At 73.4% G+C, this 57,671-nt stretch carries 46 protein-coding genes and 2 pseudogenes (2 of these 48 only partly in view); 26 read left to right on the forward strand and 22 right to left on the reverse strand.

What is annotated here, in order from left to right; translation table 11 throughout:
- The 5 genes and pseudogenes from KCH_RS27600 to KCH_RS27610 all read left to right on the forward strand — a co-directional run.
- Positions 1–718 carry the 3' portion of a JmjC domain-containing protein gene (locus tag KCH_RS27600; protein ID WP_051653504.1) on the forward strand. Its footprint begins 407 nt before the window's first position, so only the last 718 of its 1,125 coding nucleotides appear in the window; its start codon lies beyond the left edge, outside the window; it ends in the stop codon at positions 716–718.
- Positions 649–873 carry a hypothetical protein gene (locus KCH_RS45030; protein ID WP_051653505.1) on the forward strand — a complete coding sequence of 75 codons (225 nt, stop codon included), beginning with the start codon at positions 649–651 and terminating at the stop codon, positions 871–873. The genes KCH_RS27600 and KCH_RS45030 overlap by 70 nt, the downstream gene beginning before the upstream one ends.
- Before the next feature lie 389 nt (positions 874–1,262).
- A pseudogene (locus tag KCH_RS47670) lies at positions 1,263–1,775 on the forward strand (DUF6531 domain-containing protein); the annotation flags it as partial.
- Positions 1,776–3,118: 1,343 nt separating this feature from the next.
- Complete coding sequence (locus KCH_RS47675) at positions 3,119–5,101, forward strand: RHS repeat domain-containing protein (protein ID WP_084223957.1); 1,983 nt, start codon at positions 3,119–3,121, stop codon at positions 5,099–5,101.
- 52 nt (positions 5,102–5,153) lie between these two features.
- A complete protein-coding gene (locus KCH_RS27610; RefSeq protein ID WP_035867442.1) occupies positions 5,154–5,525 on the forward strand; it encodes a hypothetical protein in 372 nt (123 codons plus the stop codon).
- Between the two features lie 10 nt (positions 5,526–5,535).
- On the opposite strand, the gene KCH_RS27615 is transcribed toward KCH_RS27610, so the two are convergent.
- The 4 genes from KCH_RS27615 to KCH_RS38730 form a co-directional block, all read right to left on the reverse strand.
- Complete coding sequence (locus tag KCH_RS27615; protein ID WP_035867444.1) at positions 5,536–6,765, reverse strand: serine hydrolase domain-containing protein; 1,230 nt, start codon at positions 6,763–6,765, stop codon at positions 5,536–5,538.
- A 179-nt stretch (positions 6,766–6,944) separates the two neighbouring features.
- Complete coding sequence (gene dnaE, locus KCH_RS27620) at positions 6,945–10,496, reverse strand: DNA polymerase III subunit alpha (protein WP_035867445.1); 3,552 nt, start codon at positions 10,494–10,496, stop codon at positions 6,945–6,947.
- 117 nt (positions 10,497–10,613) lie between these two features.
- Positions 10,614–11,489, reverse strand: a complete 876-nt coding sequence (locus KCH_RS27625; protein WP_035867447.1) for a hypothetical protein — start codon at positions 11,487–11,489, stop codon at positions 10,614–10,616.
- Positions 11,490–11,584: 95 nt separating this feature from the next.
- Positions 11,585–11,905 carry an XRE family transcriptional regulator gene (locus KCH_RS38730; protein WP_244305455.1) on the reverse strand — a complete coding sequence of 107 codons (321 nt, stop codon included), beginning with the start codon at positions 11,903–11,905 and terminating at the stop codon, positions 11,585–11,587.
- On the opposite strand from KCH_RS38730, the gene KCH_RS27635 reads away from it, so the two are divergent.
- Complete coding sequence (locus tag KCH_RS27635; protein ID WP_035867452.1) at positions 11,879–12,436, forward strand: MBL fold metallo-hydrolase; 558 nt, start codon at positions 11,879–11,881, stop codon at positions 12,434–12,436. The two genes, KCH_RS38730 and KCH_RS27635, sit on opposite strands and share 27 nt — an antisense overlap.
- 15 nt (positions 12,437–12,451) lie before the next feature.
- On the opposite strand, the gene KCH_RS27640 is transcribed toward KCH_RS27635, so the two are convergent.
- The 3 genes from KCH_RS27640 to KCH_RS27650 are packed head-to-tail and all read right to left on the reverse strand — an operon-like array spanning position 12,452 to position 15,478.
- A complete protein-coding gene (locus tag KCH_RS27640) occupies positions 12,452–13,276 on the reverse strand; it encodes a carbohydrate ABC transporter permease (protein WP_035867453.1) in 825 nt (274 codons plus the stop codon).
- A complete protein-coding gene (locus KCH_RS27645; protein ID WP_051653508.1) occupies positions 13,273–14,199 on the reverse strand; it encodes a carbohydrate ABC transporter permease in 927 nt (308 codons plus the stop codon). Before KCH_RS27645 ends, KCH_RS27640 begins: the two co-directional genes overlap by 4 nt.
- Entirely contained in the window at positions 14,189–15,478 is a 1,290-nt protein-coding gene (locus KCH_RS27650; protein ID WP_244305456.1) for an extracellular solute-binding protein, read from the reverse strand. The genes KCH_RS27645 and KCH_RS27650 overlap by 11 nt, the downstream gene beginning before the upstream one ends.
- 501 nt (positions 15,479–15,979) lie before the next feature.
- Between KCH_RS27650 and KCH_RS27655 the strand changes: the two genes are divergently transcribed.
- The 3 genes from KCH_RS27655 (at position 15,980) to KCH_RS47370 (ending at position 18,411) form a co-directional block, all read left to right on the forward strand.
- Complete coding sequence (locus tag KCH_RS27655) at positions 15,980–17,095, forward strand: lytic polysaccharide monooxygenase (RefSeq protein ID WP_035867455.1); 1,116 nt, start codon at positions 15,980–15,982, stop codon at positions 17,093–17,095.
- A gap of 93 nt (positions 17,096–17,188) precedes the next feature.
- A complete protein-coding gene (locus tag KCH_RS47365; protein ID WP_425268831.1) occupies positions 17,189–17,833 on the forward strand; it encodes a cellulose binding domain-containing protein in 645 nt (214 codons plus the stop codon).
- A complete protein-coding gene (locus KCH_RS47370) occupies positions 17,740–18,411 on the forward strand; it encodes a hypothetical protein (RefSeq protein WP_425268832.1) in 672 nt (223 codons plus the stop codon). The genes KCH_RS47365 and KCH_RS47370 overlap by 94 nt, the downstream gene beginning before the upstream one ends.
- Before the next feature lie 89 nt (positions 18,412–18,500).
- Here KCH_RS47370 and KCH_RS27665 read toward each other — a convergent pair whose 3' ends face one another.
- Positions 18,501–19,052 carry a DUF2690 domain-containing protein gene (locus KCH_RS27665; protein ID WP_035867457.1) on the reverse strand — a complete coding sequence of 184 codons (552 nt, stop codon included), beginning with the start codon at positions 19,050–19,052 and terminating at the stop codon, positions 18,501–18,503.
- A 489-nt stretch (positions 19,053–19,541) separates the two neighbouring features.
- Here KCH_RS27665 and KCH_RS27670 point away from each other — a divergent pair, with 489 nt between their 5' ends.
- Positions 19,542–20,333 carry an SDR family NAD(P)-dependent oxidoreductase gene (locus KCH_RS27670; protein ID WP_035867460.1) on the forward strand — a complete coding sequence of 264 codons (792 nt, stop codon included), beginning with the start codon at positions 19,542–19,544 and terminating at the stop codon, positions 20,331–20,333.
- A 77-nt stretch (positions 20,334–20,410) separates the two neighbouring features.
- Here KCH_RS27670 and KCH_RS27675 read toward each other — a convergent pair whose 3' ends face one another.
- The gene (locus tag KCH_RS27675; protein WP_035867462.1) at positions 20,411–21,592 is read right to left on the reverse strand and encodes an acyl-CoA dehydrogenase family protein; all 1,182 of its coding nucleotides are present in this window, start codon (positions 21,590–21,592) and stop codon (positions 20,411–20,413) included.
- 263 nt (positions 21,593–21,855) lie between these two features.
- Between KCH_RS27675 and KCH_RS27680 the strand changes: the two genes are divergently transcribed.
- Entirely contained in the window at positions 21,856–22,539 is a 684-nt protein-coding gene (locus KCH_RS27680) for a DUF899 domain-containing protein (protein WP_244305457.1), read from the forward strand.
- A 103-nt stretch (positions 22,540–22,642) separates the two neighbouring features.
- On the opposite strand, the gene KCH_RS27685 is transcribed toward KCH_RS27680, so the two are convergent.
- Both KCH_RS27685 and KCH_RS27690 read right to left on the reverse strand, forming a co-directional pair.
- A complete protein-coding gene (locus tag KCH_RS27685; protein WP_035867464.1) occupies positions 22,643–23,524 on the reverse strand; it encodes an alpha/beta fold hydrolase in 882 nt (293 codons plus the stop codon).
- A 201-nt stretch (positions 23,525–23,725) separates the two neighbouring features.
- Entirely contained in the window at positions 23,726–25,111 is a 1,386-nt protein-coding gene (locus KCH_RS27690; protein ID WP_084223958.1) for an MFS transporter, read from the reverse strand.
- A gap of 133 nt (positions 25,112–25,244) precedes the next feature.
- Between KCH_RS27690 and KCH_RS27695 the strand changes: the two genes are divergently transcribed.
- Entirely contained in the window at positions 25,245–26,096 is an 852-nt protein-coding gene (locus KCH_RS27695) for a helix-turn-helix transcriptional regulator (protein WP_341865418.1), read from the forward strand.
- Between the two features lie 18 nt (positions 26,097–26,114).
- Here KCH_RS27695 and KCH_RS27700 read toward each other — a convergent pair whose 3' ends face one another.
- Entirely contained in the window at positions 26,115–26,708 is a 594-nt protein-coding gene (locus KCH_RS27700) for a TetR/AcrR family transcriptional regulator (RefSeq protein WP_035867468.1), read from the reverse strand.
- Positions 26,709–26,833: 125 nt separating this feature from the next.
- Here KCH_RS27700 and KCH_RS27705 point away from each other — a divergent pair, with 125 nt between their 5' ends.
- Positions 26,834–27,481, forward strand: coding sequence for a peroxiredoxin-like family protein (locus KCH_RS27705; RefSeq protein WP_035867471.1), 648 nt, complete (start codon positions 26,834–26,836; stop codon positions 27,479–27,481).
- A 252-nt stretch (positions 27,482–27,733) separates the two neighbouring features.
- Here the strand turns inward: KCH_RS27705 and KCH_RS27710 are convergent, their stop codons facing one another.
- Positions 27,734–28,504 carry a helix-turn-helix domain-containing protein gene (locus KCH_RS27710; protein ID WP_035867473.1) on the reverse strand — a complete coding sequence of 257 codons (771 nt, stop codon included), beginning with the start codon at positions 28,502–28,504 and terminating at the stop codon, positions 27,734–27,736.
- 414 nt (positions 28,505–28,918) lie between these two features.
- Between KCH_RS27710 and KCH_RS27715 the strand changes: the two genes are divergently transcribed.
- The 4 genes and pseudogenes from KCH_RS27715 (at position 28,919) to KCH_RS27730 (ending at position 32,876) form a co-directional block, all read left to right on the forward strand.
- Positions 28,919–29,716, forward strand: a complete 798-nt coding sequence (locus tag KCH_RS27715) for a TIGR03084 family metal-binding protein (protein WP_035867475.1) — start codon at positions 28,919–28,921, stop codon at positions 29,714–29,716.
- Between the two features lie 77 nt (positions 29,717–29,793).
- Complete coding sequence (locus tag KCH_RS27720; protein WP_035867477.1) at positions 29,794–31,089, forward strand: ABC1 kinase family protein; 1,296 nt, start codon at positions 29,794–29,796, stop codon at positions 31,087–31,089.
- A 20-nt stretch (positions 31,090–31,109) separates the two neighbouring features.
- Positions 31,110–32,089 (forward strand): annotated as a pseudogene (locus KCH_RS27725) (NAD-dependent epimerase/dehydratase family protein).
- A gap of 85 nt (positions 32,090–32,174) precedes the next feature.
- The gene (locus KCH_RS27730; RefSeq protein ID WP_167574129.1) at positions 32,175–32,876 is read left to right on the forward strand and encodes a maleylpyruvate isomerase family mycothiol-dependent enzyme; all 702 of its coding nucleotides are present in this window, start codon (positions 32,175–32,177) and stop codon (positions 32,874–32,876) included.
- 80 nt (positions 32,877–32,956) lie between these two features.
- On the opposite strand, the gene KCH_RS27735 is transcribed toward KCH_RS27730, so the two are convergent.
- From KCH_RS27735 to KCH_RS27755, 5 genes are all read right to left on the reverse strand, one after another.
- The gene (locus tag KCH_RS27735; protein ID WP_244305459.1) at positions 32,957–33,703 is read right to left on the reverse strand and encodes a helix-turn-helix transcriptional regulator; all 747 of its coding nucleotides are present in this window, start codon (positions 33,701–33,703) and stop codon (positions 32,957–32,959) included.
- Between the two features lie 273 nt (positions 33,704–33,976).
- Positions 33,977–35,023: a carboxymuconolactone decarboxylase family protein gene (locus tag KCH_RS27740; protein WP_035867479.1), complete on the reverse strand. Its 1,047-nt coding sequence runs from the start codon at positions 35,021–35,023 to the stop codon at positions 33,977–33,979.
- 311 nt (positions 35,024–35,334) lie between these two features.
- Positions 35,335–36,213, reverse strand: a complete 879-nt coding sequence (locus tag KCH_RS27745; RefSeq protein ID WP_035867482.1) for an SDR family NAD(P)-dependent oxidoreductase — start codon at positions 36,211–36,213, stop codon at positions 35,335–35,337.
- Positions 36,210–36,845 carry a carboxymuconolactone decarboxylase family protein gene (locus KCH_RS27750; protein ID WP_035867484.1) on the reverse strand — a complete coding sequence of 212 codons (636 nt, stop codon included), beginning with the start codon at positions 36,843–36,845 and terminating at the stop codon, positions 36,210–36,212. Before KCH_RS27750 ends, KCH_RS27745 begins: the two co-directional genes overlap by 4 nt.
- A 252-nt stretch (positions 36,846–37,097) precedes the next feature.
- The gene (locus tag KCH_RS27755; RefSeq protein ID WP_035867486.1) at positions 37,098–38,645 is read right to left on the reverse strand and encodes a GMC family oxidoreductase; all 1,548 of its coding nucleotides are present in this window, start codon (positions 38,643–38,645) and stop codon (positions 37,098–37,100) included.
- A 268-nt stretch (positions 38,646–38,913) separates the two neighbouring features.
- On the opposite strand from KCH_RS27755, the gene KCH_RS27760 reads away from it, so the two are divergent.
- Genes KCH_RS27760 through KCH_RS27780 form a run of 5 tightly spaced genes read left to right on the forward strand, consistent with a single transcriptional unit; the run spans position 38,914 to position 48,830 of the window.
- On the forward strand, positions 38,914–40,896 hold the full coding sequence (locus tag KCH_RS27760; protein WP_051653511.1) for an ASPIC/UnbV domain-containing protein: 1,983 nt from the start codon (positions 38,914–38,916) through the stop codon (positions 40,894–40,896).
- Positions 40,893–41,909 carry a hypothetical protein gene (locus tag KCH_RS27765; RefSeq protein ID WP_035867489.1) on the forward strand — a complete coding sequence of 339 codons (1,017 nt, stop codon included), beginning with the start codon at positions 40,893–40,895 and terminating at the stop codon, positions 41,907–41,909. Before KCH_RS27760 ends, KCH_RS27765 begins: the two co-directional genes overlap by 4 nt.
- Positions 41,906–47,782, forward strand: a complete 5,877-nt coding sequence (locus KCH_RS27770; protein WP_244305460.1) for a type I polyketide synthase — start codon at positions 41,906–41,908, stop codon at positions 47,780–47,782. The genes KCH_RS27765 and KCH_RS27770 overlap by 4 nt, the downstream gene beginning before the upstream one ends.
- On the forward strand, positions 47,779–48,255 hold the full coding sequence (locus KCH_RS27775; protein ID WP_035867492.1) for an acyl-CoA thioesterase: 477 nt from the start codon (positions 47,779–47,781) through the stop codon (positions 48,253–48,255). The genes KCH_RS27770 and KCH_RS27775 overlap by 4 nt, the downstream gene beginning before the upstream one ends.
- A gap of 5 nt (positions 48,256–48,260) precedes the next feature.
- Positions 48,261–48,830: a flavin reductase family protein gene (locus KCH_RS27780; RefSeq protein ID WP_084224279.1), complete on the forward strand. Its 570-nt coding sequence runs from the start codon at positions 48,261–48,263 to the stop codon at positions 48,828–48,830.
- Between the two features lie 152 nt (positions 48,831–48,982).
- Here KCH_RS27780 and KCH_RS27785 read toward each other — a convergent pair whose 3' ends face one another.
- Positions 48,983–50,275 carry a cytochrome P450 gene (locus KCH_RS27785; RefSeq protein ID WP_084224280.1) on the reverse strand — a complete coding sequence of 431 codons (1,293 nt, stop codon included), beginning with the start codon at positions 50,273–50,275 and terminating at the stop codon, positions 48,983–48,985.
- 99 nt (positions 50,276–50,374) lie between these two features.
- Positions 50,375–51,358, reverse strand: coding sequence for a DUF1702 family protein (locus KCH_RS27790; RefSeq protein ID WP_035867494.1), 984 nt, complete (start codon positions 51,356–51,358; stop codon positions 50,375–50,377).
- Between the two features lie 220 nt (positions 51,359–51,578).
- On the opposite strand from KCH_RS27790, the gene KCH_RS27795 reads away from it, so the two are divergent.
- Positions 51,579–52,550: a hypothetical protein gene (locus KCH_RS27795; protein WP_084223959.1), complete on the forward strand. Its 972-nt coding sequence runs from the start codon at positions 51,579–51,581 to the stop codon at positions 52,548–52,550.
- Between the two features lie 85 nt (positions 52,551–52,635).
- Here KCH_RS27795 and KCH_RS27800 read toward each other — a convergent pair whose 3' ends face one another.
- Positions 52,636–53,277: a TetR/AcrR family transcriptional regulator gene (locus KCH_RS27800; RefSeq protein WP_035867496.1), complete on the reverse strand. Its 642-nt coding sequence runs from the start codon at positions 53,275–53,277 to the stop codon at positions 52,636–52,638.
- A gap of 79 nt (positions 53,278–53,356) precedes the next feature.
- Here KCH_RS27800 and KCH_RS27805 point away from each other — a divergent pair, with 79 nt between their 5' ends.
- Entirely contained in the window at positions 53,357–54,742 is a 1,386-nt protein-coding gene (locus tag KCH_RS27805; protein WP_035867497.1) for a carotenoid oxygenase family protein, read from the forward strand.
- Here the strand turns inward: KCH_RS27805 and KCH_RS37900 are convergent.
- Positions 54,657–55,262 carry a TetR/AcrR family transcriptional regulator gene (locus tag KCH_RS37900; RefSeq protein WP_084224281.1) on the reverse strand — a complete coding sequence of 202 codons (606 nt, stop codon included), beginning with the start codon at positions 55,260–55,262 and terminating at the stop codon, positions 54,657–54,659. The two genes, KCH_RS27805 and KCH_RS37900, sit on opposite strands and share 86 nt — an antisense overlap.
- 332 nt (positions 55,263–55,594) lie before the next feature.
- On the opposite strand from KCH_RS37900, the gene KCH_RS27815 reads away from it, so the two are divergent.
- Positions 55,595–57,457: an FAD/NAD(P)-binding protein gene (locus KCH_RS27815; RefSeq protein ID WP_035867498.1), complete on the forward strand. Its 1,863-nt coding sequence runs from the start codon at positions 55,595–55,597 to the stop codon at positions 57,455–57,457.
- Positions 57,458–57,671: the 5' end (the start) of a putative PEP-binding protein gene (locus tag KCH_RS27820; protein ID WP_035867500.1), read on the forward strand. It continues 1,013 nt past the right edge of the window; only the first 214 of its 1,227 coding nucleotides appear in the window; the start codon lies at positions 57,458–57,460; its stop codon lies off the right edge, out of view.

A 57,671-nucleotide genomic window follows, 5' to 3' on the forward strand; every position in this document is an offset into this window, starting at 1 on the left:
GGAACGCACCGGGCTGCCGGTGTCCGGGGCGATCACCACGCTCTTCCACGGCAACTACGAGCACACCCCGGTCGGCGTCCACCGGGACCGCTTCGCCACCTTCATGTTCGCCCTCGAAGGCCGCAAGCGGATGCGGTTCTGGCGGGAGCGCCCGTGGACCGAGCCGGTGACCACCAAACTCGACTACCAGGCGCACCTGGCGAGCTCGTTCACCGCCGAACCCGAGCCCGGCGACCTGCTGTACTGGCCCGCCAGCCACTACCACGTCGGCGAGAGCGTCGACGGCGGCTCCGCGACCAGCGTCAACATCGGCGTGCCGCGCGAGGGCCACCACGCCGGCTACGACGTGGACGACCTGCTGCTGGGCAAGGCCCCGGACGCGATGGTCGACCCGGACGCCGCCCTGGTGCGGCTGCCCGCCGCCACCGCCCCGCTGTCCGCGCCCGAACCGCCGGTGGACGGCGCGCTGCCTGAGGCGCTGGAGCAGACCCTGCGGATCTTCCGGGAGTACCACGACCCCGACCGGACAGGGGAGTTGGTCGCCTCGCTGGCGCTCGGCAACCGGAGCGCGTCCGGCCTCTGCCCCGTCCCGCCGCCCGAGCCTCCGCGACCCTGGCCGACGGCACCGCCGTCCGCGCCCGCGCCCGGGTGCTGTACGAACCGCTCGGCGGGGCGCTGCTGTACGCCGCCAACGGCCACGTCGCGCGCACTCCGCTGACCCGGCAGCGGGCCGAACCGCTGCTGCACCGGCTCGCCGACGGCCGGCCGGCCCCGGTGGGCGCACTGCTCGCCGCCCTGCCGCCCGCCGACCGCGCGGAGGCCCGCCGCCTGCTGGAGACCCTGGAGAGCTTCCGCGCCCTGACCCGCGAGTAGGGGGACGGGGCTACCGGCCGGCCGCGGCGAGCGCGTCCGCCTCCCGGGCGAACGCCGCGCACAGGGCGGGCAGTCGGGGCCCGAGCAGGTGATGCGCCGTCACCGTCAAGGTGTGCGACCCGCTGTAGGTGGTGAACACATCCGCGCCCGCACGACAGGGCGCGAAGCGCACCGAGGCCGCGGGAGGCAAAGGTTCGGCAATGGGCCGGGTGCGACGGGTGTGACGGAGTACCGTCTGGTGCTGCTCCGGGGGCGCGTGCGTGTTCCCCGGGCGTACGCGTGTCCGACGGCGGTCGGGCGATCGGGCCGCGGGGCGGCCGCCGTCCTCCGGTGGCGGCGTGGTCCGACCCGGGGCGTTCGAGTCCGAGCTTGCAGGGGGCAGGTTCCGCATGAGCAACCAGATCGTGAAGGCGCTGGAGCATGCCGCCGAGAAGCTCGGCACCACGCTGGCCAGGGACGCCGGAAAGGCCCTCAAAGACCTGTACCGGTCGGCGGGGCAGAACCTGAAGAAGGTGGCCGCGAACGTCCGCAGCGTGGAGGAGAAGCACGCCAAGGACCTGGCGGAGATCTTCGAGGGCGGCCGCAAGGACCTCGCGCACCCCCGGACCGGTGCCGGCGGCGGGCGGGGCGGCCGCAGGTTCGAGGGCCGGGGCCGCGAACAGGTCCGCTCGCCGCGGCAGGCGGGCCGCCGGGAGGACTCGATCTGCCCGGGCGGCGAGCCGGTCGACATGGCGACCGGCCGGATGTTCATCAAGCAGGTCGACGCGGAACTGCCGGGCTCGCTCCCGCTGCTGTTCGTGCGCAACTACGAGTCCGGCTACCTGGCCGGGCGGTGGATGGGGCCGCGCTGGACCTGCACCTTCGACGAGCGGCTGGAGATCGACGCCGAGGGCGTGGTCTACCTCTCCCCGGACCTGTTCGCGCAGGCCTACCCGCACCCCGAGCCGGGCGTTCCGGTGCAGGCGAGCGCCGGTGTGCGCTGGGAACTGGCCCTGACCGACCGCGGCGACTACACCCTCACCGATCCCGCCACCGACACCGTCCGCGAGTTCACCCGCCAACCGGGCGGCGAGGAAGCGCTGCTGACGGCGGTCCGGGACCGCCGCGGCCGCCGGTACACCCTCGCCTACGACGAGGACGGCGCCCCGCTGTCGATCACCCACTCCGGCGGCTACACGCTCCTCGTCACCACCGACGGCGACCGGATCACCGCCCTGCGGCTGGCCGGCGCCGGCGAGGACGGCCGCGACGCGCTGCTGATGCGGTACGGGTACACCGGCGGCCACCTGTCCTCGGTGTACAACTCCTCCGGCCGGCCGATGCGGTTCGCCAACGACTCCGGCGGCCGCATCCTGTCCTGGACCGACCGCAACGACAGCCGGTACCTGTACACCTACGACCAGCTCGACCGGGTCGTCGACGAGGGCGGAGCCGACGGCGCGCTGCGCTTCCGCTTCAGCTACGGCGACCCGGACCCCGACACCGGCATCCGGGTCCACTCCGAGACCAACGCCCTCGGCCACACCACCCAGTACCACGTCAACGAGCACGCGCAGATCGTCGCCCAGGTCGACCCGCTCGGGAACGCGCTGCGCTTCGAACGCGACGAGTTCGACCGCCTGATCGCCCGGACCGACCCGCTCGGCCACACCACCCGCTACCGCTACGACGGGGCCGGCGACCTGGTGGAGGTCACCCGGCCCGACGGCGAACGCGCCGTGGTGGAGTACGGCCCGACCGTCGGCCTGCCCGTCCGGGTGGTCGAACCGGGCGGCGTGACCTGGCAGTTCGGCTACGACGAGCACGGGCACCGGACCTCGCTCACCGACCCGAACGGCGCGGTCACCGCGTACGGGTACGACGAACGCGGCCACCTCGCCACCGTCACCGACGCGCTCGGGCACACCACCCGCATCCGGTGCGACGCCGCCGGGCTGCCCGTGGAGGTCGTCGACGCCGGCGGCGCCGCCACCCGCTGCGAGCGGGACGCCTTCGGCCGGGTCGCCGCCGTGGTGGACGCGCTCGGCGGCACCACCCGGTTCCGCTGGACCCCCGAGGGCCTGCCCGCCTCCCGGACCGCCCCCGACGGCAGCACCGAGACCTGGACCTACGACGGCGAGGGCAACCTGCTCACGGCGACCGACCCGGCCGGCCGGACCACCGCCTTCGAGTACACCCACTTCGAGACCCTGGCCGCCCGCACCGGCCCGACGGCGCCCGCACCGCCTTCACCCACGACGCCCACATGCAGCTGGTGGCCGTCACCGACGCGCTCGGCCGGCGCTGGGAGTACCGCTACGACGAGGCCGGCCGGCTGGTCGGCGAGAGCGACTTCCAGGGCCGCCGGACCTCCTACGAGCTCGACCCGGCGGGCCGCCCGGTCGCCGCCACCAACGCGCTCGGCGAGCAGATCCGCTACACCTACGACGCGCTCGGCCGCACCGTCGCCAAGGACGCCGCCGGGCTGGTCACCCGGTACGACTTCGACCCGGCGGGCCGCCTGGTCCGGGCCGTCGGCCCGGACGCCGAGCTGACCCGCACCGTCGACGCGCTGGGCAACCTGCTGACCGAGACGGTCAACGGCCGCACCACCAGCCACACCCGGGACGCCCTCGGCCGCCGGACCCGCCGCGTCACCCCCGCCGGCCACACCAGCACCTGGACCTACGACACGGCGGGCCGCCCCAGCTCGCTGACCGTGCCGGGCGGCGGCCTCGCCTTCCGGCACGACGCCCTCGGCCGCGAGCTGGAACGCACCCTGGGCCCGGGCCTGACCCTCGACCGCAGCTGGGACCCCCGGCACCGCCTCGGCTCGCAGACCCTGCTCAGCACCCGGCCCGGCCGCCCCGCCGTCCTCCAGCAGCACGACTACCGCTACCGGGCGGACGGGAACCTCGTCGGCGTCGACGACCTGCTGGCCGGCCCGCGCACCTTCGAACTCGACCCGGCCGGACGCGTCACCGGCGTCGACGCCGCCACCGGCGCCGAGCGGTACGCCTACGACCCGGCCGGCAACCTCACCGCCGCGCAGTGGCCGGCCACCCCCGCCACCGGCGCGGCCGTCGGCGAGCGCAGCTACCGCGGCACCGAGCTCACCGCCGCGGGCCGGATCCGCTACGAGTACGACGCCGCCGGGCGGACCGTGCTCCGGCAGAAGACCCGGCTGTCGAAGAAGCCCGACACCTGGCACTACAGCTGGGACGCCGAGGGCCGGCTCACCGGCGTCGTCACCCCCGACGGCACCCGGTGGCGCTACCGCTACGACCCGCTCGGCCGCCGCATCGCCAAGCAGCGCCTCGGCGCGGACGGGACGGGCGTCGCCGAGCAGATCGACTTCAGCTGGGACGGCGCGCTCCTCGCCGAGCAGACCACCAGCGCCCCCTACCTGCCCGGCCCGCACACCCTCAGCTGGGACTACCAGGGCCTGCACCCGCTCGCCCAGAGCGAGACCATCACCACGCTCGGCCCGGACGCGCCGCAGGAACAGGTCGACCGCCGCTTCTTCGCGGTCGTCACCGACCTGATCGGCACCCCCACCGAACTCGTCGACCCCGTCACCGACACCGTCGCCTGGCGTGCCGTCCCCACGCTGTGGGGCAACACCACCTGGCCGGCCGACAGCACCACCTACACGCCGCTGCGCTTCCCGGGCCAGTACTTCGACCCCGAGACGCGCCTGCACTACAACCTGAACCGCTACTACGACCCCGAGACCGCCCGCTACACCAGCCCCGACCCGCTCGGCCTGGTCCCCGCCCCCAACCCCGACGCCTACGTCGGCAACCCGCACACCTGGTGCGACCCGCTCGGACTGTCGCCGCACTCCCGCCGCGCGCTGCCCCCGGCGCTCCGCGAACCGCCCAACGCGCCCGGCTCGCCCATCACTTCACGGCTCGGCAGACCGGGCGAGACCTTCAACATGGTGATCTCGCGCGGCCAGTCGGTGTCCCGCCCCGGCGGCTTCGGCACCTTCGACGACGTGCCCAACCAGGAGTTCGTCCGCCGCCAGCTGGCGATCCGCACGGACTGGAAGTCGGACGTGTCGCTGGTCCAGCGGTACGCCTTCCCCGCGCACGGCGAGCCGATCCGGATCCAGGAGAGCGTCATCGGCCCGCAGGACGACCCGCTGCTCGGCCACCTCCCGGGCGGCGCAACCCAGTTGGAGATCCTGAAGTTCGAGGACCGGGCCCGGCTGATCCCCGTCGGCGATCCGGTGGAGATCTCCTGACCCGGGCGGCGGACAATACCGGGGACCGGCGGAAGCGACAGAGAGGCAGGCCGTGGACATCGACTGGCAGGACGGATCGCGCACCGTGCGCTGGGGCGCGGACTTCGGCACCGAGCGGACCTTCGACCGCCCGCCGGTCTCCGTGCTGGGCGTCGACGACCCGCCCAGCATCCTGGTCGTCGAGGACCCGGAGGGCAGCACCGCCCGACCCAGCAACGCCCTGGTGCTGAACCCCGACGGGACCGAACGGCTGCGCCTGGAGGCCCCGCAGGTCCCCGAGCCGTCCTGGCGGATCGGCTACTACACCGCGTACCCGGACGTGGACGGCGGCATCGTCGCCGTCTACGCGACCCGGGCCGGGGACCTGCAGGGCCGGCCGGACCTGGCCACCGGCGAACTGCGCGAGGTGCGCGAGTGGCGGTGACCGGCAGGTCCTACCGCGCGGGCGGGATCACCGCGTCGGCGAGCCGGAGGATGTCGCGCATGTCGGCGCCCTGCGTGTTCGTCGGGTTGAACGAGTAGACCAGCCGCCGCTGGAGGTCGCGGGTGGCGAACACGCCGCTGGTCCAGCCGGGGCGGGAGCCGGTCTTGCCCCACAGGGTGACGCCGTTGAGCTCGGTGCTGACCAGGCCCATGCTCATGCAGGCCTGCTGCTGGCCGGGCCGGCACTGCGGGTTGTCCACGTTGGGCACCTCGGGGACGGTGAACAGCAGCTCCTGCTGGGCGGCGGGCAGCAGCCGGCCCTGGAACAGCGCGGTGACGAAGCGGTCCAGGTCGGGGGCGCTGGAGATCAGCCCGCCCTCCGCCCACGGCCACGGGCTCTGCTCGGTGACGTCCACCAGGCGCCCGGCGCCGTCCGCGTCCGGGACGTTCAGGTAGGCGTGCGCCGCCGGGTCGGCCAGCCGCGGGTCGTCGCGGTCCGGGACGGCCGTGTCGCGCAGGTGCAGCGGCTGGATGATCCGGTGCTTCACCTCGTGGGCGTAGGAGTGGCCGGTGACCTTCTCGATCAGCAGGCCGGCGATGAAGGTGTTGAAGCCGTTGTACTGCTGGCCGGTGCCCGGCGCGAAGATCATCTGCTGGCCGGCCAGGGTGCCGACGATCTGCTCGGGCGTCCAGCTGTCCAGGCGGTGGGCGGCGAACCAGGCCGTGGTGCCGTCGCCCCAGGCGCCGCTGCTGCCGTGCGGCAGGCCCGAGGTGTGGTTCAGCAGCTGCCCGACCGTGACCGGGGGGAAGTCGGCGGGCAGCAGGCCCGGCAGGTACTGCTGGACGGTGCCGTTCACGTCCAGCCGGTGCTCGGCGGCGAGCTGGAGCACCACCGTGGCGGTGAACACCTTGGAGATCGACCCGATCCGGAACCGGCCCTCCGGGTCCGGCGCGGCGCCCGTGGTCCGGTCGCCGATGCCGCCCGAGGTCTCGAACAGCCCGTCGCTGCCCGCGACGCGCACCAGCACGCCGTTGATGTCCGCGGTCGGGTAACCGGCCACCACCTGCCGGACCGCCTCCCGGTCGACCGGCGGCAGCGCGGCGCCGGACGCCGTCGCCGTCACCGCCGCCGGGGCGGGTGCGGCCGCGGCCGACCCGGCCGTCCCCGTCACCACCGCAGCCAGCATCGCCCCCGCCACCGCGAGGGTGGCCCAACGCCGGTTGCGCACAGTGCTGTTCACGTCTCGGTACTCCTGACTCGTCGTCATCCGTCCTGCTCGATCGAGTCTGTCCGACCCCGGCCCCGGTGCCATCCGGGGCCGACCCTGACCGCACCCGGTGGCCGATCCCTGACGCGGAGTCAGGGTCGGTCGGCGGTCCGGGCCTCCTGCCGCGCCGCCGCCGCGTCCGGGTTCGGCGGCTAGACCGTGCCCTGCCAGCAGTGCGGGCCGAGGAAGGTCTTGATGTCGGAGGCGAGGCCGTTGTCGGGGTTCACCGTGAAGCCGAGTTCGTAGAGGGTGTTCTTGTCCCAGCCGGTGGTGAGCAGGCGGATCGGCACGTCGCCGGGGTGGGCCTGGAGGGTGGTCCGGAGTTCGGCGACCACGTCGGGGGTGAGCCGCCCGACGGGGGCGGTGATCTGGACGGGGGGCTTGGTGCCGAGCTCGGCGGAGGAGATGTCGAGGGTGCTGATCTCCTGGCCGAAGATGCTGAGCGAGCCGTCGCGCTCGTTCAGGCGGCCGCGGATGGCGATGACGTTGTCCTCGACCATCTGGGCGGACATCAGCTGGTACGCGGCGGGGAAGAACAGCACCTCGATCGAGCCGTCGCGGTCGGCGAGGGTGATGATCGCCCAGGCGTTGCCGGCCTTGTTGATGCGGCGGTCGACGCCGGTGATCAGGCCGGAGAGCCGGACCTCGCCCTCGGTGCGGCCGGAGCCGAGCAGTTCGACGATCGAGACGTCGCGGTTCTTGGCGAGGATGTGCTCGGCGCCGTCCAGCGGGTGGCTGGAGACGTACAGGCCGAGCATCTCCCGTTCCAGGCCGAGGAGTTGCTTGCGCGGCCACTCGCGGTCGGTGAGCTGGAAGTCCAGACCGATGGCGGGGGTGTCGTCGCCGCCGAGCATCGCGAACAGGTCGTCCTGGCCGATCGCCTGCTGCTTCTTGACGCCGGTGACGGCGTCGATGGCGGTCTCGTGGACGCTGCTGAGCGACAGCCGGGTGTGGCCGAGGGAGTCGAAGGCGCCGGCCTTGATCAGCGAGTCGACGGTGCGCTTGTTGCAGACCACCAGCTCGACCTTGTCGAGGAAGTCGGCGAAGGAGGTGTACTTGCCCTTCTCCGCCCGGGTGGCGACCAGCGACTCGATGACCGGGACGCCGACGTTGCGCACCGCCTTCAGGCCGAACCGGACGTCGCTGCCGACGGCGGTGAAGTCGACGACGGACTCGTTGACGTCCGGGGAGAGGATCCGGATGCCCATCGCCCGGCACTCGGCCAGGTAGACGGCCATCTTGTCCTTGTCGTCCGCGACCGAGGTGAGCAGCGCGGCCATGTACTCGGCCGGGTAGTTCGCCTTCAGGTAGGCGGTCTGGTAGGAGACCAGGCCGTACGCGGCGGAGTGCGATTTGTTGAAGGCGTAGCCGGCGAACGGGACCAGCACGTCCCACACGGCCTGGATCGCCTCGTCCGAGTAGCCGCGCTCCTTGCAGCCCGCGTGGAAGGGGACGAACTCCTTCTCCAGCACCTCCTTCTTCTTCTTGCCCATCGCGCGGCGGAGCAGGTCGGCCTGGCCGAGCGAGTAGCCGGCCAGCACCTGGGCGGCGCGCTGCACCTGCTCCTGATAGACGATCAGGCCGTAGGTGGGGCCGAGGACCTCCTTGAGGGGCTCCTCCAGCTCCGGGTGGATCGGGATGATCTCCTGCTGGGCGTTCTTGCGGAGCGCGTAGTTGGTGTGCGAGTTCATGCCCATCGGGCCGGGCCGGTACAGCGCCGAGACGGCGGAGATGTCGGCGAACTCGGTGGGCTTCATCAGGCGCAGCAGGGCGCGCATCGGGCCGCCGTCGAGCTGGAACACGCCGAGGGTGTCGCCGCGGGCGAGCAGCTGGTAGGTGGTGGGGTCGTCGATCGGGATCTTGTCGATGTCGATGTCGACGCCCCGGTTGGCCTTCACGATCTTGATGCAGTGGTCGATGATGCCCAGGTTCCGCAGACCCAGGAAGTCCATCTTGATCAGGCCCATGGCTTCGCACGACGGGTAGTCGAAGCCGGTGATGATGGTGCCGTCCTTGTCCCGCATGTGCAGCGGGATCAGGTCGAGCAGCGGGGTCGAGGAGAGGATGACCGCCGCCGCGTGCACGCCGGTGCCGCGGATCAGGCCCTCGATGCCGAGGCCGGTGTCGATGATCTTCTTGACGTCCGGCTCGTTCTCGTACAGCGAGCGGATCTCGGTGCCCTCGTTGTACCGGGGGTGCTTCTCGTTGAACAGGTCGGCGAGCGGGACGCCCTTGCCCATCACGTCCGGCGGCATCGCCTTGGTGATCCGGTCGCCCATCGCGAAGGGGTAGCCGAGGATGCGGTTGGCGTCCTTGACGGCGGCCTTCGCCTTGATGGTGCCGAAGGTGTTGACCTGCGCGGTGTACGCGGAGCCGTACTTCTCGGTGACGTAGCGCACCATCTGGTCGCGCTGGCGGTCGTCGAAGTCGATGTCGACGTCCGGGGGGTTGATGCGCTCGGGGTTGAGGAAGCGCTCGAACAGCAGGTCGTGCTCGAGCGGGTCGAGCTGGGTGATGCCGGTCAGGTAGGCGACCATCGAGCCGGCCGCCGAGCCGCGGCCGGGGCCGACCGGGATGCCGTTGTCCCGGCCGTACTGGCAGATGTCGGCGACCACGAGGAAGTAGGCGTCGAACCCCATCGGGGTGATCACGCCCATCTCCAGCTCGACCCGGTCCAGCACCTCCTGGCTCGGGTTGTCGCCGTAGCGGTGCTGCAGGCCGGCGGCGATCTTCTTGCGCAGGAAGGACGCCTGGGTCTCGCCCTCGGGCACGTCGAACTGCGGCATCCGGTCGACGTAGGTGAACACCTCGTCGTACGACTCGATCCGCTCGGCGATGGCGAGGGTGTTGTCGCAGGCCTCGGGGAGCTCGCTGAACAGCGCGCGCATCTCCTCGGCGGTCTTCACGTAGTAGCCGGAGCCGTTGAACTTGAACCGGTTCGGGTCGTCCTTGTTCTTGCCCACGCCGACGCAGAGCAGGCTGTCGTGCGCGTCGGCCTGGTCGGCGGTGACGTAGTGCGAGTCGTTGGTGGCCAGCAGCGGGATGTTCAACTGCTTGGCCAGGCGCAGCAGATCGGCGCGGACGTCCTGCTCGATGGACAGGCCGTGGTCCATCAGCTCCAGGAAGTAGTTCTCCTTGCCGAAGATGTCCTGGTAGGCGGCGGCGGCCTTGACCGCCTCCTCGTACTGGCCGAGCCGCAGCCGGGTCTGCACCTCGCCGGACGGGCAGCCGGTGGTGGCGATGATCCCGGTCGCGTTGGCGGCGATCAGCTCCCGGTCCATCCGGGGCTTCATGTAGTAGCCCTCCATCGACGCGAGGGAGGAGAGCTTGAACAGGTTGCGCAGGCCGGTGGCGTTCTGCGCCCACATGGTCATGTGGGTGTAGCGGCCGCCGCCGGAGACGTCCTTGCCGCCCTCGCCGTCCGCACCGGTGGGGCGCTGCCCGCCGGGGGACCAGAACACCTGCTTCTTCTCGAAGCGCGACCCGGGGGCGACGTACGCCTCGATGCCGATGATCGGCTTCACGGCGGTCTTGGCGGCCGCGTGGAAGAACTCGTACGCGCCGAACATGTTGCCGTGGTCGCTCATCGCGATGGCGGGCATGCCCTGTCTCTCCGCCTCCGCGAAGAGCTTCCCGTTCTTCGCGGCCCCGTCCAGCATCGAGTACTCGGTGTGGACATGCAGGTGGGCGAAGCTGTCGGACACGGCGGTCTGGCTCCTTGCGGAAAAGACGGAAGAGGCACCCACCCTAATGCGACCGCGCCGGGTCGCGGGCACTTCGGCGAGGGTCGGCGGCGCGCGGCCGCGCCCCGGGCGCTCCGGTCAGCCGTCCCGCCGCAGCGGGCGGCTGTCCTCCACGAAGATCCGCAACGCGCCCCGGTGCTCCTCCGCCCGGGCCGTGGCCCGCCCGCCCATGTCCCGGACCTGCACGGTCGTGCGGTCGAAGAAGTCCCGGGAGGCGGACCGCAGGTCGGACAGCGGCAGCTCGCCGTAGTACGCCACCAGCGAGTCGCCCTCGGCGCGCAGGGTGACCTCGAACGACTTCTCCCCGGTCAGCCCCGCCAGTGCCTCGCGGCCGCCGGGCCGCCAGGGCGTCCAGTGGCCGATGAACGGGAGGATCAGCCCGGGGCGGATCCCGCGCGCGTAGTCGACCGCCATCCGCTGGAGCCGGTCCCAGCGCGGCATCAGCAGCCGCAGCTGCCCGACCCAGTACCGGACCTGCCGCCCGTCGGTGACCACGACGGCGTCGCCGCCCTCGTCGTCCGGGTCGAACTCCTCCTCCTCGACCGGGTCGAGCTCGACGAAGGCGTGGCAGCCGACCGGCAGCGGTGACAGCTCGGCCAGGCTGCGCAGCGCCGCGCCGAGCGAGACCAGGTGCCGGTCGTACAGGTAGGCCAGGTGCCGGTCGTGGTCGGTGCCGCCGCGGGCCGGCGGGGCGGCGACGCCGATGGCCTCCGGGTTGTGGGCGTTGTCCGGGCGCGGGACGAGCTGGACGACGACCGGAAGGAGTTCGCCGGCGCGGCCGCCCCGTTCCGTCCCGCGGAGCGCCAGTCGGTCCTGGACGAACGAACGGAGGGTCTCGCGCGGCTTTTCCTCCCGCCACAGCCCCACGCCGATGGCGAACTCGGGATCACCCGCCGGAATCATGGTGATCCCGGATTCGGGGTCGGAGCCGATCGAAGAGGCCGTGACATTCATTTCCTGACGCCCACTCACTGCGTTGAATTCGGACAACCGCGGTCGCCCGACGCTACGCCAGGAACGGGCCGCCGTCAGCGGGCCGCCTCCGGCGGTCAGGCCCGCCGCGAAATGATCATGAGGTATTCGCAGGGCGCGTCCGTCCGGTTGGCGAAGCCGTGGTCCGCGTCCGCCTGGAAGAACACCGAGTCGCCGGTGTGCAGGGTCTCGGTGAGCGCGCCGACGCCGAGGGCGTGGGCGATCTTGGACGCGATGCCGATGGTCGGGCTCTTCTCGCCGCGCTCGACCTCGGACAGCATCGCCCGGCTGACCGTGGACCGGACGGAAAGCTGCTCCAGGGTCAGGCCCGCCTCCTCGCGGTGCCGCCGGACGTTGCCGCCGAACGCGTCATGGAGTTGCTCTCGACCGGCCGGCACCACGCCGCGTTCGCGTTCGGTGGGCTGCGCGTGATCTCGCTGCGGGACGGCTGCATCGACATGCCGCCGACCCGGCTGCGGGACGAACACGGCTGCGCGCTCGGCGAGTTGCCGCCCGCCGCGCCGCTGGCGGGCGACGCCGGGGTGTTCACCGGGCGGCTCGCGCCGCTCCGGGAGCGGGTGGTGCCGGTGTCGCGGGAGGTCGCGATCAACGACTGGGCGACGGCCGTCCCGACGCCGGGCCACACGCCCGGCCACACCGTCTACCGGATCACCGGTGACGCCGGCCGGCTGCTGATCTGGGGCGACACCGTGCACGTCCCCACGCTGCAGTTCGACCGGCCGGAGGTGTCCTGGGAGCTGGACGGCGACCAGCCGCGGGCCCGCGCCGCGCGGGCGGACCTGCTCGAACAGCTGGCCCGCCCGCAGCACTTCGTGGCCGGCGCCCACCTCGACTCGCCCGGCATCGCCCGCGTCACCCCCGCCGGCCGCGGCTACGCGCTGGAGTACCTGGCCCCGCCGATCGGCTGACGGCCCGTCCGCCGCTCAGCCCTTGACCGCCCCGGCCGTGAGGCCGGAGGCGATCTTGCGGTGGACGGCGAGGAAGAACACCACCACGGGCAGCGCGGTCAGCGTGGCGCCCGCCATCAGGCCGCCGTAGTCGGTGCCGAAGCTGGTCTGGAAGGACACCAGCCAGATGCTGACGGTCTGCTTCTGCGGGCTGGACAGCAGCACGTACACCAGCACGTACTCGTTCCAGGCCTGGACGAGGGCGAACACCGAGGTGGCGACGATGCCGGGGGCGAGCAGCGGCAGCACCACCCGGCGGAACGCGCCGAAGCGGCTGCAGCCGTCGATCATCGCCGCCTCCTCCAGTTCGATCGGGACGCCGGCGATGAAGCCGCGCAGCATCCACACCGTGAACGGCAGCGTGAACACCAGGTAGGTGAGGACCACGCCGAGCAGGCTGTCGGTCATGCCGACGTCGTTCAGCAGCAGGTACAGCGGGATGATCAGCGCCGTCAGCGGCACGGTCTGGACGATCAGGACCACCACCACGAAGGCCTTGCGGCCGACGAAGCGGAACCGGGCCAGCGCGAACGCGGCGAGCGCGCCGACCGCCAGCGAGAGCACCACGGTGCCGAGCCCGATGAGCGTGCTGGAGCGGACGTTGGCCCAGAAGGTCTCGGTCCGCAGGGCCCGGGCGAAGTTGTCGAAGGTGGGCCGGCCCGGCCAGAACTCCGGCGGCACCCGGAGGATCTCGGTGGCCGGCCGGAACGCCGTGAGCACCATCCAGTACACCGGGAAGCCGATCACCGCGGCGACCAGCAGCCCCAGCAGGTCGTGCCCCAGCGACCGCCGCCGTCTCATTCGACCTCTCCCGTCCGGAACATCTGACGCAGGTGGACCACCGACCCGGCGAGCAGCAGCACGACGGTGACCAGGGCGATCGCCGCCCCGGCGCTGTACCGGTTGACGGCGAAGGACTCGATGAAGGAGTAGACGCCCAGCAGGTAGTACTCCCGCTCGGGCTGGCCGCCGCGCATCAGCCAGATCTGGTTGAAGACCCCGAAGTCCCAGATCGCCGACAGCGTGGTGACCATCACCAGGACCGGCCGGATCGTCGGCAGCACGACGTGCCGCAGGACCTGGAACGGCCGGGCCCCGTCGAGCACCGCGGACTCCTCCAGTTCGGGCGGGACCTGGGCGAGCGCGGCCCGCAGGGTGATCGCGGCGAACGGCAGCGAGCCCCACACCACGACGGCGACGATCACGGCGAACCCCTGCCAGGGGTCGGTGAACCAGTTGTGGCGGGCCAGGTCGACCCCCGGCAGCCGGGACAGCAGCCAGTTCACCACCCCGTAGTCGGCGTCGAAGAGCCAGCGGAAGACCGACGCGGCGACCATCACCGGCATCGCCCAGACGGTCACCAGCATGCCGGCGATGGTGGCCCGCACCCACGGCGAGGCGCGGTGCATCAGCCGGGCGGTGAACAGCCCGCAGAGCACGGTGAGGGCGACGCACACGGCGGTGAAGACCACCGTGCGCGCCACCACCGTCCAGAAGAACCCGTCGCCGAGGACCCGGCGGAACTGCTCCAGGCCGGCCCACGGCGGGGCCGCGCCGCTGAACAGTTGCTCCCGGGTCATGTCCTGGAAGGCGAGCACCACCATGTCCACCAGCGGGTAGCCGAGCACCAGGAGGAGCGCCAGTGCGGTGGGGGCGATCAGCAGGTAGGGCAGCAGGCGCGGGCGGCGTCGGGTCGGCCGCCGCCCGCTTCCGTCAGCGCTCATTGATGACTTCGTCGATCCGCCGGTCGGCGTCCCGGGTGGCGTCCTGCACCGACGCCTTGCCGTTGGCGATCCGTTCGAGCATCTCGGGCAGCACGTTGGACTTCTCCACCGAGGTCCAGCCCGGCGCGAACGGCGTCATCCAGCCCCCGGTGGCGGCGGCCTGCGCGGACGGGCCGTTGAGGCCGCCGGCGGCGACCTCGGCCAGTTGGGCGGTGTTGTTGGGCAGGGTGTTCGCGGCGATCAGGGTCTGCTGCGACTGCCGGTCGGTGAACAGCCTGATCCAGTCGGCGGCCAGGTCCTGGTGCCCGGACTTCGCGGGCACCGCCAGCGTGGAGCCGCCGAGGAACGGCGGCAGCAGCTTCCCGGACGGGCCGGGGAACGGGAAGGTGGCGAACTTGCCCTTCAACTTCGGGTCGCCGCCGGAGCGTTCGTCGGCGGCGGCGTCCGCCTCCCAGGTGTTGCCGTAGAACACGCCGACCCGGCCCTGGCCGACGACGCCCGGCTGGTCGCCGTTGTCCTTGGCGCGGTCGCCGACGTAGTAGGCGTCGATCAGCCGCTTCCACTCGGTGAGCCCGGCGACCGAGTTCGGGGAGGACAGCGAGGCCTTCCAGCGGTCGCCGTCCTTCACCGCGATCTCGCCGCCCGCGTCCTTCACGAACGCCATGGCCGCGTACCAGTAGCGGCCGGGCAGGTACAGGGCCGAGAAGTTCGGGTCCGCGGCGCCGTGGGAGGCCTTCAACCGGTCCAGGGCGGAGAGGAGTTCGGAGTAGGTCTTCGGTGCGCCCGGCACGCCCGCCTGCGTGAAGTAGTCGGTGCGGTAGATGCCGACCCGGGCGCCGACGTAGTACGGCACGCAGTACGTCTTCCCGTGATCGCGGCACGCGTCGGCGAGCGCCGGCAGCCAGGCGCCCGACTGGTCGTAGCCGGCCGGGTCGAGGGCGGCGAACGCGCCGTTGACGATGTAGTTGGTGGTCTCGCTGTTGCCCATCTCCACCACGTCGGGCACGTTCTTCCCGGCGAGGACGGCGTCCAGCTTCTGGTTCTTGGTCGTCCACTGCTGGTACTGGACCTCGACCCGGACCCCGGGGTGGTCCTTGGCGAAGCGGTCATTGGTGGACCGGACCAATTCCGGCCAGCTCTCCTGGGCGTCGACGGCCAGCCACACCGTCAGCCTGCCGCCGGCGCCGGAGCCGCCTCCCGAGCCGGAACCGCACCCGGTGGCGGCCAGGGCCAGCAGCAGGGCGAGAGCGGCAGGCCGGTAACGCGCGCGCATGGTCATGGGAATCTCCAACTTCGCTGTGGGGGTGCTGATCTGAGTACCCATCAGCGAAGTCGCTCTTGCAAAGGTCTAGACATTTGGCCGGAAGATGACCTTCAGTGGCCCGTGGACCGCGGGTCGTGCGTGTGGAGTGGATCGGGCGGTGGCGGGGCGGCGGGCACCTCCCTTCCGGGGTGAACGTTTCACGGGGCGGCCCGGCGGATCCGGAGGTGCCCGGGGGCGGTGCGGCCTGGGCGGGAGGCCCGGCCTGGGCGGGTTTCGGCAGCCTGCGGGGCCGGGGGAGGGGTCGGAGGCAACTCGGCCGCGGACAGGCAGAGTTGATCCGCCCGGAGGCCCGGAGACGGTCCGTTTACACGTACTTGACGGGCCATTACGTTGGGCGGTGGGAGCGCTCCCAACTGTGGGTCGCTGCTGGCATGAGCATGGATTTCCCCCAGTCAGGCAGCCTGCCCGGGCGGGACGGCACGGGCAGGTCCCATCCACCGAGGCGGTGAAGGTTTCATGTCACAACGCAAGATCATCTCGATCGGTGCGGCCCTCGCGACGACGCTCGCCACGATCTGCGCCCTGCTGCTGGGCCAGGCCCCGGCGAGCGCGCACGGGGTGGCGATGGTCCCGGGTTCGCGGACGTACCTGTGCTACCAGGACGCGCGCACCGCGAACGGCGCGCTGACGCCCACCAACCCGGCCTGCCAGGCCGCCGTGGCGCAGAGCGGCACGACCCCGCTCTACAACTGGTTCGCGGTGCTGGACTCCGCGGCCAACGGCCGCGGCCAGGGCTACGTCCCGGACGGCACCCTGTGCAGCGCCGGCAACAAGTCCCCCTACGACTTCTCCGCGTTCAACGCGCCCCGCGACGACTGGCCCAAGACGCACCTCACGGCCGGCGCCACGATCGAGGTCGACTACTCCAACTGGGCCGCGCACCCGGGTGAGTTCAGGGTCTACCTGACCAAGCAGGGCTGGTCCCCGACCACCCCGCTGGCCTGGGCCGACCTGAGCCTGCTCACCACCGTCGCCAACCCCTCGCAGGTGGGCACCCCCGGCACGGACGGCGGGCACTACTACTGGAACCTGACCCTCCCGTCGGGCCGCAGCGGCGCCGCCGAGATGCTCATCCAGTGGGTCCGCTCGGACAGCCCGGAGAACTTCTTCTCCTGCTCCGACCTGGTCTTCGACGGCGGCAAGGGCGAGGTGACGGGCATTCACCTGCCGACCTCCTCGGCCTCGCCGAGCACGTCGCCCAGCACCTCGCCGAGCGGCTCCCCGTCCTCCTCGCCCTCGCCCTCGCCCTCCGGCTCGATGCCGAGCAGCGGCTGCATGGCGATGTACAGCGTGGTCGGCTCCTGGGGCGGCGGGTTCCAGGCCTCGGTGGAGGTGATGAACCACAACTCGACGCCGATCAACTCCTGGACGCTCAAGTGGCAGACGGGATCCGGCACCACGATCACCAGCCTGTGGAACGGGGCGCTGACCACCTCCGGCACCAACGTGACGGTGCAGAACGCGGCGTACAACGGCACCATCGCCGCGAACTCCAGCACCACTTTCGGCTTCACCGCGAACTCCACCGGCAACAACTTCCCGACCGGCTCCATCTCCTGCACCGCCTCGTGACCCCCGCGCCCGGACCGGGCCCGCCGCCCCCGGCAGGCCCGGTCCGGGGCCTGCGAGCCCGGACAACACACCGACGACGTAAGGAGGTTCGGCATGGTGCGACGTGATGCGAGCGGCCGGAGGGCGGTGCTCACCGGGTTCGCCGTGCTCGCGGTGGTGCTCGGACTGCTGTCCGGGTTCGGCCCGCGCCCGGCCTGGGGCGCGGGCAGCGCCGCCTGCCAGGTCTCGTGGACCGCGAGCGAGTGGACCGGCGGCTTCACCGCGCAGGTGAACGTCACCAACTCGGGTGCGGCGGTCAGCAGTTGGAACCTGACCTGGACGTTCACCGGCGGACAGCAGGTGACCTCGGCCTGGAACGCGCAGGTGAGCCGGAACGGAGCTGTCGTCACCGCGAGCAGCCTGGCCTACAACGGCTCCGTCCCCAGCGGCGGTTCGGTGGCCTTCGGGCTGCAGGGCACGTGGTCCGGCAGCAACCCCGCCCCCACCGACTTCGCCTTCAACGGCGCCTCCTGCCAAGGCGGTTCGGGCAGCGCCTCGCCGACCCCCAGTGCCAGTGCCAGTGCCAGCAGCAGTCCCAGCCCCAGCCCGTCCCCCAGCCCTTCGCCCAGCCCCTCGTCGAGCGGCGGGCCGGCTGCTCCGGGGCCGTGGTCTGCTCGGGCTTCGAGGACCAGAGCGGCAGCACCCCGACCGGCGACTGGACCGTCTCCGCGCCCGACTGCTCGGGCACCGGCACGGTGACGGTCGACACCGCGGTCGCGCACAGCGGAGGTCGCTCGCTGCGGGTCAACGGCCAGGCCGGCTACTGCAACCACGTGTTCGCGGCCACCACCCGGAACATCTCGGCCGTCGGCCCCGTGGTCCACGTCCGGTACTGGGTCCGGCACACCACCGCGCTGCCCGCCGACCACATCGCCATGGTCGCCATGGAGGACGCCGCCAACGGCAACAAGCACCTGCGGCTGGGCGGCCAGAACGGCGCCCTGCAGTGGAACCGCGAGTCCGACGACGCCACGCTGCCCGCGCAGAGCCCGGCCGGCGTCGCGCAGAGCGTGCCGCTGCCGCTCAACCAGTGGGTCTGCGTCCGGTACGCGATCGACACCACCAAGCAGTCCATGGACACCTGGCTGAACGAGCAGCAGGTCCCCGGCCTGCACAACGACGGCGTCCCCACCGCGGACATCGACCAGCAGTGGCTGAGCCGCACCACCCCGCCGCGCCCGACCACCCTGCAACTCGGCTGGGAGGCCTACGGCAACGGCGCCGACACCCTCTGGTACGACGACGTGGCCCTCGGGTCCGCGCCGATCGCCTGCTGATCCCGGCCCGCCGCCAGGACGGCGGGTGCCCGGCCACGTGCGCGCGCACGTGGCCGGGCACCCGCGTCACGGCCGTCGCCGCGGGTGCGTCACACCCACGGGCCGCAGCCGCCCCAGCTGGCCGCGTCGTCGGCGCAGGCCTCCGACGCGCCGGGCGAGTAGAGCATGTCGGTGTAGAACGCGCCCCAGTAGCCGGAGCTGTCCAGCCAGTGGCGGTACGCCTGGTGGGCGCCGTCGGCCTGGCGCCACACGAAGACCGTGGCGTAGCCGGAGTAGCCCGTGGAGACGACGCGCCCCCAGTTGCTCTGGCACCTCGGCGACCACCACAGCTCGACCTTCACGGCCGCGGGCCCGCCGCCGTAGTTGCTGTCGTAGCGCGGGACGATCGGGTAACTCCGCACCACGAAGGCGTCGTTGAGGCAGGTGCCGCCGTCGGCCGCGGCGTCCGCGCCGTCGCAGTTGGCCGCGCTCGGGCTCGCGGCGCAGGCCGCGGCCGAGGCCGCGTGGGCCGCCGGCGCGCCGGCGGTGAACTGGGCGGCGAGGGCGAGCAGTGCGGCGCCGCCCGCCAGCAGCGCGCGGCGTGCCCGGCCACCCGACGTCTCCTGCGGGCCCGTCGTGGCCCGCCTGTTCCGGATGCGCATGGTTCCTCCCTGCACTGGTCTGTCCGGGCGGGTGCCTCCGGCCCGGGCCGGTCAGGGGAGCCGGCCCCGGCGAGGGCCATTGCAGCGGGGCGCGGGAGCGCCGGACAAGGGCGGCCGGAGCGGTGGTGAACGCGGCCGGACAAGCGGGCCGGAAAGCGTCAGGCCGTCGGCCGCGGCGCGTCGACCTGGCCGAACAACGCCGAACAATCGGACGAACAGCCCGGCCGGCGGCCGGAGCCGACGGCCGCTCGGGCCGGTGGGGGAACGCGTGTTCGTCAGCCTGCGGCCGGGCCGGTGCGCCTTCCGGGGCGCGCTGCGCGGACGGCTTTGACCTGCGGCGGTGTGCGGGCGGCGGGGCGGCGGCGGGCGCTCCCGGGTTGCGGGGCGGTGGGGCGTGCCTAGCGTGGATCGGACGTGCCCGCTGTTGCGGCGGCCGCGAGGTCCGCGGGCCGGCGAGGCTCGGCCCGCCCCAGGGGAAGGTGAGATCCGATGGAGAGTCTGCTGACCGGCCGGACGGCGGTCGTGTACGGGGCGGGGTCGATCGGCGGCGCCGTGGCCAAGGCGTTCGTCCGGGAGGGCGCCCGGGTGTTCGTGGCCGGCCGCGGCGAGGCCGCGCTGAAGCAGCTGGCCCACGACGTGGAGTCCGAGGGCGGCTCGCTGGAGACCGCGCAGGTCGACGCGCTGGACCGGGAAGCGGTCGAGGCGTTCCTGGACTCGGTGGTGCAGCGGACCGGCGGCCTGGACGTGTCGTTCTGCGCGACGTCCACCCGGCGGCCGGGCGGCGAGCAGGGCGCGGCGCTCGGTGAGCTGTCCTTCGAGGACTTCTCGCTGCCGATCATCGACTTCACCAAGGCGCAGTTCGTGACCGCCAACGCGGCGGCCGCGCGGATGGTGCCGCGGGGCCGGGGCGTGGTCCTGATGATGACCGCGCTGCCCTCCCAGGTGCCGTTCCCGTACACGGCCGGCTTCGGCCCGGCCTGGGCCGCGGTGGAGGCGTTCTCCCGGACGCTCGCGGCGGAGCTCGGGCCGGACGGGGTGCGGGTGGTGTGCCTGCACTCGGCCGGGTCGCCGGGGGCGGCGCAGACCACGCTGGCGGCCGACCTGCCCGAGCTGCCGGCCCGGGCGGCGGGCTGGCAGCAGCGCGCCGAGGCCCGCAACCTGCTGGGCCGCTGGCCGTCGTTGGAGGACGTCGGCAACATGGCGGCGTTCATGGCCTCGGACCTGGCCGCCGTGACGACCGGCACCACGGTCGACCTGAGCGGCGGCATGGTGAACCACTGACCGACCGCGGCCCCGGCCCGGGCCCGGCGCTCCCGGCGGGGAGCGGCGGGCCGGTTCGCGTCCGGCCGTGCGTCCGGTCAGATGTACAGGGTGTTGGGCTCCAGGCCGCACAGGACCCGGCCGTAGAGCTCGGCGTTGGTGTCCGGGTTGATGAGGGCGTGCAGGGCGACCGCCTGGATGTCGCGGGCGATCTTCTGCAGCGGCACGTCGAGGTAGATGGAGCTGCCGCCGCTGATGCTGACCAGGGTGTCGACGGCGTGCTTGGCGAGCCGGGTCGCCTCGCCCTGGTCGTTGCGGACCTGGGCGCGCTCCTCCAGCTTCCACGCCTCGCCGCTCGCGGCCTTGGCGTCCACGGTGGCGGCGGCCCGGCGGGCGTGGAACTCCGCCTGGTCGATGCTGTTGACGGCCTCGGCGACCCGCAGGTGGGTGATCGGGGCCTCGTTCTGCGCGGTGTAGTCGGTGTAGGTGATCTTCCGGCCGGGCAGCCGCTCGAAGAACACCTCGCGGGCGGCCTTGGCCAGGCCGACCGCGACGCCGACGCCGGAGGCCGCCGCGACCAGCGAGGCGGGGGTGCGCCACACCGGGGAGTCGGCGTTGGCGTGGGACAGGCCCTGCGGGCGCATGGCGGCGCCCATCGGGATGATGCGGTGCTCGGGGATGAACAGGTCCTCGGCGACGGTGGTGACGCTGCCGGTGCCGCGCAGCGCGACGGTGTGCCAGTCGTCGACGATCGACAGGTCGGTCATCGGGACCAGCGCCATGATCGGCTCGGGCTCGGCGTCCGGGCGGATCAGGATCGCGGCGATCTCCTGCCAGCCGGCGTGCCAGGCGCCGCTGACGAACTTCCAGGAGCCGTTGAGCAGGATGCCGCCCTCGGTCGGAACGGCCGTGCCGGTGGGGCTGTTGGTGCCGCAGACCCGGGGGGCAGCGGAGGTGAAGACCTCGTCCTGGGCGCTGTCCGGGAACAGGCCGGCGATCCAGGTCGGGATCCAGAAGACGGACGAGGTCCAGGCGATGGCGCCGTCGGCGCGGCCGAGCTCCATCGCGACCTCCACCAGGGTGCTGGTGTCGCACTCGTAGCCGCCGTGGCGGACCGGCGTCCGGAGCCGGAAGACGCCGGCCTCGGCGAGGGCCGCGACGGTCTCCTCGCTCAGCCGGCGGTTCTCCTCGGACCAGGCGGCCTGCTCGCGGAGGACCGGCACCAGCGCGGAGACCCGCTCGACGATTTCTTCCCGGGTCGGTATTCCGGTGGACGACATGATTTCCTCCTGGGCGGTTCGGTGGCGGGGGGTGACCGGACCGGAGTTTCCATTCACGCGGTCACCGGGAAACGATTTCACCGAACGGGAAGGAGCGGCCTCTTCTGAATTGCCCGACCCCTCCGGGCGGTGTTCCGGGTTGCGCAACAAGGAAGAAGGAAACGGTGTTCGGGCGTGTCACGGTGGTCCCAGCAACGACCCCGGCCGCCGATTTCCGGCGGCGGCACCGCAGCCTGGAGGCCCGCGTGGAACTGTCCCCCGTCGTGACGAAAGAAGAGTGGCTCGCCGCCCGCAAGGAACTGCTGGAGCAGGAGAAGGAGCTCACCCGGCTGCGTGACGCGGTCTCCGCGTCCCGGCGCGCGCTGCCGCGGGTGCGGATCGAGAAGGAGTACGTGTTCGAGGCGCCCGGGGCGTCGGTCACGCTGCTCGACCTCTTCCAGGGCCGGCGGCAGCTGATCGTCCGTCACTTCATGTTCGACCCGGCGTGGGAGGAGGGCTGCCCCGGCTGCTCGATGCAGGCCGACTCGGTGGGGCACCTGGCCCACATGCACAACCGCGACACCTCCTTCGTGATGGTGGCCCGGGCGCCGATCGCCAAGATCGAGGCCTTCCGGGCGCGGATGGGCTGGGACCTGCCGTTCGTCTCCTCGCACGGCACCGACTTCAACAGCGACTTCCACGTGACCACCGAGAAGGGCGAACTCCCGGGCGTGAGTTCGTTCCTGCGCGAGGGCGACGCGGTCTACCACACCAACTCGGTGTACGACCGCGGCAGCGAGGTCACCCTGAACACCTACAACTACCTGGAGATGACCCTGCTGGGCCGTCAGGAAGAGGGTCTGGAGCGCCCCTGGGACTGGTGGCGCCACCACGACCGCTACGACGACGCGAACGCCAAGGGCCCGGGCGAGAACTGGTGGAACGGCCAGGACAAGTTCAGTTCCTGAGCCGAGGCGTCGTCCGGCCGCCGAGCCCCGACGCGTCCGACGGAACGGCCCGGGTGGCCGGCCCCAGTGGCCGGCCACCCGGGCCGTTCCGTCACACCGTCGTTCAGAGTTCGCCGGCCAGGAAGCGCAGGATCAGGCGGTTCACCTCGGCGGGCTTCTCGACCAGGCCGACGTGGCCGGCGCCCTGCACCACCTCGGCGTGCGAGCCCTCCGGCAGGCCGTCGAGGATGGCGGCCAGCGTGGCGTCGGTGATCGCGAAGCTCGGGTCCTCGGAGCCGAACAGGTTGAGGGTGGGCCGGCTCGGCGGGGCGCCCCAGACGGCGGCGTGCTCCTGCACCCAGTCCGGGGTGCCGAAGCGGTCCGGCGGGAAGGCCGTCCGGTACAGGGCGAGGGCCGCGGCCAGGTTCTCGGGGGCGCGGAGGGCGTCCTTGGCGTGCTTCAGGTCCTCGGTGGCGTCGAAGCCGTCCGCCGTGAACTTGCGGTAGATCCAGTCGAGGTAGGCGAGGTCGTCGGCGGCGACGACCTGCTCGGCGACCGCGGTCTGGAAGAACCAGAAGTGGCTGAGCGCGTCGGTGCCCTGCGGGGTGAGGACCATCGGCCCGAACACCGGCAGCGGGGGGACGTCGCAGACCACGACCTTCGACCAGCGGTCCCCGTCCTGGGCCGCGCCCCACACCGCGGGGGCGCTGAAGTCGTGCCCGACCAGGACGGCGTCGCCGTCCCCGCCGAGCGCCTCGTGCAGGCCGTTGACGTCGGCGATCAGGTCGGCGACGCCGAAGGAGCCGTTCGGGGGGAGCGTGCTGGGGGCGAAGCCGCGCAGGTAGGGGGCGACGGCGCGGTAGCCCGCCCCGGCGAGCGCCGGCATCAGGTACCGGTAGGTCGCCGGCGACATCGGGAAGCCGTGCATCAGCAGGGCCAGCGGGCCCTCGCCCTGTTCCAGGTAGGCGAAGTCGATTTCGTTGACGGTGATTCTGTTGACTGTCACGGTCGGGTTCCGTTCCTCGGGGCGGAATGGGAATGCGTGCGACGTCCGGGCGGAATTCGTCCGCCCGGTGCCGGCGGCGACGGAGCGGGCCCCGCGGAATGTCCGCGGGGCCGCTCCGCCGATCGCTCTCCGATAATCCCGGGGATGAATCCGGACCTCTTCTCCGTGGGTGCTATGTTCGGCGGCCGGGCCGCCGAACGGTCAGCGGGTGGCCGCCTGCTCGCCGACCTCGACCTTCGGGGCGGCAGCGGGCGCGGGCTGCGCCTCCGCGCGGGCCCGCAGGCCGAACCAGATCAGGGCCACCGCGAGCAGCGTGACGACCACGTCGACGGCCAGCGACAGCCGGATGCCGTCCAGCTGCACGGCGCGGGAGGCCGCGACGGCGCTGAGGATCGGGATGCCGATGGTGGCGGCCACCTGCTGGCTGAGCGCGGCGAGGCCGGTGGCCAGGCCCTGCTCGGAGTCCGGCAGGCCGGAGGTCGCGGTCACGGTGTAGGCGACGATCGAGGTGACGTGGCCGAAGAAGCTGATGAACAGGGCGGGCAGCAGCACCGCCAGCATCACCCGGTCGGTGCCGAGCAGGATCAGCGGCGCGGTGGCGAGGCCCTGCACCGCCAGGCCGACGGTCAGCACGGTGCGGGTGCCGAAGCGGCCGATCGCCTTGCCCGCGATGACGCCGGCGGCGACGGCGGCGAGGCCGGGGACGCCGAAGATCAGGCCGGTGGTCAGCGGCGCGTAGTGCAGCACGTCCTGCAGGTACAGCGTCATGAGGAAGATCAGCGCGCTCTCCATGGAGAACACGACGAGGCCGGCGAAGTTGCCCCACTTGACGGTCGGGCGCTTGAGGATGCGCACCGAGGCGAGCGGCGCGGGGGCGCGCAGCTCGATCACCCAGAAGACGCCGAGCAGCAGCACGCCGGCGGCGGCGATCAGGATGTTCTTGTCGATGATGCCGTAGGTGAAGGCGAGCAGGCCGGCCGTCACCGAGACGGCGCCGGGCACGTCGAGCCGGACCTTCTCGGGGGCGCGGCTGTCGGCGATCAGCCGGGGGGTCGCGATCAGGATGGCGACCGCCACCGGGACGTTGATCAGGAACGCCCAGCGCCAGCTGAGCAGGCCGACCAGGGTGCCGCCGACCAGCGCGCCGACGGTGAAGCCGCCGGAGAGCAGCGCGCCGTTCAGGCCGAGCACCCGCTCGCGCATGGCGCCCTCGGAGAACGAGGTGGTCAGCAGGGAGAGCGCCGCGGGGGCGGCCATCGCGGTCGACAGGCCCTGCAGGACGCGCGCGGTCAGCAGCAGGCTGCCGCTCTCCGCGATCCCGCCGAGCACCGAGGCCACGGTGAGCAGCGTGATGCCCGCGAGGAAGAGCCGGCGGCGGCCGAACAGGTCGGCGATCCGGCCGAACAGCAGGGTGAAGCCGGCGGCCGGCAGCGCGTACGCCGATGCCACCCACGGCAGGTCGTCGGAGGATATCCCGACCCCGGAACCGATCTGGGGGAGTGCGACGTTGAGGATCGAGAAGTCGACGGACAGCATGAACTGCGCGCCCAGCAGCACGAACAGGGTCAGTCTGAGCCGGGTGCTCATGCGGTTCCGAGAGTCGGGAAGCGTGGTCATGCGAGCAAGGGTGGGAGATCGCCCGCCGGGTAGCCAGACACCTGTCGTTCGTCTCACCGCGAAGGCTACGCTTGGCAGTGGGACTTTCAGCATAATGAGCCTCATGGATGAGCTCGGGAAATTCCTCAAGTCCCGTCGGGCCAGGCTCAATCCGGCGGATGCCGGACTCGGATTCTACGGAGAGCGCCGGAGGGTGCCCGGCCTGCGCAGGGAGGAGCTCGCCCAGCTGGCCGGCGTCAGCGTGTCCTACTACGCCCGGCTGGAACAGGGGTTGGGCCAGAACGTCTCCGACGCCGTCCTCGATTCGCTGGCCCGGGCGCTGCGGCTGGACGACACCGAGCACGCCCACCTGGTCGCCCTGGCCCGCCCGAACCGGTCCGCGCCGGGCGGCCGGGCCCGCCGGACGGTCCGTCAACTCCCGGCCGGCTTACAGCGGTTGATGGCGATGATGGGCGACGTGCCGGTGATGGCGATGTCGCCGACCTCGGACGTGCTGGCCTGGAACCCGCTGGCGCGCGCGGTGTTCGGGCAGCAGCACTGGGACGGCCTGCCGAACATGACCCGGATGATCTTCCTCGACCCGCCGACCCGGGCGCTGTTCGTCAACTGGGAGGTCAAGGCCCGCTCGGTGGTCTCGAACCTGCGGATGGTCGCGGCGCGCTTCCCCTCGGACGGCCGGGTGCGCGCCCTGGTCGGCGAACTCCTCGCCGACAGCGGCGAGTTCGCCGCGCTGTGGGAGGACCACTCGGTGGCCAACTGCGACTCCTTCACCAACGTGCTGGACCACCCGCAGGTCGGCGGCCTGACGCTGTACCAGGAGGTGCTGCGGACCGAGGAGCCGGAACTCATGCTGGTGGTCTTCACCGTGGAGCCGGACTCCCCGTCCGCGACGGCGCTGCGCCTGCTCGGCGCACTCGCCGAAGAGCGCGAGGACCGGCGGGTGGCCGTCTCCTGAACGGGAGTTGACGCGCACTCAGACCGGACGCGCCACCGCGTCGACGGCCGCGGCGGCGGTGGCCCGCAGTGCGGCGGCGTCCGCGCCGGCGCGGGAGCGCAGGTTCACGCCGTGCGCCAGCAGGGCCAGGATCTCGGCGGCCGTCTCCGGGTCGGCGCCGTCGGCGAGTTGGCGCTGCCGCTGGGCGGAGACGAGGGCGGCGTGCAGCGCGGAGCGCAGCCGCCGGTGCTGCCGGTCGAGGACGGCCCGCACCTCGGGGTCGCCGTTCTCGCCGCCCGCGTGGGCGTTGGAGACCATGCAGCCCCAGCGGGCGAACTCGCCGGTGCAGCGGGTCTCGACCAGCCGCTCGAAGAACGCGTGGACGGCGGGCAGGCCGCGCCCGTCCTCCTCCAGCGGGCCGAGCAGGGTCCGCGAGCGGTCCCGGGCGTAGCGGTCGAGGGCGGCGCGGTAGAGCTGCTGCTTGCCGCCGAAGGTCGCGTACAGGCTGGAGCGGTTGAGGCCGGTGGCGTCGACGATGTCCTGGATCCCGGTGGCGGCGGCGCCCTGCCGCCAGAACACCCGCATCGCCAGGTCGAGCGCCGTGTCCGGATCGAAGTGCTTGACGTCCGCCATGGTCCACCGTCCCGTTCCTGAACCGATGGTTCCAAGATATCCGGCGCCGCCCTTGACCGGGGGGCCGCGCCGGCCAGTATCTTGGAACAACCGTTCCAGGATAGCCGCGAGAGGGGAACAGCACCGTGAGCGTCAACGCCGAACTGCGCGCCTTCTTCGAGAGCCGTCAGAAGCAACTCCCCGCCGAAGTGCGGGAGGTGATGCAGCGGGCGACCCGCGACCTGGCCGCCTCCGGCCGGGCGGAGCGGGCGCTCGCGGTCGGCGCGAAAGCGCCCTCCTTCACCCTCCCGTCGGCCACCGGTCGCAGCGTCACGCTGGCCGAACTGCTCGCCGACGGCCCGGTGGTGCTGACCTTCTACCGCGGCGCCTGGTGCCCGTACTGCAACATCGCGCTGCGCTCGCTGCAGCAGCACCACGACGCCGTCGCGGCCCGCGGCGCCCGGCTCGTCGCCGTCACCCCGCAGGTCCCGGACGAGTCGCTGACCCAGGCCGAGAAGAACGGGCTGGCCTTCGAGGTGCTGAGCGACCTCGGCTGCGAGACCGCCGCGCGCTACGGCCTCGCCTTCGACCTGCCGGAGGACCTCGCCGCCGCCTACACCCGGGCCGGCATCGACCTGGAGCGCTCCAACGCGGGCCACCCGCGCACCCTGCCGATGCCCGCCACCTATGTCGTCGACCGGGCGGGCACCGTCCGCTGGGCGTTCGTCGACGCCGACTACACCGCCCGCGCCGAGCCGGCCGACATCCTGGCCGCGCTCGACGCGCTGAACTGACGGAACGTCCGATCGACCACGTTCTACCCGCGTTGACCGAGGGGTGCGGGCCGCCCGCTCCCCGGTGTGCGGGCACCCGGCCGGGAACTCCGGCCGGGCGCCCGCGGCGGGGCCAGGCGACGCGGCCCGGCGGGGCGATTCCGGGGTGCGGAAAACCGGCGCCGGGGATTCCGGTCGTGCCCGGACGGTGTCCGGCGCGGCCGGGAAAACCGGTGCGCATTGTGCGCGTGTTCGAGCGGATTCGCGGAGTGACTACCGGGCCCCGGCCCCGGCCCGGGTCAGGCGTCTGCGTCTCGCGCCGTCCAGTTCCGGGAGCGCCAGCAGGATCGGCAGGTCGAGCTGGGTCACCTCGCGCAGCTGCACGTCCGTGCTGTACGCGCGGCCGCCCCGGGTCCGCACCGCCCAGCCCGAGCCGACCAGCCGGGGCGGGCGGATCTGGTGCCGCAGCGAGGCGTCGTCCACGGCCACGGCGGCGGCCCGGATGAACCACAGGCCGTCCGGGACGTGCAGGTGGAACGGGCGGGCCTCGTCCAGGATGTCGCAGGCCTGCGGATAGCCCTCCATGATCGGCGTGTTGAACGCGCCCACGTACACCCGGACCGGGCCGACCTCGGACGGGAAGTAGAGCTGCCCGGTCACCGAGGACAGGCCGTGGCCGGTCCGGGCGGCCGGCGGGACGAGCGGCGGCAGGTCGTCCTCCTGGGCCAGCGAGCGGTAGCGGGTCGGCGAGACCCCGACGCTGCGGGTGAAGCGGCTGGTGAAGGTGCCCAGGCTGTTGTAGCCCACCCGGTAGGTGATGTCGGTGACGCTGTCCGGGGTTTCCAGCAAATGCCGCTTGGCCATGAAGATCCGAATCGCAGTGAGGAACCGCCCGGGCGAGGTCCCGGTCAGCTGATTGAACATCCTGGAGTAATGGAATTTGCTGTAGGAGGCATCTTCCGCCAGTTGTTCCAGCGAAATCGGATCCGCGTGGTACCGCCACATCGTGTCAATACTCTGCTCTATTGCCGCCGCAATCGACATTCGGATATCCCTCACCTGGGCTCGTTGGTGTCCGGTCGCCTTGCCTTGGATCGGTGGTCCCGTTCGGATCTTTCGCGGAGTCCCGGTCCGGCCCGCCCCGGCGCGGGGGCGGGCGGCCCGGCGGCTCCCTATCTGGCGTGATGCTCCCGTGCCCGCCGGGACCCGACCGGGCGGCACGCCTCGGCCGGGGTTCGGCGCAGACACATCGTTTTGCCAAAGGGAGACTCTCGCACCTTCTGGATTGCGGTTTGGGCCGAGTATCGGAAATCAGCCACCGGCGGTGGCGGTCGTACGTCCCTGAACGGTCGGCGGCGGGGTCGGGCGGCACGCATGGAGAAGCCCGCCCCGGGGCCGCCCCGGAAAATGAACGCGGGATCGGATTGAACGCGCTTCACCGGGGAAGGGAATGCCAACATGGCCGCAATGCAGGACGTCTGTGTCGACCTGGCGACGGAAGGAACCGCACTCGCCCGGCTGGTGGCCGGCCTGTCGCCCGGCGAGTGGCGCGCGCCGACCCCGGCTCCGGGCTGGACGGTCCGGCACCAGGTCGCGCACCTCGCGCAGGTGAGCCGCCTGATCGACCTCGGGGTGCGCGACCCGGCCGCCTTCGAGGCCGCCACCGCGCCCGTCCGGGAGGACTTCGAGGCCGGCATGGCGGCCGGCCTCGCCGACCGCCTCGCCGAGCCCGTCCCCGAACTGCTCCGGCACTGGGACGAGTGGCGCGCCGCCGCCGGGAAGGGCCTCGCCGCCACGCCCCGGCGCGACCCGGTGCCCTGGCTGGCCGGGCCGCTGCCCGCCGGCGTGCTCGCCGCCGTCGGGCTGATGGAGCTCTTCGCGCACGGCCAGGACGTCCACGAGGCGCTGGGCGCCCCGTACGCCTTCACCGACCGGATCGGGCACATCGCCTTCCTCGGTACCCGGACCAGGGACCTCGCCTACCGGGCCCGCGGCCTGCGGCCGCCCGCCGAGCCGTTCCGGTTCGAGCTGACCGCCCCGTCCGGCACCGTCTGGACGTTCGGCCCGGACGACGCCGAACAGCGCATCTCCGGCCCCGCCGCCGACTTCTGCCTGCTCGTCACCCGCCGCCGGCACCGCGACGACCTCGCGCTGACCGCCGCCGGCGCCGCCGCCGACCACTGGCTGGACATCGCGCAGACCTACCTCGGCACCCCCGGCGCCGGGCCCCGCCGGATTGGGCAATCTCGCGTATAGAGAGCCCGGTCGGCGGCCTGGTTTCCTCGCAGTCGGGCCGGTCCGGCCCACCCCGCCACGAGGGACCTGGAGGTACCGTGCCGGAACGACGGACACATGGGTGGCTGCTGCTCGGACGGGCCTGCGCCACCGCGTCGATCATCACCGGGCACCTGATCGCCGCCCTGCCGCAGCTGCTCACCCGCGGCGGCCGGGCCCGGCTGGCCGACCGGGCGCCGCGGCTGCTGACCGCGCTCGGCCCGTTCTTCGTCAAGGCCGGGCAGCTGGTCAGCACCCGCCGCGACCTGCTCCCCGAGCGCTGGTGCGACGCGCTCGCCGAACTCGCCGACGAGGTGCGGCCGCCGCGCCGCGCCGCGGTGGCCCGCACCCTCGCCGCCGCCGGACTCGCCGACGCCTTCGCCGAGTTCGAGTGGGAGCCGGTGGCGTGCGGCAGCATCGCCAGCGTCCACCGGGCCCGGCTCGCCGACGGCACCGAGGTCGCCGTCAAGGTGCAGCGCGACGGCATCCGGCCGGTGCTGGAGGCCGACCTGCGGCTCGCGCTGCTCGGCGCCCGGGTCGGCCGGATCCTGCCCGGCATGCGCGACCTGCCCGCCGAGGAGATGATCGGCCAGCTCGGCTCCGCCGTCCTGCACCAGCTCGACTTCGCCGCCGAGCGCGACTCCCTGCTGCTGCTGCGCGCCAACCTCGGCGCCCACACCGACCTGCGGATCCCGGCCCCGGTCGAGGAGTTCTGCCGGCCCGGCGTGCTCACCATGGAGTTCGTCCCCGACCTCGGCCGCTTCCGCCCGCTCGGCATGACCCTGGAGCGCCGCCAGGAGGTGGTCCGCGACGTGCTGCGGGCCGTCTACCGGATGCTGTTCGTCGACGGCCTGGTCCACTGCGACCTGCACCCCGGCAACCTGTGCCTGGACGCCGACGGCCGGGTGGTGGTGCTGGACGCCGGGTTCGTGGTGCGGCTGCCCGACCCGGTCCGGCGCTCCTTCGCCGGGTTCTTCCTCAACATGGCGCAGGGCAACGGCCCCAAGTGCGCCGACATCGTGCTGGAGAGCGCGGCCCGGCTGCCCGAGGGCCTGGACCGGGAGGGCTTCCGGGCCGCCGTGACGGAACTGGTCGACGAGGCCTTCGGGGCGCTCTCCAAGGACTTCGAGCTCGGCGCGTTCGCCCCCCGCCTGTTCAAGCTCCAGCGCGACTTCGGGGTGTTCGCCGCCGCCGAGTTCGCGTTCCCGCTGCTGTCGCTGCTGGTGCTGGAAGGGATGATCAAGGAGTTCGACTCCGAGGTCGACTTCCAGGCCGAGGCCGTCCCGGTGCTGATGGCCTCGTTCGCCAAGGACGTCCAGGTGGACGCCGCGGCCGCCCCGCGGGGCCGGGCGTGAACGCCGGCCCGCTGGTCGCGGTGACCGGCGGCACCGGCTTCCTCGGCTCGCACACCGTCGCCGCGCTCGCCGCCGCCGGCGCCCGGGTGCGGCTGCTGGTCCGCGACCCCGCCCGGGTCGCCCCGCGCTCGGCCCGCTCGGCGCCGACCCGGACGCCGTGCGCACCGTCGTCGGCGACGTCACCGACCCGGACGCGGCCCGCCGGGTCTGCGCGGGCGCGGACGCGGTCGTCCACCTCGCCTCCGTGTACTCCTTCGACCGGCGGCGCCGCGCGGACATCGCCCGCACCAACGTGCGCGGCACCGAGACGCTGCTGCGGGCCGCCGTCGACTCCGGCGCCGGCGCGGTGCTGCACGTGTCCACCATCGGCGCGCTGATCCCCAGCGCCGAACCGCAGCTGCACCCGGGCAGCGCCGTGGGCCGGCCGGCCGAGCCGTACCTGGCCAGCAAGGCCGAGTGCGAGCGGATCGCCCGCCGCCACCGCGCGGAGGGCGCGCCGGTCCGGATCGCCTACCCGCCCGCCCTGCTCGGCCCGCACGACCCCGGGCTCGGCGACCAGACCGGCCGGCTCCGCGACACCCTGCGCGGCCTGATGCCGCTCTGGCCCACCGGCGGCTTCCCGCTCGGCGACGTCCGCGACACCGCCGCCGTGCTGGCCCGGCTCGCCGCCGCGCCGGCCCCCGGCACCCCGGACCGGGTCTTCACCCCCAGCCGCTACCTCGGCACCGCCGACTACCTGGCGGCCCTGCGCGCCGCCACCGGCCGCGCGCTGCCCGCCGCCCGGCTCCCCGGCCGGGCGATGCTCCCCGCGGCCCGGCTGGCCGACCTGCTGCAGCGCTGGTGGCCCTGGCACATCCCGGCGGAGTACGGCGCGGCCTACACCTGCGTCCACGCCGTGCCCGTCGCCCCGGACGCCGGCGGCGGCCCGGGCCCGCGCCCCGGCCGGTCGAGGAGACGATGGCCGAAACCGTCCACTGGCTTTACCGGGCCGGTTTCCTGACGTACCGTCAGGCCGGCGCCGCGGCCGAACGGACCGGATCGTGACGGCGGCACCGCACCGCACCCCCCACCCCGAGGAGACCCCCGTGACAGCGGCACCGACCCCGCACGACCCGACCGAGCAGCTCGCGGCCTACCGGCGCAGCCGGGAGGCGATAGCGGCCCTGGCCGCCGCCCTGCCGGACCCGGCCGCCGTCGAGGTGCCCGCCTGCCCGGACTGGACCGTGCGGGACCTGATCGGCCACCTGGTGCACATCAACGAGTCGTTCGTCGCCCTGGAGGACAGCCAGATCGACCTGGCCCCGGCGGCCGGCCTCGGCACCGAGGAACTGCTCGCCCGCTGGGCCGAGTTGGACGCGGAACTGCCCGCGGCGCTGGAGCGCAGCCCGGAGCTGCGCCGGCGGATCCTGCTGCTCGACGTGTTCTCGCACGAACTCGACCTGCGGCTGCGGCTGGACGCCCCCGTCGAGCCGACCGCGCACCCGGCCTTCGACGGCTCGCTGGACCTGTCCACGATGGGCTTCGGCCTGGCCGTGCACGGCGGCGGGCTGCCCGCGCTGCGGATCGAGACCCCCGAGCGGTCCTGGGTGGTCGGCGAGGGTGACCCCGCGGCGACCGTCCGCGGCTCCGCGGTGGACGTGTTCCGGTCGCTGACCGGCCGCCGCACCCGGCCGCAGATCGAGGGCCTGGAGTGGACCGGGGAGCCGGCCGGGAAGTGGGCGGACGCCTTCGCCTGGGGGCCGTTCACGCCGCCCGCGGCCGAGGTGGAGCCGCTCGCCGGACGCTGAGCGGGCGCGGCGACGGCGAGAACGGCGAAGGGGCGGGACCGCGGCTCAGCGGTCCCGCCCCTTCGCCGTGCGGCGGCCCCTCACGTCCCGGTCAGCGAGGGCACGCGCACCGGGACGGCGTCCGGGGCGAACCGCTGCGGCGAGTCGAGCCCCGGCAGGGCCAGCAGGATCGGCAGGTCCAGCGCGGTGAGCTGACGGGCCGCCAGCCGCACCGGCGGATTCTCGTGGCCGTGACGGACCGTCAACTCCGGTCCGGAGGCCACCAGCAGCGGGCGCCGCTCCCACGGCGGGGCCGGGAAGTCGCTCGCGGCGACCACCGCCGCCCGGATGAACCACACGCCCTCGGGCACGCACAGCGTGAACGGGCCGGACCCGTCCAGGATCTCGCAGGCGACGGGACGGCCCTGCACGATCGGCTCGCGGAACGCGCCGACGTAGATCCGCACCGGGCGGCCGAGCTCCGGCGACCGGATGCTGCCGTGCACCGCACAGGTGCGGCGGCCGTCCGCGTGCGCGGTACCGGTGCGCTCGGTCAGGCCGGCCCGGGCCAGCGCCCGGTAGCGGGCGGGGGAGAGGCTGACGCTGCGGGTGAAGCGGCTGGTGAACGTGCCGAGGCTGTTGTAGCCCACGCGGTAGGAGATCTCGGTGACGCTGAGGTCGGTTTCCAGCAGCATGGTCTTCGCCTGGTGCAGGCGGACGGCGGAAAGGAAACGCCCCGGCGACGTGCCGGTGAGATTGCGGAAGACCCGGGAGAAGTAGAACTTGCTGAGGATCGCGGTGTTCGCGATCTCGTCGAGCGAGAGCGGCTCCTCGTATCTGTCCCACATGGTCGATATCGCGCGTTCGACAGCGATCTGCACAGCGTCTCTCCAATGTCGTCGATGAATCGGAGGCGGTTCCCGGGGAATTCCGGGAGCCTCCGTCATTTCTCCTCGAACTGGGCCGAGCCGTTTTGCGGAGGCGAATCGGGGTGTGCGGAAACCGGTGGAAAGCGCGCGTCTTTCGGCGCACGGCGGAATGAACCGGGAATCGGGGCGCGCCGGAACACCGGCGGGCGGCCCCGGAAAGGAGATCCGGGGCCGGGGCGGAAACCGGGGGAATCAGTCGTCGGACAGGAGGTGGCGGACCCGCCGCAGGGCTGCCCGCTGGCTCGCCCAGGAGCAGGCCGCCAGGATCTCCCGGTCGCCCGCGCCGGCCTGCCGGGCGGCACCGACCACCCGCTCGTCGACCCGGTAGGAGGCGAGCGCGGTGAGCAGTGCGAGCTCGCCCAACGGGCGCTCGTCAGGGGGCAGTTCGTTCAGCGGCGCGTCCAGCCAGGCCCGGCCGAGGCCGGGGTCGGCGCCGTCCCAGCGGGACAGCGCGCCCGCGACCGCCGCCCGGACCGCCTCGGGCAGCAGGGCGGCGCCGACCCGCTCGACGGCGGCCGTGCTGCGGGCCAGCGCCTCGGCGATCCGCGGGTCGGCGGCGGCCCAGTCCAGGTCGGCCGGCAGCGGGGCCGGCGGCAGCAGCGACAGCGAGGCGCCCGGCGCGGTCGCCGCGCGGGCGGAGGAGCGCATCAGGCCGATCAGCACCCGCAGCACCGGCCCGATCGCCTTGGCCGGGGCGTTCGGCGGCAGCGGCCGCGGGCCCAGGAAGACGTTGACCACGCGGTTCAGGTAGTGCAGGCAGAGCGCCGTCCCGGCGAGCTCCGGGAGCAGCTCGGGCTCGAACGGCGGCTTGCCCCCGCCGGCGATCCACGCCGACAGCTCCTCGGCGGCCGGCCCGGCCGGCCCGGCCGCCCCGGTGCGCCGGCGCGGCAGCGGCCGCAGCGACAGCGAGTCGTGCATGGTGCTGTGCATGGTCGTGCAGAACGGGCACTCGTTGCCGGCCGACACGGCGGCCGCCACCGCCTCCTTGGCCGCCCGCGGGGCGCGGCCGTCGGCGAGCATCGTCTCGCGCAGCGTCGTCCAGGACGCGGCCAGCAGCTCGGGGACCGGCGCGTGCAGCGCCACCGGCGGGGCCAGCACCCCGAAGTCGCGTTCCAGCTCCCGGTAGATCCGGGCGGTGTCGCCGGCGGCCTCGCCGAACGACACCGTCGCCACGTGCCGGACCTGGATCAGGGACAGGCCCCGCAGCGGCGCCTGGACGAGGCGCCGTCTGCCGCTCACGAGCCCGCTCCGGATCCGCTCACCGGGCCGCCGCGCTGCGCCCCCCGCTCGTCACCCGCAGGCATCCGCGAGTCCTCCCCTTCGGCTCGTCGTGGTGTGCTGTCGGTGCTGCACCCGATCGTGGCATCCGGACCGGGCTCTTCCTTCTCCGTCCTTGCGCTGTGCCCCGGCCGGGGCCGGGGCACAGCGCGGGGCCGAGGGCTTCCGCGGGCGGGCGTGCGGGAGCGCGCACGGCAGGGGCGCCTCCGGGCCCGGGGGCCCGGGAGGCGCCTGCCGCGTCGGCGAGGTCCGAGGGGAATCCTCGGGCATGCCTAGGGAATTGGGAAGAACGCCCGGACGAACCGCTCGAACAGAGCGTCGCCGATCGTCCACCGCATCCGCGGCAGCAGCCGCGACGGCACGCCGATCCGGTAGCGGATCCGCGGGCGTTCGCTGGTGACCGCCTTCTCGATGACCTTGGCCACCGTCTCGGCGCGCACCGCCATCCGGCCCCGGCCGGTGGGGTGGTCGGTCTCCCGGTAGGCGCCGTGCCAGTCGACGAAGTACTTCCAGAAGTCGTCGTACAGGCCGGTCCGTTCCTGCCCGGTCATGCCGAGGTCGGCGACCGACATCGGCACGAACCCGCCGAGCACCGGCGACGGCTCGATCAGCACCACCTTGATGTTGTCCCGGGCCACCTCCAGCCGCAGCGAGTCGCCGACGGCCTCCAGGGCGTGCTTGGTGGCCTGGTAGTAGCCGCGTCCGGGGGTGGCGAACTGGCCGAAGATGGACGACATCATGACGACCCGTCCGCCGCCCTGGGCGCGCATGCCGGGCAGCACCAGCTGGGTCAGCCGGCACAGCCCGAACAGGTTGGTCTCGAACTGGCTGCGCACCTCGTCGATCGGGGTCTCGCCGATGGTGCCGTTGAGGCTGTACGCGGCGTTGTTGATCAGGGTGCCGACGGCGCCGTGCTCGGCGCTGATCTTCTCCACCGCGGCGGTCATCGACTCCTCGTCGTTGACGTCCAGGTGCAGCACCCGGATGCCCTCGGCGGCCAGGTCGGCCAGCGCCTCCGGGCGGCGGGCGGTGGCGTACACCGGCCAGCCGGCCCGGTGCAGCCGCAGCGCGGCGGCCCGGCCGGTGCCCGAGGACATGCCGGTGCTGGAGGAGGCGCCGGTCAGCAGGATCGCCCGCGAGCGCCCGCTCACCTGCCCTCCGCCAGGCGTTCCGCGGAGACCGTGGCTTCCTCCGGCTGGGAGGCGATCCGGCTGCGGGTGACGGAGTTGCCGAGGCCGAGGCCGTCGACCAGGCGGTTGATGAACGCGAACAGGGCCGCGGTGAAGACGGCCTCCAGCATCTCCTCGTTGGTCCAGCCGGCGGCCTCGGTGGCGGCCCAGTCCTCGTCGGTGATCCGGAAGGCGCCGGTGCCGACCTTGGTGACCAGGCGCATCAGCACCTTGGTGCGCTCGTCGATCGGCAGCTCCTCCACCGAGGGCGCGTCCTGGATCGCGTCGGTGAGCTCCTGCGAGCCGCCGAACTGGGCCAGGAACCAGTTGTGGGTGCCGACGCAGTACGGGCAGCCGTTGACCTTGGAGCTCCAGGCGGAGATCATCTCGCGGGTCGCGCGCGGCAGCACCCCGTCGTTGAAGACGCCGCCGTACCCGGCGATCACCACCTCCAGCAGGTCGGGGCGGCTGGAGACCAGCCGGAACATGTCCGGGACGAAGGGGATGCCCATCCGCGACTTGATCGCGTCGTACAGCTCCTTGGTGCGGCCCTCGGCGGCTGCCTCCTCGACCAGCGGGACGCGAACCGTGCTCAACACATTCGGATCGGTCATGGGTGATCGCCCTCCCTTTTCGGCGGTGCGGCCGCCCGGCGGAATTCCCGGGAAATGCCGGGCGAATGCGCGGTATTTCCGGTCGGCGGGCGGCGGCGCGGTTTTTCCCATGGTGGCAGGAATGAGGGTTCGTTCCCGTCTCCCAGATTGCCCTGACCGGGCCGGCCCGCCGCACGCCGACGGCCGCCGCGGTGCGCGGGGCACCGGGCGGCCGTCGGGCCGTGCGGGGTCGGGCGGGTCGGGCGGGCGGTGTCACTCGGCGCGGAGCCAGTCCGCCAGCCGCTCGCCGATCATGATCGAGGTGAGGTTGGTGTTGCAGTTGACGATCTGCGGCATCACCGAGGCGTCGGCGACGTACAGGCCCTCGACGCCGTGCACCCGCAGCCGCTGGTCGACCACCGCGCCCTCGTCCTCGGCGGTGCCCATCCGGGCCGTGCCGACCGGGTGGTAGCCGCTGTCCAGGCTGGTCCGGACGTACTGCTCGACCATCGCGTCCTTCTCGACCAGGCGGTCGCTGAGCACGATGAAGCCGTCGCCGCGGGAGGCGATGCCGGGGTGGTTGGCCAGTTCCCAGCAGGTGCGCACGCCCTCGACCATCTTCTCCAGGTCGCGCTCGGTGGAGAGGAAGTCCAGCTGGATGTCCGGCCCGGCGGCGGGGTCGGTGGAGGCCAGCCGCAGCCGGCCCACCGACTCGGGCTGCTGGTCGACCACCATCACGCCGAAGATCATCGGCGCCTGGGCCAGCATCTGGAGCTCGGGGAAGAGCGTCAGGTCGAAGTGGTTGACCATGTAGTACTGCATGTCGTTGAAGTCCGCGGAGCCCTTGGAGGTGGTCCGCACCATCGACTGCAGGAACGGCACCTGCGCGTCGACCTCGCCGTCCTTGGGGCGCAGGAACACGCCGGTGCGCGGGTGGTCCTGCAGGTGGGCGCCGACGCCGGGGCGGTCGAGCCGCACGTCGACGCCGAGGCGGGTCAGGTCGGCGGCCGGGCCGATGCCCGAACGCATCAGCAGCGTAGGCGAGTTGACCGCGCCGGCGGACAGCACCACCTTGTGCGCGCGCAGCTCCTCGGGGGCCCCGCCGTCCCGCGCGGCCAGCACGCCGGCGGCGCGGTCGCCGTCGAACAGCACCCGGTGGACCAGGACGCCGCCGGCCACCGTCAGGTTGGGGCGGGAGCGCACCTCGGGGGTGAGGTAGGCCATCGCGGTGGAGACCCGGTAGCGCGGGTCGCGGCGGTTGGACGGGATCGGGCCGATGCCGGTCGCCTCGGGGTGGTTGTGGTCGGCGACCTCGGGGAAGCCGGCCGCCAGGCTCGCCTCGGTGAAGGCGGCCTGCATGGGCGTCATCTCGTCCGGGCCGAAGCGGCGGATCGGCACCGGGCCGTCGTTGCCGTGGTAGCGGTCGGAGAAGTCGAGGTCGTCCTCCAGCCGCCGGTAGTACGGCAGCACCTGCTCGTACGTCCAGGCCGGGTTGCCGGCGGCCGCCCACCGCTCGAAGTTCTCCGGGACGCCGCGCAGCGCGATCGTCGCGCCGACCGCCGAGGAGCCGCCGGAGATCTTCCCGCGCGGGAAGATGATGCGCCGACCGTCCAGGATCTCGGCGCGGTAGCGCCAGTCGTGGGCGTGCATCGACATTGCGTTGCCGTCGGTGATTTCGTGCGGGATGTCGGCCCGCTCGGGGAAGTCCGGACCGGCCTCCAGAAGAAGCACGGAACGGCCGGGATCCTCGCTCAGCCGGGCCGCGAGCGCTGCGCCGGCGGAGCCGGACCCGACGACTATCACGTCATACGTGTGCACCATGGATTGAACCTCGCCAGACGGGGATTCGAAGAGTCCGATCTCAGCCGAGTTTCTCAGCGGGCCGGTGCCCGGTCTTCTCCGAGACTGCCCAGTCGCCCACGCGCGGAAATCCCCGTCCGGCGGCCGCCGCGAACCCTGGCAACGTCAGAGAAGCACGCTTTGCGGACCCGGGACATCCTCAAGTGTCAGGTCCGGAGGCGGATAGTCGCGGAATTGTTCGCAGCCGCCCCGGACAGCCGATTCACGTCGCCCACGGGAGGGAATGGAAATGTCGCCACGACGACGATTCCGCAGACTCGTACCCGGGTTGGTCACCATATTGGTGGCCGCCTCGATGTTCTTCGTCATCCGTTCCTCGGTGGCGGTCGCCGGCGGCGACGACGCGGCTGCGGCCTACAAATTCAAGGAGATGCCGATCGCGATGCCGCCGGGCTACGAGTCCCGGAAGATGAACACGATCCGCACGGTCAATCCGGCGTACGAGAAGATCCGCGCCTGGATCTCGTCGGTCGGCGCCAGCATCGCGATCAACGACGTCACCGGCCACGGCCTCGCCGACGGCATGTGCATCGTCGACACCCGCACCGACTCCGTCGTCGTCACCTGGACCCCGACCGCCCCCGAGGCCGACCGGTTCACGCCGTTCGTGCTCGACGGCAAGCCGCTGCCGATGGACGACACCATGGCGCCCACCGGCTGCACGCCCGGCGACTTCAACGGCGACGGCCGCACCGACTTCCTGGTCACCTACTGGGGCCGCACGCCGATCCTGTTCATGGCCAAGGCCGACGCCGCCACCCCGTCCCCCGAGGCGTACGCGGCGCGCGAGCTGGTCCCCTCGGAGAGCCTCGACGGCCGCTACCACGGCCCGCGGTGGAACACCGACGCCGCGTACGTCGGCGACCTGGACGGCAGCGGGCACCCGTCGATCATCATCGGCAACTACTTCCCCGACTCCGACGTGCTCGACCCGCAGGGCATCCGCAACGTCCAGATGAACGACTCGCTGTCCAGCGCGAAGAACGCCGGCGGCGACCACGTGCTGCGCTTCCACTCCTCGACCGCCGGCAACGAGCCGGACGCCCGGTTCATCGAGGAGAAGGACGCCATCGCCTTCGACGCCTCCACCGGCTGGACGCTGGCCATCGCCGGCGCCGACCTGACCGGCGACGCCCTGCCCGAGGTCTACATCGCCAACGACTTCGGCCACGCCCACCTGCTGCACAACGTCTCCACCCCGGGCCGGATCCGGTTCGAGGAGGCCACCGGCGAGCGCACCCCGACCACCCCGAAGTCCTTCGTGCTCGGCAAGGGCTCGTTCAAGGGCATGGGCGTCGACTTCGGCGACGTCGACGCCAACGGCAGCTTCGACATGATGGTCAGCAACATCACCGTCGCGTGGGGCCTGGAGGAGAGCAACTTCCTCTGGATCAACCAGGCCAAGAACCAGGACGAGATGAAGCGGAAGCTCTCCGCCGGCATCGCCCCCTTCACCCAGGAGGCCGCCGACCACGGCGTCGCCTGGACCGGCTGGGGCTGGGACGCCAAGATGGGCGACTTCCTCAACAACGGGCAGCAGAACATCCTGCAGGCCGACGGCTTCGTCAAGGGCGACATCGACCGCTGGCCGTGGCTGCAGGAGATGGCCATGACCAACGACGACCTGCTGTCCAACCCGAAGATCTGGCCGAACGTCGGCCCCGGCGACGACCTGGCCGGCGACGACGTGATGGGCTTCTACGCCCGCACCGCCGACGGCAAGTTCGCCAACATCAGCAAGCAGCTCGGCCTCGCCGTGCCGATCCCGACCCGCGGCATCGCCACCGCCGACACCACCGGCAGCGGCGCCCTCGACTTCGCCATCGCCCGCCAGTGGGGCCCGCCCGCCTTCTACGCCAACCAGTCCCCGGCCCTCGGCCACGACCTGACCCTGCGCCTGTACCGCCCCGCCCCCGGCGCCACCGCCGGCCAGGGCCTCACCGCCACCGGCGCCCCCGCCTACGGCGCCACCGTCACCGTCACCACCGCCGACGGCAAGAAGCAGATCGGCCAGCTCGACGGCGGCGGCGGCCACGGCGGCTTCCGCAGCTTCGACGTCCGCTTCGGCCTCGGCACGCAGAGCGGCCCCGTCACCGCCGACATCACCTGGCGCGACGCCACCGGAGGCGTGCACACCAAGACCCAGCAGCTCACCGCCGGGAGCCACACCCTCATGCTGACCGACGACATCAAGGAGGTGGCGGCCCGATGACCGCGACCGACATCTCCGGCGTGGCCGCCCGCCACGTCCGCCCCCGCCCCGAGAAGAAGCAGCCCAACCGCGACCCGCGCTACCTGGCGCTGCGCAACTTCGCCATCTCGATGTCCGTCTTCAACATCTTCGGCTACACCCTGCTGGGCTTCGAGCAGCCCTGGCTGTGGCCGCTGATCTGCGCGCCGTTCGGCTACGTCGTCGAGATCGTGCTGGAGATGATCAGCGCCTGGGCGCAGGAGCGCACCCCGCGCTTCCGCGGCAACGGCCTGCGCGGCCTGTACGAGTTCCTGCTGCCCTCGCACATCACCGCGCTCGCCGCGAACATGCTGCTCTACGCGAACGACCGGCTGCTGCCGATCCTGCTCGCGGTGTTCATCGGCGTCGCCGCCAAGCACGTCCTGCAGGCGCCGGTGTACGGCCGGATGCGGCACTTCATGAACCCGTCGAACTTCGGCATCACCATGGCGCTGGTGCTGTTCGGCTCCTGGCTCAGCATCGCCCCGCCCTACGAGTTCACCGAGAACGCCAACACCTTCTTCCGGATCGGCATCCCGCTGATCATCACCACCGCCGGCACCGTCATCAACGCCATGCTGACCAAGCGCATCCCGCTGATCGTCGGCTGGCTCGGCGGCTTCGTCATCCAGGCGCTGCTGCGGCACTGGATCTGGGACGTGGCGATCTTCTCCGCGCTCGGCCCGATGAGCGGCGTCGCCTTCGTCCTCTACACCAACTACATGATCACCGACCCGGGCACCACCCCCTCCAAGGGCCGCAACCAGTTCATGTTCGGTTCCTCGGTGGCCATGGTCTACGGCGTCCTGATGCTCTTCAACGTCGTCTACACGCTGTTCTTCGCCACCACGATCGTCTGCGGCCTGCGCGGCGCCGGCTGGTGGGTGGCGCACTTCCGGAACCGCAGCAAGCAGGGCAGCGGACCCGTCGCGGTCCCGTCCGGCCAGTCGGGGGCACCCGAGCGACCCATGGGCAACGAGGCGGTGGCGGCGTGACCGGCACGGAGCGCGAGACGGACCCGGCCGGCGGGCAGCCGGCCGGCCGCGGACGGATCGCGGTGGTCGGCATCGCCTGCCGCTACCCCGACGCGGAGAACCCCGAACAGCTGTGGCAGAACGTGCTCGCCGGCCGCCGGGCCTTCCGCAAGCTGCCCGACGTGCGGATGCGCGCCGAGGACTACTACTCTCCCGACCCGGCCGCGCCCGACCGCTTCTACAGCGCCAAGGCCGCCGTCATCGAGGGCTTCGAGTTCGACCGGGTCCGCCACCGCGTCGCCGGCAGCACCTTCCGCGCCACCGACATGACGCACTGGCTGGCCCTCGACACCGCCGCCCGCGCCCTGGAGGACGCCGGCTTCCCGTTCGGCGAGGGCCTGGAGGACGCCAACACCGGCGTCGTCATCGGCAACACCCTCACCGGCGAGTTCAGCCGGGCCAACCTGATGCGCCTGCGCTGGCCGTACGTCCGCCGGACCGTCGGCGCCGCGCTGCGCGAACAGGGCTGGGACGACGAGCAGTTGAACGCCTTCCTGGACGGCCTGGAGGGCCGCTACAAGAGCGCCTTCCCGCCGATCGGCGAGGACACCCTGGCCGGCGGCCTGGCCAACACCATCGCCGGCCGGATCTGCAACCACTTCGACTTCAAGGGCGGCGGCTTCACCGTCGACGGCGCCTGCTCCTCCTCCCTGCTGTCCGTCTCCACCGCCTGCGACGCCCTGATCGACGGCCGGATGGACGTCGCCGTGGCCGGCGGCGTCGACCTCAGCATCGACCCGTTCGAGGTCATCGGCTTCGCCAAGACCGGCGCGCTCGCCACCGGCGAGATGCGGGTCTACGACAAGGGCTCCAACGGCTTCTGGCCCGGCGAGGGCTGCGGCATGGTTGTCCTGATGCGCGACGAGGACGCCCGCGCCCAGGGCCGGTTCCGCTACGCCACCATCCCCGGCTGGGGCTACTCCTCCGACGGCAAGGGCGGCATCACCCGCCCCGAGGCCAGCGGCCACCGCCTCGCCCTGACCCGCGCCTACCGGGCGGCCGGCTTCGGCATCGAGACGGTCGGCTACTTCGAGGGCCACGGCACCGGCACCGCCGTCGGCGACGCCACCGAACTGCGGGCCTTCTCCGAGGCCCGCCGCGCCGCCGGCGCCGAGACCCCCGCGGCGATCAGCACCGTCAAGGGCAACTTCGGCCACACCAAGGCCGCGGCCGGCGTCGCCGGACTGCTCAAGGCGATCCTGGCGGTCCGTCACCAGGTGATCCCGCCCGCCACCAGCCACGTCGACCCGCACGCCGAACTCACCGGCCCCGCACCGGCGGTGCGCGTCCCCGACCGGGCCGAACTGTGGCCCGACGGCGCGCCGATCCGGGCCGGCATCTCCTCGATGGGCTTCGGCGGCATCAACGCGCACGTCGTCGTCGAGCACGCCGACGGCGTCCGGCGCAGCGCCGTGCCCGCCGTCGCGCACCGGCTGGTCTCCTCCCGGCAGGACACCGAACTGTTCCTGCTGGACGGCGCCGACCCGGACGAACTGCGCGCCAAGGCGACCCGGCTCGCCGGGTTCGCCGCCCAGCTGTCGTACGCCGAACTCGGCGACCTCGCCGCCACCCTGCAGGCCGACCTCGACGACCGGCCGCTGCGCGCCGCCGTGCTGGCCTCCTCGCCCGAGCAGGCCGTCGAACGGTTCACCGGGCTGGTGCAGCTGCTCGACTCCGGGGCCCGCTCCGCGCTCGGCACCGCCCAGGGGATCTACCTCGGCAGCGCCGGCCGGGCGCCCCGGATCGGCTTCCTGTTCCCGGGCCAGGGCGCCGGCCGGCGCGGCGACGGCGGGGCGCTGCGCCGCCGCTTCGCCCCCGTCCAGGAGCTGTACGCGCGGCTCGGCCTGCCCGTCGACGGCGACCAGGTCGCCACCGACGTCGCCCAGCCCCGCATCGTCGCCGCCTCGGTGGCCGGCCTGCGGGTGCTGGAGCGGCTCGGCATCGAGGCGGTCCGGGCCACCGGCCACAGCCTCGGCGAGCTCACCGCCCTGCACTGGGCGGGCGCCATGGACCAGGACACCGTGCTGCGGGCGGCCGCCGCCCGCGGCCGGATCATGGCCACCGCGAGCGACGGCGGCGGCGCGATGGCGGCGCTGGCCACCACCCCGGCGCTCGCCGAGGCGCTGATCGTCGGCGAGCCGGTCGTCATCGCCGGCTACAACAGCCCTGGCCAGACCGTGGTCTCCGGCCCGGCCGCGGCGGTCGAGCGGGTCTGCGCGCTCGCCGAGCAGCAGGGCGTCGGCGTCGGACGCGTCCACGTCTCGCACGCCTTCCACTCGCCGGCCGTCGCCCCGGCCGCGGCCGGACTGGCCGAGCACCTGGCGCAGGAGGCGTTCGGCGCGGTCGGCGACGGCCTGGTCTCCACCGTCACCGGCGAGCTGCTGCCCGCCGACACCGACGTGGTGGACCTGCTGACCCGTCAGGTCGTCCAGCCGGTGCGCTTCACCGAGGCGTTGCAGGCGATGGCCGGCCAGGTCGACCTGCTGATCGAGGTCGGCCCCGGGCAGATCCTCAAGTCGCTGGCCGCCGACGTCCTGCCCGCGGTGCCCGCCGTCGCCACCGACGCCGACGCCGTGTCGCTGGGCGGGCTGCTCGGCGCCGTCGCCGCCGCCTGGACGATGGGCGCGCCGGTCCGGCACGAGCAGCTGTTCGCCGACCGCTTCACCCGGCCGCTGCCGCTCGACAAGGAGTTCCGGTTCTTCGCCAGCCCCTGCGAGGCGGGCGGCGAGGACTTCGTGCTGGAGCGCACCGCCCAGCAGGCGGCGGCGCAGCCGGCTGCCACCGCCGCCGGCCCCGCCGCGGCCCGCGCCGAGGAGGGCGCCTCCAGCCTGGAGGTGCTGATCCGGCTGGCCGCCGAACGGGCCGAACTGCCCGTCGACACCGTCGACCCGTCCGCGAACCCGCTGGACGAGCTGCACCTGAGCTCCATCACGGTCGGCCAGATCATGAACCAGGCCGCCCAGGAACTCGGCATCTCCGCCCCGATGGTCACCACCGCCTTCGCCACTTCCACCCTCGGCCAACTCGCCGAACTGCTCGACGAGTTGGCGCAGCAGTCGCCGGACGCCGGCCGCCAGCCGGCCGCCGCGGCCGGAGTGGCGCCCTGGGTCCGCCCGTTCGAGGTCGACCTCACCGAGACCGCCCCGCCCGCCCCCGCGGCCGGACCCGGCGGCCACTGGGAGGTCTTCGCCACCGACCGGCACCCGCTCGCCGCCCCGCTCGCCGAGCAGCTCACCGCCACCGGCCCCGGCGACGGCGTCCTGCTCGCCCTGCCCCGCGACTGCGACCAGCGCCACCTCGGCCTGATGCTGGCCGCCGCCCGCGCCGCACTCGACCCGGCCCGGCGCGCCGCCGGCACCCGGCTCGTCGCGGTCGGCGACCGCCGGGGCGCGGCCGGCCTCGCCAAGACCCTCCACCTGGAGGCCCCCGACATCCCCGTCACCGTCGTCACCCTGCCCGTCGCCGACGACCTGCCGGCCGAGGAGGCCGAGCGGATCGCCGCCCGGATCGCCGCCGACACCGCCGCCACCACCGCCTTCGCGGAGGTGCACTACGACGCCGACGGCACCCGCCGGGTGCCGGTGCTGCGCGCCGTCGACCTGCGGCCCGACCCCGACCACCAGGCGCTCGGCCCGCAGGACGTCCTGCTGGTCACCGGCGGCGGCAAGGGCATCACCGCCGAGTGCGCCATCGCGCTGGCCGGCGCCCACGGCGCGGCGATCGGCCTGCTCGGCCGCTCCGACCCCGCCCGCGACACCGAACTCGCCGACAACCTGGCCCGGATGACGGCCGCCGGCCTGCGCGTGCACTACGCCCGCGCCGACGTCACCTCCGCCGACCAGGTCAAGGCCGCCGTCGCCGAGATCGCCCGCGAACTCGGCCCCGTCACCGGCCTGCTGCACGGCGCCGGCCGCAACGAGCCGCAGTCGCTCGCCACCCTCGACGAGTCCGCGTTCCGCCGCACCCTCGCCACCAAGATCGACGGCGTGGAGGCCGTCCTGGCCGCCGTCGACCCGGCCGCGCTGCGCCTGTTCGTCACCTTCGGCAGCATCATCGGCCGGGCCGGGCTGCGCGGCGAGGCCGACTACGCGACCGCCAACGACTGGCTGACCGAGCTGACCGTCCGCTTCCAGCAGGACTACCCGGACTGCCGCTGCCTGGCCCTGGAGTGGTCGGTCTGGTCCGGCGCCGGCATGGGCGAGCGGCTCGGCGTCCTGGAGGCGCTGGTCCGCGAGGGCATCGAGCCGATCCCCGCCGACGACGGCGTGGCCCTGCTCGGCCGGCTGCTCGGCACCCCCGGCACCGCCCCGGCGCTGGTGGTGATGGGCCGCGCCGGCGGCCTGCCGACGATCAGCCTGGAGCGCAGCGAACTGCCGCTGCTGCGCTTCCTGGAGCGCCCCCAGGTGCACTACCCCGGTATCGAGCTGGTGGTGGACGCCGAACTCACCGGCGGCGGCGACCGCTACCTGCCCGACCACCTGCTCGACGGCGACCTGCTGTTCCCCGCCGTCCTCGGCATGGAGGCGATGACCCAGGCGGCCACCGCGCTGACCGGCCGTCAGGGCACGCCGGTGCTGGAGGACATGGAGTTCCTGCGGCCCATCGTCGTCCCGGTGAGCGGCGCCACCACCCTGCGGGTGGCCGTCCTCGCCACCGGGCCCGACACCGTGGAGGCGGTGCTGCGCAGCAGCGAGACCGGCTTCCGGGCCGACCACTTCCGGGCCGTGCTGCGCTTCGGCGTCCCGCGCCCGGAGGCCGAGCCGGCGCCGGTCGGCGAGGACGTGCCGCGGGTGCCGCTGACGCCCGGCGAGATGTACGGGCCGGTGCTGTTCCAGGGCGACCGCTTCCAGCGGCTGCTCGCCTACCGGGACCTCGCCGCCAAGCACTGCCTCGCCGAGATCGACGACACCCCGCGCACCGACTGGTTCGCCGGCTACCACTCCGGCGACCTGCTGCTCGCCGACCCGGGCACCCGCGACGCGCTGATGCACTCCATCCAGGCGTGCGTCCCCGACGCGACCCTGCTGCCGGTCAGCGTCGGGCGGCTGCACCTGGCCGACGCCGACGCCGCCCGCACCGGCCGGCTGCTGTTCCTGGACGCCCGCGAGCGCTCCCGGGACGGCGACAGCTACCTGTACGACCTGGCCGTCCGCGACGAGGCGGGCGCGACGGTGGAGAGCTGGGACGGCCTGCTGCTGCGGGCGGTGCGCAAGCAGGACGGCTCCGGGCCGTGGCTGCCCGCCCTGCTCGGACCGTTCCTGGAGCGGCGGGTCGAGGAGGCGTTCGGCCACCCGGTGCGCTGCGTGGTGCTGCCGGGCGGCGAGGACTCGGGGGCCTCGGTCGCCGACCGGCGCCGGCGCACCGCCGAGGCGGCGAGCTGGGCGCTCGGCCGGACCACCGAGGTGCACCACCGCCCCGACGGCCGGCCCGAACTGGCCGACGGGCGGCGGATCTCCTCCTCGCACGCGGCCGGCGTCACCTTCACCGTGGTCGCCGAGGAGACCGTCGCCTGCGACGTCGAGACGGCCGCCGGGCGCACCGCCGAGGAGTGGGCGGGGCTGCTGGGCGCGGACGGCGCGGCGCTCGCCGAACTGCTGGCCGCCGAACGCGGCGAGCCGTACGGCACCGCCGCGACCCGGGTGTGGGGCGCGGTGGAGACGCTGCGCAAGGCGGGCCGCGCGGTGGCGCAGCTCGGCCTGGACGACGCCCCCGGGCTGCCGGCCGGCTGGGTGGCGCTGCGCGGCGGCGCGCACCGGATCGTGAGCTTCGTGACGGCCCTGGACGGCGTCGCCGACCCGGTGGTCTTCACCGTCCTGACGGGAGGCGCCCGGTGACCGCACCGGACTACTACGAGTACCGGCACCTGGTGGGCTTCGAGGAGACCAACCTGGTCGGCAACGTCTACTACGTCAACTACCTGCGCTGGCAGGGCCGTTGCCGGGAGATGTTCCTGCTGGAGAAGGCCCCCGAGGTGCTCGCCGACGTTCGCGGCGACCTGAAGCTGTTCACCCTCAAGGTGGACTGCGAGTTCTTCGCCGAGATCACCGCCTTCGACGAGCTGTCCATCCGGATGCGGCTCGCCGACCTCACCCAGACCCAGGTCGCGTTCACCTTCGACTACGTCAAGATCGCCCCGGACGGCGCCGAGTACCTGGTCGCCCGCGGGCAGCAGCGGGTCGCCTGCATGCGCGGCCCGAACACCGACACCCGGCCGACCAGGGTGCCCGAGCCGCTGCGGCTCGCCCTGGAGCCCTACGCCGTCGCCGCGACGGCGCCCGTCCTGACCGGCACCACCACCGTGGGGTGATCGCCATGTCCTCCTTCCCGTCCGCGTCCGCGCCGCTGCCCGGCTCGCTCGACCTGCCCCCGCTGCCGGTGGAGGCGCCCGAGGCCGACCTGCACGACCCCCGGGAGCTGCGCGGGGTGCTGGGGCGCTTCGCCACCGGCGTCACCGTGCTGACCGCCGGGCGGGACGTCCCGTGCGGCATGACGGCGAACTCCTTCACGTCCGTCTCGCTGGAACCGGCGCAGGTGCTGGTGTGCGTGGTGAAGTCGGCGGCGGTCCACGCGGCCGTGCTGGCCGAGGGGGCGTTCGCGGTGTCGGTGCTGGCCCGGGACCAGGAGTGGGTGGCGCGGCACTTCGCCGACCGCCGGCGCCCGCGCGGGCCGCGGGAGTTCGAGGGGATCGGCCACACCCGGGGCCGGCACACCGGGGCGCCCGTGCTCGACCACGTCCAGGCGTGGCTGGAGTGCCGGCTGGCCGACGTCCACGAGGGAGGTGACCACACCATCTTCGTCGGCACCGTGCTCGGCGCGGGCCGCTCCACCGGCGGCGACCCGCTGCTGTTCCACGGCGGCGCCTTCGCCCGGCTCGCCGGCTGACGGCACGCCTCCCCACCGACGCCCGGCCACCTCCCCGGCCGGGCGTTCGGCGTGCCCGCGCACCGGCCGCGCGGGCGCGAAGCGCTGTGCGCGGGACACCGGAAGGGGCCCGGACCGCTGTCGGCGGTCCGGGCCCCTTCGGGTCGGGGCGGTCAGTCGCGCGGCCGCACCGTCATCGGCAGGCCGCCCTTGACGCGCAGGGTCAGCATCGGCTCGGCCCGCACCCGGTGGCCGGCCGGTACCGACAGCCGCAGCCGGCGCAGCAGGACGACCAGCACCACGGTGGCCTCCAGCAGGCCCAGGCTGCTGCCCACGCAGACCCGCGGGCCGGCGCCGAACGGCACGTAGGCGTAGCGGTGGCGGCCGGCCGCGCGGCCCTTGGCGAAGCGCTCCGGGTCGAAGCGGTCCGGCTCGTCCCAGAACTCCGGGTGGCGGTGCAGGGTGTACGGGCAGAGCACGACGTCGGCGCCGGCGGGTACCCGGTAGCCGCCGATCTCGTCCTCGGCGAGCGCCTTGCGGGGCAGCAGCCAGACGGCCGGGTACAGGCGCATCACCTCCTGCAGGACCATCGAGGTGTAGGTCAGCCGGTGCATGTCCTCGATGGTGGGCAGCCGGTCGCCGAGCACCTCGTCGACCTCGGCGCGGAGCCGGTCGCCGACCTCGGGGTGCCGGTCGAGCAGGTACAGGGTCCAGCTGAGGGTGCTGGCCGTGGTGTCGTGGCCGGCCAGCAGCAGGGTGACGAGTTCGTCGCGCATCCGGGCCCGCCGGGCGGCCGGGTCGCGTTCGTCGGCGGTGGCGTCGACGAGCCGGGACAGCACGTCGTCGCGGGTGCCGTCGGAGGCGGGCCGACGGCGGCGTTCGTCGGCCAGTGCGGCGACGATCCGGTCCAGTTCGGCGCGGGCCTTGCGGAACCGCAGCTGGAGCGGCAGCGGCACCCAGGAGGGCACCGAACTGAGGCTCATCATCTCGAAGATGGCCTGGTCCTGGACGATCTCGAAGGCCTCGCCGATGGACTCGTACGCGCCGAGGTCGGCGTCCAGCAGGGTGCGGCCGAGCACGCCGAGGGTGAGCGAGGTCATCTCCTGCCGGATGTCCACCGGGCCGGTGCCGGCGGTGCGGCGCAGCCGTTCGGCGAGCGCCGCCGCCTCCTCGGCGATGACGCCGGCCTGCCGGTTGATCCGGCGGGCCTGGAACACCGGCTGGATCACCTTGCGCTGGGCGCGCCACAGTTCGCCCTCGCTGGTCAGCAGGCCGTCGCCGAGGGCGCGCCGGGCGTGCACCAGGCCGATGCCCTTGTGGTAGTTGGCGCTGTTGTCGGTGAGCACCCGGCGGACGTGGTCGGGGTGGTTGAAGAAGTACAGGGTCTTCGGGCCGAGCGGCAGGCGCACCGCGTCGCCGTAGGCGGCGGCCGCGTCGGTCATCACGGTCAGCCGGTCGGCGGCCATCCGGGCCAGCAGCACGGGGGTGGCGGCCCGGGACGGCCGGGGGCCGCCGGTCGGAGGCGCCGCGCGGCCGGGCCGCGGCCGGGGCGGGTTCGGCGGCGGTCATGTGCGGGCCCCGGAGGCGCCGCTGACGATCCGTTCGGAGATGGCGCGCCGCCACACCTCGTACGCGGTCTCGGCGCCGTCGACGGCCGGCCGCGGCCGGGCCTGGGTGCACACCGCGGCGGCCTGCTGCGGGGTGAGGCCGCAGAGCACCGCGGTGGCGGCCTCGGCGTGCTCGGTGAGCAGCCCGGCCTCGATCCGGGCGGTGGCGGCGAACGCCGCGCCCTGGGCGAGCTGCGGGCGGTGCGGGCCGGCCCGGTCGAGCAGCAGCCGCAGTTCGGCGTCGGTGGCGCCGGCGGCGTAGCAGGCGGCCAGGCCGACGCCGGCCCACAGGTCGGGGTGCCGGTCGGCCTGGTAGCCGTCGACCAGGTCGGCGACCACGGCCGGGTCGGTGCCGCCGATGAACCACAGGGCGCGGCCGATGCCCTGGTCGATGGCGTGCCCGGCGTAGCCGCGGGTCTCGTCGCCGGGCCACGGGAAGGCGGTTTCCCGGTGGTGCTCGTGCACGTACCGCGCGGTGCGGAAGTACGCCTGGTGGAAGCCGTACCCGTCCAGGGCGAGCCAGCGCAGCAGCGGGTCGGCGGGGGCGATGGCCGCCCAGCGGAAGCGGGGGAGCCGGGCCATCGCCCAGCCGACGCCGACGTGCACCATGTAGTCGTGCGGCGCGCCGTGGCCCGCCAGGAACTCCGCGACCCGGCCGCTGCCGGGCAGCGGCAGGCCGTCCAGCATGGCCAGGCCCATGGCCGCGCCCTCGTAGGCGAAGCCCCGGTAGCGGACCGGGATCCGCTCCAGCCGCCGGTGCGCCTCGTTCTGGTCGCGCGCCTCGACGGCGATCGCGTAGCCGTCCAGGAAGGTCCCGCCGACGGTCTCCAGGTTGGTCCGCGCGGCTTCGTCCTTGAGGTGGAAACCCCTGGTGGACAACTTCGTCTCGTTGTGGCTCGGTGTCAACAGGCGCCGTCGTGCCGCCCGCCAGCCTCCGCTCATCACTGCCTCCAGCCCGCCGCGCGCCCGGATGGCCGCAGCTCTCCGGTTACATGCTTCGGGCCCCGGGGAGGCGAGGGCTTCTCCGAGTGTGCCGATGCCGGGCAACACGGAAGTAGTCACCGGCCCGGGCGGATCCACGACACTCTGTCACGCCCCGCGCGCACCCCCTTTCCTGACACGCCCTCAGGAGCGACCCTCCGTGAGCTGAGGAGACCCCACCTTGACCGAGACCATCACGGGCCGGACGGTGAAGGCGCCGCCCCGAGCCACCTCGCTGTTCGTCAACGGCCTGTTCCCGCGCCGCCGCGCCCTGGTCGTCCTGCTGGGCCTGCTGGGCGGGCTGCTGCTCGCCTGGGCCTGGTCCTCGAAGCTGGCCGACGACGAGATCGGCTTCACCACCGCCAACCAACTGCTGGGCCACGACGCCAAGTCCACACCGCTGAGCGGCATCGCGGCCGGTGTGCTGTTCGCCTTCGTCTCCGGTCTGGCCGGCTCGTTCACCGCCTGCAACGTGGCGGTGTTCGGCGCGGTCGGCCCGCTGGTCGGGCAGATGAGCCTGACCCGTCGTCAGCGGCTGGCGCACGCGCTGCGCCCGCTGGGCTGGCTGACCGCCGGCATGCTGCCGGTGTCGGCCGGGTACGGGGTGCTGGTCGGCCTGTTCGGCACCCACATGCCGCAGTTCTCGACCGCGTCCACGCACGGCACGCTGTCGCCGCGGATCCTGCAGGCGATGATCGTGTTCGGTGCGATCGGCCTGGTGATGCTGGTGATCGGGCTGGCCGCGGCCGGCGTGCTGCCCGACCCGCTGGCGGGGGTGGCCCGCCGGTTCCCGAACGCCCCGCTGGTGCTGATCGGCGTGCTGGTCGGCGCGTTCCTGATCGGCCGCCCGTACCCGCTGTTCCGCAACCTGTTCCGGCACGCGGCGCAGGAGCACAACCCGCTGTACGGGGCGGTGGCGTTCTCGTTGCAGTCGATCGGCAACATCCTGGTGATGGCGGTGCTGTTCCTGGTGCTGTCCTTCGCGCTGGGCACGCCGGTGCAGCGCTGGCTGGCCACCAAGCCGGGCCGGGCGGCGACGCTGACCGCGACGGCGTTCCTGGTGGCGGGCGCGTTCACGGTCATCTACTGGGACGTCCGGATCCTCGGCAACCTGGGCTACCTGTGGTGGCCGAAGGCGCCCTGGAACGCGTAGTCCGCACCGGCGGCGGGTCCGGCCCCTCGGGGCGGGCCCGCCGCCGTGCTGTGCGGGCTCGGGCCGTCCGGCGCGCCGCGCGGGCTCAGACCGTCCGGCGCGCCGCGCGGGCGACCGACTCGCCGGCCCGGGCCGGGTCGTCGCCGGCGCCGAGGATCATGCCGCAGACCTGGGCCTCGAAGCAGACGTCCGCGGTGAGCGGCTCCACCAGGTAGCCGCCGAGGTCGAGGGTGACCAGGCCGTGCAGGGCGATCCAGAGCTGATGGGCCACCAGTTCCGGTTCGGAGGGCAGGAAGCGCTCGGCGGCGACGCACCGCTTGACCGCGCCGACCAGGGCGTCCAGGGTGTAGCGGCCGTGCTGCCGGTCGGCGTCGGTGAGCGAGAAGCCGCTGAGGCTGGAGCCGCCGAACATCACGTTGTAGAGGTGCCGGTGCTCGCGGGCGTTGGCCCGGTACGCCCAGCCGAGGGCGACCACGTCGGCGACCGGGTCGTCGGTCTCCTCGACGGCCTCCAGCCGCCGGTTGAGGAGCGTGAAGCCCTCGCGGACCACCGCCCGCACCAGGTCGTCCATGCCGCCGAAGTGGGTGTACACCGCCATGGTCGAGGTGCCCACGGTGGCGGCCAGCTTGCGGGTGGACAGCGCGGCCGGCCCTTCCTCGCTGAGCAGCTTCGCCGCGGCCTCGATCAACTGGGCGCTGAGATTCGGGTCGACCTTTCGTGGGCTCACTCTTGACAGTATGTCAGTGGCCTGTGACCCTAATCAATGACGGCGTTATGTAACAGTGCTATTGACGGAGGGGGCGGTCATGCCCGGCACCACCGGCCACACCACCAGCAGCCACCCGCACAGCACCACCCACCTGCTCGGACCCGGCTACCGGCCGGCGCCCGCCGAGACCGCGCACACCGACCTCGCCGTCCGCGGCGCCCTGCCGCCCCAGCTGGACGGCACCTTCCTGCGGATCGGCCCCAACACCCGCGGCGAGCACGACCCCGCCGTGCAGCACGCCTTCGCCGGCGCCGGCATGGTCCACGGACTCCGCCTCGGCGGCGGCCGCGCCCACTGGTACCGCAACCGCTGGCTGCGCGACGACGCGCTCGCCGCCGAACTCGGCGAACTCCCCGTCCCCGGCCCGCGCAACGGCCTCGACGGCAACGTCAACGCCAACCTGGTCCGGCACGCCGGCCGCACCCTGGCCGTCACCGACGGCGGCGCCTGGCCGCTCGTCCTCGACGCCGAACTGCGCACCGTCGCCCGCACCGACTTCGACGGCACCCTGCCGGCCGGCCTCTGCGCCCACCCGCTCACCGACCCGCTGACCGGCGAGCTGCACGCCGTCGCCGTCGACCCGGCCGGCGACCGCGCCGTCCTGCTCACCGTCGACACCGAGGGCCTGGTCCGCGAGGCGCTGCCGGTGCCGGTCAAGGGCCGCCCCTGGATGCACGCCTTCGCGCTCACCGAGCGGCACACCGTGCTGTTCGACCTGCCGGTCGCGCACGACCCCGCCGAGGCCCGGGCCGGCTCGCCCGTCCCCTACGCCTGGCAGCCCGACCGTGACGCCCGGGTCGGCATCGTCCGCCGCGACCGGCCGGGAGCCGCTCCGCTCTGGCTGGACGTCCCGCCCTGCTACGTCTTCCACCCCGTCAACGCCTTCGAGGACGCCGACGGCCGGATCACCGTCGACGTGATCCGCCACGAACGGGCCTTCGACCGCGACCGCCTGCACCCCAGCGAGTCCGCGCCCGCCCTGTGGCGCTGGACCCTCGACCCCCGCGAGGGCGCCGTCGTCGAACGCCGGCTCGACGACCGCGTCCAGGAGTTCCCGCGCATCGACGAACGGCGCACCGGCCTCCCGTACCGCTACGCCTTCACCGTCGAACTCACCCCCGGTCGGGGCGCGGCGCTGTGCGGCCCCGCGCTGCTGCGGCACGACCTGGCCACCGGACGCACCGACCGGCACGCCTTCGGCGGCGGCCGGCAGGGCGGCGAGGCGGTGTTCGTCCCGCGCGACGCGCTGGCCCCCGAGGGCGACGGCTGGCTGCTCACCCTGGTCTACGACCCGGCCGCCGACCGCAGCGAACTGCTGGTGCTGGACACCGCCGACTTCACCGGGCCGCCGGTCGCGGCCGTGCCGCTGCCGGTGCGGGTGCCGCACGGGTTCCACGCCCAGTGGGTGCCGTCGCAGTGGTGACCGCCCGGCCCGGGCGCGGCGGCCGGGGGGCGGTGGGCGGCGGGCCAGGGCGCAGCGCGGTGGTGGCGCCGACCAGCAGCACCCGGCCGAAGAACGCGGCCAGCGCCGGGTCCGGCAGGCCGGTCGCCGCCGCGACCGTCCGCCACAGCACCGCCCAGTGCCGGGCCGCCGCCGCGCGGATCACCGGGTCCGCGGCCGCCGCCGCGTGCAACTGCCACTGGAAGGCGAAGGGGCTGCCCGCGCCGACCATCCGCCGCCAGGCCCGCTCCCCGGCCCGCAGCGCGGCGACGCCGTCCGCGTCCCCGGCCGCCGCCGTGAACGCCCGGGCGGCGTCTGCCGTGGCCAGCTCCGCGGCGGCCAGGAACACCGCCCGCTTGGAGTCGAACAGCCGGAACAGGTAGGGCTGCGAGACTCCCGCCAGGTCCGCGATCGCCGTCGTCGTGGTCGCGTGGAAGCCCTCCCTGGCGAACACCTCGACCGCCACCCGCACCACCGCTTCCCGCCGCTGAACCGCTGTCATGCGCACCGGCACCCACCTCCAGGGCCGAGTGTCGCCCGCCGTCCGACGGCCCGGCTTCTTCCAGACTGCCGGGCCGCGCCCGCGCGCCGCGGCCCCGGGCAAGCAGGGAGAAGTCCGCGCCGGACTCCCGGCGCTACCGTGCGAGGAAATCGACCGCAGCGACTCCGGCCGACGACCGGCCCCGCCCGGAACCGTCTGAGCGCCGCGTCCGCCGACGCGGCGCTCAGACGCTTTCCGGGCGTCCGCGCGACACGCCAACTAACCTGATGGGCACCCGTCCTGACGCCTGATCAGGTCAGCTTCCCGCCGCCCCGCCACCGAGAGGCTCCCGCATGACCCGCACCGGAACCCGCCCCAGGATCGTCGTGGTGGGCGCAGGCCTGGCCGGCACCGCCACCGCCATCCGCATGCTCCGCTTCGCCCGCCGCCCGGTCGAGGTCGTGCTGCTGGAGCGCCGCCCCGACTACCGCTCCGCCGGGGTCGCCTACCACCGGCACGGCAACCCCTGGGACCACGTGTTCAACATCCAGGCCGGGCGGATGTCGGTGTTCCGCGAGGACGTCCTCGACTTCGTGCACTGGGCCAACCGGGAGGCCGACCGCGGCGGCTGGCCCGCGCACTGGGCCGACCACGAGTTCACCGAGCCCGGCCCGGCGCCCCGCCGGATCTTCCAGGACTACCTGGAGCAGCGGCTCGCCGAAGCCGCCCGCGAGGCCGCCCCCGGCGTGCACCTCACCGAGGCCGACGGCGAGGCCGTCGACCTCGAACCCACCGCGGAAGGCGTGAAGGTGACGGTACGTCAGAACGACGGCGGGGAACAGGTGCTGTCCGCCGCGCACGTGGTTCTGGCCACCGGGCTGGAGCTGAAGGACCTGCCGTTCGCCGCCGACGTGCTGGAGCACCCGCGCTTCGTCCGCCACCCCTACTCGGCCGAGGGCGTGCGCAGGCTGGAGGCGCTGCCGCCGGACGCCGAGGTGGTGATCGTCGGCTCGGTGCTCAGCGCCTACGACTCGGCCGGCCTGCTGCTGCGCCGCGGCCATACCGGCACGATCCGGCTGGTCTCCCGCACCGGCACGATGTTCCGCTCCTACCCGGGCGCCCACGAGCACGGCGTCGTGGAACTCGGCTGCCCCCGGCGGCTGCTGGAGCCCTACCGGAACCGGGAGGAGTTCCTGCGCCGGATCCGCGGCGAGTGGGCCGAGGCCTGCGGGACCGTCGCCCGCGAGTATCCGGACATCGCGCCCGAGGTGGTCGCCGAACGGGTCGCCAAGGCCTGGGAGCCGCACCTGCCGGCCGCCGTCGAACGCATCCCGTCACCCGAACTGCGTGGCCTGCTCGACGAGTTCGGCACCACCATCGCCGCGCTCCGGGTCGGCGCGGTGCCCTACACCATCGAGGTCATCGAGCGGGCGATGGACCCGGGCCCGGTCCGGCTGCTGGTCGGCGGCGTCCAGGCGATCACCCCCGTGGAGTCCGGCCGGCTGGAGGTCACCGTCGCCACCGCCGACGAGAAGCAGACCGTCCGGGCGGACCTGGTGGTCTCCAACTTCGGCCGGGAGACCGACTACCGGCGGGTCGAGGAACCGCTCTGGCGCAACCTGCTGCGCCGCGGCCTCGCCACCCCGCACGAGCGCACCGGCCGCGGCCTCGACGTCGACCACCGCGGCGTGCTGCTCACCCCGTCCGGGGCGCCCGCCGGCCCGCTCACCGCCGTCGGCCCGCTCCGCGAGGGCGACGAGATCGTCCGCAACGGCCGCACCGGGGCGTTCGCCTTCAACCTGGCCGCCATCAAGAACCACTCGATCGCGGTCGCCGCCCACGTCATCGAGCAACTGGAGTTCTCCGACCGGGAGTTCGGGCCGGACGGCGGTTCCGGGGCCGATCACGAGTTGGCCGAATACCGCGCCTCCGACGGCACGTTCGAGGAAGCAGCCGACCCCGCCTTCGACCACGCTGTGAGTCTGGAGGTGAGGAGGATGGCGACCCGGGCCCGCTCCCAGCGGGAGCAGCTCGACGCCCACCTGGACGCCCTGCTCGGCCCCCTCACCACCCCGGACGACACCGGACGCCGCCGACTGCGCGCGGCGGTCACCCGGTCCGCCGTCCGGCGACTCACCGACGTCTCCATGACGCCGCGCCAACTGCGCCGTCACCTGGGGATCGCGGACACCGGGGACACCGACGAGGAGGACTGAATGGACGGGCGACGGATCCAGGGCTTCATGCTCACCGGTGGCACCCGAGCCACCCTGCGCGGCACCTGCAACCGCACCGGGCACCCGCAGGAGGGATCCATCCTGATCGCCCCGCACCTGGAAGCGGGCCTGTACGACGCCATCGTCACCGCCGGCGCCGTGGTCTGCGGCGGCGGCGGGCAGACCGGCCACATGCAGTCGCTCTGCCGCGGCC

The organism is Kitasatospora cheerisanensis KCTC 2395 (genome assembly GCF_000696185.1).
GTDB classification, from domain to species: Bacteria; Actinomycetota; Actinomycetes; order Streptomycetales; family Streptomycetaceae; genus Kitasatospora; species Kitasatospora cheerisanensis.

What these genes read in the sequence shown, in the direction of transcription:
- KCH_RS47675 (WP_084223957.1), top strand. Translation starts at nt 3,119, where the DNA reads ATGCAGCTGGTGGCCGTCACCGACGCGCTCGGCCGGCGCTGGGAGTAC.
- KCH_RS27625 (WP_035867447.1), bottom strand. Translation starts at nt 11,489, where the DNA reads ATGAATGTCACGGCCTCTTCGATCGGCTCCGACCCCGAATCCGGGATC.
- KCH_RS27635 (WP_035867452.1), top strand. Translation starts at nt 11,879, where the DNA reads ATGGAGTTGCTCTCGACCGGCCGGCACCACGCCGCGTTCGCGTTCGGT.
- KCH_RS27640 (WP_035867453.1), bottom strand. Translation starts at nt 13,276, where the DNA reads ATGAGACGGCGGCGGTCGCTGGGGCACGACCTGCTGGGGCTGCTGGTC.
- KCH_RS27645 (WP_051653508.1), bottom strand. Translation starts at nt 14,199, where the DNA reads ATGAGCGCTGACGGAAGCGGGCGGCGGCCGACCCGACGCCGCCCGCGC.
- KCH_RS27650 (WP_244305456.1), bottom strand. Translation starts at nt 15,478, where the DNA reads ATGACCATGCGCGCGCGTTACCGGCCTGCCGCTCTCGCCCTGCTGCTG.
- KCH_RS27655 (WP_035867455.1), top strand. Translation starts at nt 15,980, where the DNA reads ATGTCACAACGCAAGATCATCTCGATCGGTGCGGCCCTCGCGACGACG.
- KCH_RS47365 (WP_425268831.1), top strand. Translation starts at nt 17,189, where the DNA reads ATGGTGCGACGTGATGCGAGCGGCCGGAGGGCGGTGCTCACCGGGTTC.
- KCH_RS27665 (WP_035867457.1), bottom strand. Translation starts at nt 19,052, where the DNA reads ATGCGCATCCGGAACAGGCGGGCCACGACGGGCCCGCAGGAGACGTCG.
- KCH_RS27670 (WP_035867460.1), top strand. Translation starts at nt 19,542, where the DNA reads ATGGAGAGTCTGCTGACCGGCCGGACGGCGGTCGTGTACGGGGCGGGG.
- KCH_RS27675 (WP_035867462.1), bottom strand. Translation starts at nt 21,592, where the DNA reads ATGTCGTCCACCGGAATACCGACCCGGGAAGAAATCGTCGAGCGGGTC.
- KCH_RS27690 (WP_084223958.1), bottom strand. Translation starts at nt 25,111, where the DNA reads ATGAGCACCCGGCTCAGACTGACCCTGTTCGTGCTGCTGGGCGCGCAG.
- KCH_RS27695 (WP_341865418.1), top strand. Translation starts at nt 25,245, where the DNA reads ATGGATGAGCTCGGGAAATTCCTCAAGTCCCGTCGGGCCAGGCTCAAT.
- KCH_RS27700 (WP_035867468.1), bottom strand. Translation starts at nt 26,708, where the DNA reads ATGGCGGACGTCAAGCACTTCGATCCGGACACGGCGCTCGACCTGGCG.
- KCH_RS27710 (WP_035867473.1), bottom strand. Translation starts at nt 28,504, where the DNA reads ATGTCGATTGCGGCGGCAATAGAGCAGAGTATTGACACGATGTGGCGG.
- KCH_RS27715 (WP_035867475.1), top strand. Translation starts at nt 28,919, where the DNA reads ATGGCCGCAATGCAGGACGTCTGTGTCGACCTGGCGACGGAAGGAACC.
- KCH_RS27735 (WP_244305459.1), bottom strand. Translation starts at nt 33,703, where the DNA reads ATGTGGGACAGATACGAGGAGCCGCTCTCGCTCGACGAGATCGCGAAC.
- KCH_RS27750 (WP_035867484.1), bottom strand. Translation starts at nt 36,845, where the DNA reads ATGACCGATCCGAATGTGTTGAGCACGGTTCGCGTCCCGCTGGTCGAG.
- KCH_RS27755 (WP_035867486.1), bottom strand. Translation starts at nt 38,645, where the DNA reads ATGGTGCACACGTATGACGTGATAGTCGTCGGGTCCGGCTCCGCCGGC.
- KCH_RS27760 (WP_051653511.1), top strand. Translation starts at nt 38,914, where the DNA reads ATGTCGCCACGACGACGATTCCGCAGACTCGTACCCGGGTTGGTCACC.
- KCH_RS27765 (WP_035867489.1), top strand. Translation starts at nt 40,893, where the DNA reads ATGACCGCGACCGACATCTCCGGCGTGGCCGCCCGCCACGTCCGCCCC.
- KCH_RS27780 (WP_084224279.1), top strand. Translation starts at nt 48,261, where the DNA reads ATGTCCTCCTTCCCGTCCGCGTCCGCGCCGCTGCCCGGCTCGCTCGAC.
- KCH_RS27785 (WP_084224280.1), bottom strand. Translation starts at nt 50,275, where the DNA reads ATGGCCGCCGACCGGCTGACCGTGATGACCGACGCGGCCGCCGCCTAC.
- KCH_RS27790 (WP_035867494.1), bottom strand. Translation starts at nt 51,358, where the DNA reads ATGAGCGGAGGCTGGCGGGCGGCACGACGGCGCCTGTTGACACCGAGC.
- KCH_RS27805 (WP_035867497.1), top strand. Translation starts at nt 53,357, where the DNA reads ATGCCCGGCACCACCGGCCACACCACCAGCAGCCACCCGCACAGCACC.
- KCH_RS37900 (WP_084224281.1), bottom strand. Translation starts at nt 55,262, where the DNA reads ATGACAGCGGTTCAGCGGCGGGAAGCGGTGGTGCGGGTGGCGGTCGAG.
- KCH_RS27815 (WP_035867498.1), top strand. Translation starts at nt 55,595, where the DNA reads ATGACCCGCACCGGAACCCGCCCCAGGATCGTCGTGGTGGGCGCAGGC.